At 43.1% G+C, this 57671-nt stretch carries 45 protein-coding genes (1 of these 45 running past the window's edge); 20 read left to right on the top strand and 25 right to left on the bottom strand.

Annotated features, from left to right (window positions below; translation table 11 throughout):
* The 3 genes in view from AC1DO4_RS24915 to AC1DO4_RS24905 are tightly spaced (at most 5 nt apart) and all read right to left on the bottom strand, a layout consistent with a single transcriptional unit that may run on beyond the window.
* Nucleotides 1-1677: the 5' portion of an error-prone DNA polymerase gene (locus AC1DO4_RS24915; protein WP_477420353.1), read on the bottom strand. 1506 nt of this gene lie to the left of the window's left edge; 1677 of the gene's 3183 nt are visible here — the first part of the coding sequence; the start codon lies at nucleotides 1675-1677; its stop codon lies off the left edge, out of view.
* Nucleotides 1678-1682: 5 nt separating this feature from the next.
* The gene (locus tag AC1DO4_RS24910) at nucleotides 1683-3179 is read right to left on the bottom strand and encodes a Y-family DNA polymerase (RefSeq protein ID WP_477420351.1); all 1497 of its coding nucleotides are present in this window, start codon (nucleotides 3177-3179) and stop codon (nucleotides 1683-1685) included.
* A 3-nt stretch (nucleotides 3180-3182) separates the two neighbouring features.
* Nucleotides 3183-3905, bottom strand: coding sequence for an ImuA family protein (locus AC1DO4_RS24905; RefSeq protein ID WP_477420349.1), 723 nt, complete (start codon nucleotides 3903-3905; stop codon nucleotides 3183-3185).
* A 73-nt stretch (nucleotides 3906-3978) separates the two neighbouring features.
* On the opposite strand from AC1DO4_RS24905, the gene AC1DO4_RS24900 reads away from it, so the two are divergent.
* Nucleotides 3979-4224, top strand: a complete 246-nt coding sequence (locus AC1DO4_RS24900) for a hypothetical protein (RefSeq protein WP_477420347.1) — start codon at nucleotides 3979-3981, stop codon at nucleotides 4222-4224.
* A gap of 432 nt (nucleotides 4225-4656) precedes the next feature.
* Here the strand turns inward: AC1DO4_RS24900 and AC1DO4_RS24895 are convergent, their stop codons facing one another.
* The 9 genes from AC1DO4_RS24895 to AC1DO4_RS24855 form a co-directional block, all read right to left on the bottom strand.
* Nucleotides 4657-5253 carry a hypothetical protein gene (locus AC1DO4_RS24895; protein ID WP_477420346.1) on the bottom strand — a complete coding sequence of 199 codons (597 nt, stop codon included), beginning with the start codon at nucleotides 5251-5253 and terminating at the stop codon, nucleotides 4657-4659.
* Nucleotides 5250-7394 (bottom strand): xanthine dehydrogenase family protein molybdopterin-binding subunit, encoded by a 2145-nt coding sequence (locus AC1DO4_RS24890; protein ID WP_477420344.1) that lies wholly within the window; start codon nucleotides 7392-7394, stop codon nucleotides 5250-5252. The genes AC1DO4_RS24895 and AC1DO4_RS24890 overlap by 4 nt, the downstream gene beginning before the upstream one ends.
* Nucleotides 7391-7867, bottom strand: coding sequence for a (2Fe-2S)-binding protein (locus AC1DO4_RS24885; protein WP_477420342.1), 477 nt, complete (start codon nucleotides 7865-7867; stop codon nucleotides 7391-7393). Before AC1DO4_RS24885 ends, AC1DO4_RS24890 begins: the two co-directional genes overlap by 4 nt.
* 490 nt (nucleotides 7868-8357) lie before the next feature.
* Entirely contained in the window at nucleotides 8358-8777 is a 420-nt protein-coding gene (locus AC1DO4_RS24880) for a DUF1801 domain-containing protein (protein WP_477420341.1), read from the bottom strand.
* Between the two features lie 108 nt (nucleotides 8778-8885).
* Nucleotides 8886-9464: a YdeI/OmpD-associated family protein gene (locus AC1DO4_RS24875; RefSeq protein ID WP_477420339.1), complete on the bottom strand. Its 579-nt coding sequence runs from the start codon at nucleotides 9462-9464 to the stop codon at nucleotides 8886-8888.
* A gap of 39 nt (nucleotides 9465-9503) precedes the next feature.
* Entirely contained in the window at nucleotides 9504-10061 is a 558-nt protein-coding gene (locus AC1DO4_RS24870; protein ID WP_477420337.1) for a DUF4256 domain-containing protein, read from the bottom strand.
* Between the two features lie 5 nt (nucleotides 10062-10066).
* Nucleotides 10067-10465 (bottom strand): DoxX family protein, encoded by a 399-nt coding sequence (locus AC1DO4_RS24865; protein ID WP_477420335.1) that lies wholly within the window; start codon nucleotides 10463-10465, stop codon nucleotides 10067-10069.
* 6 nt (nucleotides 10466-10471) lie between these two features.
* Complete coding sequence (locus AC1DO4_RS24860) at nucleotides 10472-10939, bottom strand: SRPBCC family protein (protein ID WP_477420333.1); 468 nt, start codon at nucleotides 10937-10939, stop codon at nucleotides 10472-10474.
* A gap of 6 nt (nucleotides 10940-10945) precedes the next feature.
* Entirely contained in the window at nucleotides 10946-11269 is a 324-nt protein-coding gene (locus AC1DO4_RS24855; RefSeq protein ID WP_477420331.1) for an ArsR/SmtB family transcription factor, read from the bottom strand.
* Between the two features lie 246 nt (nucleotides 11270-11515).
* On the opposite strand from AC1DO4_RS24855, the gene AC1DO4_RS24850 reads away from it, so the two are divergent.
* From AC1DO4_RS24850 to AC1DO4_RS24825, 6 genes are all read left to right on the top strand, one after another.
* A complete protein-coding gene (locus AC1DO4_RS24850) occupies nucleotides 11516-12103 on the top strand; it encodes an RNA polymerase sigma-70 factor (protein ID WP_477420329.1) in 588 nt (195 codons plus the stop codon).
* Nucleotides 12104-12162: 59 nt separating this feature from the next.
* On the top strand, nucleotides 12163-13236 hold the full coding sequence (locus AC1DO4_RS24845) for a FecR family protein (protein ID WP_477420327.1): 1074 nt from the start codon (nucleotides 12163-12165) through the stop codon (nucleotides 13234-13236).
* A 222-nt stretch (nucleotides 13237-13458) separates the two neighbouring features.
* A complete protein-coding gene (locus AC1DO4_RS24840) occupies nucleotides 13459-16806 on the top strand; it encodes a SusC/RagA family TonB-linked outer membrane protein (protein ID WP_477420325.1) in 3348 nt (1115 codons plus the stop codon).
* Nucleotides 16807-16817: 11 nt separating this feature from the next.
* Nucleotides 16818-18266 (top strand): RagB/SusD family nutrient uptake outer membrane protein, encoded by a 1449-nt coding sequence (locus AC1DO4_RS24835; protein ID WP_477420323.1) that lies wholly within the window; start codon nucleotides 16818-16820, stop codon nucleotides 18264-18266.
* A 33-nt stretch (nucleotides 18267-18299) separates the two neighbouring features.
* The gene (locus AC1DO4_RS24830) at nucleotides 18300-18992 is read left to right on the top strand and encodes a fasciclin domain-containing protein (protein ID WP_477420321.1); all 693 of its coding nucleotides are present in this window, start codon (nucleotides 18300-18302) and stop codon (nucleotides 18990-18992) included.
* Between the two features lie 81 nt (nucleotides 18993-19073).
* The gene (locus AC1DO4_RS24825) at nucleotides 19074-20768 is read left to right on the top strand and encodes a glycoside hydrolase family 28 protein (protein WP_477420319.1); all 1695 of its coding nucleotides are present in this window, start codon (nucleotides 19074-19076) and stop codon (nucleotides 20766-20768) included.
* A 109-nt stretch (nucleotides 20769-20877) separates the two neighbouring features.
* Here AC1DO4_RS24825 and AC1DO4_RS24820 read toward each other — a convergent pair whose 3' ends face one another.
* From AC1DO4_RS24820 to AC1DO4_RS24765, 12 genes are all read right to left on the bottom strand, one after another.
* Complete coding sequence (locus AC1DO4_RS24820) at nucleotides 20878-22059, bottom strand: chromate transporter (protein WP_477420317.1); 1182 nt, start codon at nucleotides 22057-22059, stop codon at nucleotides 20878-20880.
* A complete protein-coding gene (locus tag AC1DO4_RS24815) occupies nucleotides 22044-22493 on the bottom strand; it encodes a chromate resistance protein ChrB domain-containing protein (protein ID WP_477420315.1) in 450 nt (149 codons plus the stop codon). Before AC1DO4_RS24815 ends, AC1DO4_RS24820 begins: the two co-directional genes overlap by 16 nt.
* A gap of 24 nt (nucleotides 22494-22517) precedes the next feature.
* On the bottom strand, nucleotides 22518-23507 hold the full coding sequence (locus tag AC1DO4_RS24810) for a DUF1259 domain-containing protein (protein ID WP_477420313.1): 990 nt from the start codon (nucleotides 23505-23507) through the stop codon (nucleotides 22518-22520).
* Nucleotides 23508-23567: 60 nt separating this feature from the next.
* On the bottom strand, nucleotides 23568-24425 hold the full coding sequence (locus tag AC1DO4_RS24805) for a chromate resistance protein ChrB domain-containing protein (protein ID WP_477420311.1): 858 nt from the start codon (nucleotides 24423-24425) through the stop codon (nucleotides 23568-23570).
* A 149-nt stretch (nucleotides 24426-24574) separates the two neighbouring features.
* The gene (locus AC1DO4_RS24800; protein ID WP_477420365.1) at nucleotides 24575-24775 is read right to left on the bottom strand and encodes a GDCCVxC domain-containing (seleno)protein; all 201 of its coding nucleotides are present in this window, start codon (nucleotides 24773-24775) and stop codon (nucleotides 24575-24577) included.
* 83 nt (nucleotides 24776-24858) lie between these two features.
* Nucleotides 24859-26040, bottom strand: a complete 1182-nt coding sequence (locus AC1DO4_RS24795) for an efflux RND transporter periplasmic adaptor subunit (RefSeq protein WP_477420309.1) — start codon at nucleotides 26038-26040, stop codon at nucleotides 24859-24861.
* 58 nt (nucleotides 26041-26098) lie between these two features.
* Nucleotides 26099-27310 (bottom strand): heavy metal-binding domain-containing protein, encoded by a 1212-nt coding sequence (locus AC1DO4_RS24790; RefSeq protein ID WP_477420307.1) that lies wholly within the window; start codon nucleotides 27308-27310, stop codon nucleotides 26099-26101.
* A gap of 31 nt (nucleotides 27311-27341) precedes the next feature.
* The gene (locus AC1DO4_RS24785; RefSeq protein ID WP_477420305.1) at nucleotides 27342-28571 is read right to left on the bottom strand and encodes a TolC family protein; all 1230 of its coding nucleotides are present in this window, start codon (nucleotides 28569-28571) and stop codon (nucleotides 27342-27344) included.
* A 4-nt stretch (nucleotides 28572-28575) separates the two neighbouring features.
* Entirely contained in the window at nucleotides 28576-30468 is a 1893-nt protein-coding gene (locus AC1DO4_RS24780) for an efflux RND transporter permease subunit (protein ID WP_477420303.1), read from the bottom strand.
* Nucleotides 30465-31739, bottom strand: coding sequence for an efflux RND transporter permease subunit (locus AC1DO4_RS24775; protein ID WP_477420301.1), 1275 nt, complete (start codon nucleotides 31737-31739; stop codon nucleotides 30465-30467). Before AC1DO4_RS24775 ends, AC1DO4_RS24780 begins: the two co-directional genes overlap by 4 nt.
* A gap of 48 nt (nucleotides 31740-31787) precedes the next feature.
* Nucleotides 31788-32033: a heavy metal-binding domain-containing protein gene (locus tag AC1DO4_RS24770; RefSeq protein WP_477420299.1), complete on the bottom strand. Its 246-nt coding sequence runs from the start codon at nucleotides 32031-32033 to the stop codon at nucleotides 31788-31790.
* A gap of 139 nt (nucleotides 32034-32172) precedes the next feature.
* Nucleotides 32173-32556 carry an HYC_CC_PP family protein gene (locus AC1DO4_RS24765; RefSeq protein WP_477420297.1) on the bottom strand — a complete coding sequence of 128 codons (384 nt, stop codon included), beginning with the start codon at nucleotides 32554-32556 and terminating at the stop codon, nucleotides 32173-32175.
* 448 nt (nucleotides 32557-33004) lie between these two features.
* On the opposite strand from AC1DO4_RS24765, the gene AC1DO4_RS24760 reads away from it, so the two are divergent.
* The 13 genes from AC1DO4_RS24760 to AC1DO4_RS24700 all read left to right on the top strand — a co-directional run bounded on the left by AC1DO4_RS24760 (nucleotide 33005) and on the right by AC1DO4_RS24700 (nucleotide 53998).
* Nucleotides 33005-34975, top strand: a complete 1971-nt coding sequence (locus tag AC1DO4_RS24760) for an alpha-L-arabinofuranosidase C-terminal domain-containing protein (protein WP_477420295.1) — start codon at nucleotides 33005-33007, stop codon at nucleotides 34973-34975.
* Nucleotides 34976-35117: 142 nt separating this feature from the next.
* The gene (locus AC1DO4_RS24755) at nucleotides 35118-36080 is read left to right on the top strand and encodes a family 43 glycosylhydrolase (RefSeq protein ID WP_477420293.1); all 963 of its coding nucleotides are present in this window, start codon (nucleotides 35118-35120) and stop codon (nucleotides 36078-36080) included.
* 283 nt (nucleotides 36081-36363) lie between these two features.
* Complete coding sequence (locus AC1DO4_RS24750) at nucleotides 36364-36951, top strand: RNA polymerase sigma-70 factor (protein WP_477420291.1); 588 nt, start codon at nucleotides 36364-36366, stop codon at nucleotides 36949-36951.
* Nucleotides 36952-37151: 200 nt separating this feature from the next.
* Nucleotides 37152-38186, top strand: coding sequence for a FecR family protein (locus AC1DO4_RS24745; RefSeq protein WP_477420289.1), 1035 nt, complete (start codon nucleotides 37152-37154; stop codon nucleotides 38184-38186).
* A 189-nt stretch (nucleotides 38187-38375) separates the two neighbouring features.
* Nucleotides 38376-41720, top strand: coding sequence for a SusC/RagA family TonB-linked outer membrane protein (locus tag AC1DO4_RS24740; RefSeq protein ID WP_477420287.1), 3345 nt, complete (start codon nucleotides 38376-38378; stop codon nucleotides 41718-41720).
* 19 nt (nucleotides 41721-41739) lie between these two features.
* On the top strand, nucleotides 41740-43368 hold the full coding sequence (locus AC1DO4_RS24735) for a RagB/SusD family nutrient uptake outer membrane protein (protein ID WP_477420285.1): 1629 nt from the start codon (nucleotides 41740-41742) through the stop codon (nucleotides 43366-43368).
* Nucleotides 43369-43419: 51 nt separating this feature from the next.
* Complete coding sequence (locus tag AC1DO4_RS24730; RefSeq protein ID WP_477420283.1) at nucleotides 43420-44745, top strand: BNR repeat-containing protein; 1326 nt, start codon at nucleotides 43420-43422, stop codon at nucleotides 44743-44745.
* An 11-nt stretch (nucleotides 44746-44756) separates the two neighbouring features.
* Entirely contained in the window at nucleotides 44757-45992 is a 1236-nt protein-coding gene (locus tag AC1DO4_RS24725) for a DUF2264 domain-containing protein (RefSeq protein ID WP_477420281.1), read from the top strand.
* Nucleotides 45993-46003: 11 nt separating this feature from the next.
* The gene (locus AC1DO4_RS24720) at nucleotides 46004-47131 is read left to right on the top strand and encodes a glycoside hydrolase family 43 protein (RefSeq protein WP_477420279.1); all 1128 of its coding nucleotides are present in this window, start codon (nucleotides 46004-46006) and stop codon (nucleotides 47129-47131) included.
* A 1-nt stretch (nucleotide 47132) separates the two neighbouring features.
* Nucleotides 47133-48989, top strand: a complete 1857-nt coding sequence (locus AC1DO4_RS24715; protein WP_477420277.1) for a glycoside hydrolase family 2 protein — start codon at nucleotides 47133-47135, stop codon at nucleotides 48987-48989.
* 194 nt (nucleotides 48990-49183) lie between these two features.
* Nucleotides 49184-50026, top strand: a complete 843-nt coding sequence (locus tag AC1DO4_RS24710; RefSeq protein ID WP_477420275.1) for a glycoside hydrolase family 16 protein — start codon at nucleotides 49184-49186, stop codon at nucleotides 50024-50026.
* Nucleotides 50027-50248: 222 nt separating this feature from the next.
* A complete protein-coding gene (locus AC1DO4_RS24705; protein ID WP_477420273.1) occupies nucleotides 50249-52537 on the top strand; it encodes a GH92 family glycosyl hydrolase in 2289 nt (762 codons plus the stop codon).
* A 15-nt stretch (nucleotides 52538-52552) separates the two neighbouring features.
* Nucleotides 52553-53998 (top strand): glycoside hydrolase family 28 protein, encoded by a 1446-nt coding sequence (locus AC1DO4_RS24700; RefSeq protein ID WP_477420271.1) that lies wholly within the window; start codon nucleotides 52553-52555, stop codon nucleotides 53996-53998.
* 272 nt (nucleotides 53999-54270) lie between these two features.
* On the opposite strand, the gene AC1DO4_RS24695 is transcribed toward AC1DO4_RS24700, so the two are convergent.
* Nucleotides 54271-57671: cache domain-containing protein (locus AC1DO4_RS24695; protein ID WP_477420269.1), on the bottom strand; the 3401-nt coding region annotated here is incomplete at its 5' end.

Here is a 57671-nt window from a genome sequence, read left to right as displayed (position 1 = left end):
GTCCTGCGGCACATTGGCCAGCGTCAGTTTGATGCCATAGTGTTTCAGCACCAGGTCAAAAGCTTTGCGGATCATGGTGAGCATCCCCAAACCCAGCACATCGATTTTAAGAATACCCAGGTCTTCCAAATCATCCTTGTTCCACTCTACCTGTGTACGTTCTTCCATACGGGCATTCAACACCGGGCAGAAGTCGGACAATTTACCTTCGGTGATCACAAATCCGCCGGTGTGCTGGCCGAGTTGTCGGGGAAAGCCCATGAGTTCGCAGGTCAATTGCAATACTTTAAGAATGACCGGGTCTTTGGGGTTTAATCCCTGACCGCGCAGTCGTTCTTCATCAAATCCTTCCTCGTAAAAGTCCCAAATAGTGGCACCGATACGCTTGATGGTATCTTCCGATAAGCCCATCGCTTTACCGACATCGCGGATCGCGCCTTTATGCCGTTCTTGAGTAACCGTGGCGACAATAGCCGCCCGGTCACGGCCATAATCGCTATAAATGAACTGTATGATCTCTTCGCGGCGTTCATGTTCGTAATCCACGTCGATATCCGGCCATTCATCGCGTGCGTCCGACATAAAGCGGGAAAACAACATCCGGGACTTGGCGGGGTTAACCGCCGTGATGCCTAAGCAAAAGCAAACGGTAGAATTTGCCGCCGAGCCGCGGCCCTGGTGCAGGATACCCAGTTCTTCGGCTTTCTGGGTTTTGCGGTGCACCCGCAGGAAGTACCAGGCCAGGTTGCGCCATTTAATAAAGGTCAGTTCAAATTCGATCTGCCTCCGGTGTTTCTCCGGGACGGGGTCACCGAGGACAGCTTTCGCTCCGGCCCAGGTCAGTTTTTCCAGCCGTTCCTGCCGGGTCATACCATCGACCAATACTTCTTCCGGTTCCAGGTATTTGAGCATATCCAGCGAGAAGGTGCAGGCACCGGCAATAGCATTGGCATTTTCGATGGCTTGCGGATAACGATTGAATAAGCGCTCAATTTCGTCAAGTGCTTTCAGGTGTCTTTCGGCATTGGGATGCAGCAGGTAGCCGGCGGTATGTATGGTGCATTTTTCGCGGACGCAGGTCAGGACATCCTGCAATTCCCTCCGTTCGGCAATATGGTAATGCACATCACCCGTAGCCACTAAGGGCACACCGGTTTCGGCTAACCGAAAAAGCCGTTTGGCATCCTGGCCCTGGTAATTGAAGGAAGCGGCGACGTATAACGAACGGCCCAATTGCTTTTTATATTCGGTCAGGTCTTTTAAGAATGAGCTATCAAATTCAAAAAGATGATTGAGCCTATCCGGTGGTACCGCTATAAATAAGATGCCTTCGGCATGGGCATACACATCGGCTTTATACAATTCACATTTGCCTTTTTCAGTACGTAAATTGCCGAGCGTCAGCAGCGCAGACAAGCGGGCGTAAGCCGCATGATCTGTCGGATAAGCCAATAAACTGGTACCATCTATCAGGTCAAGCCGGCAGGCCGGGATATAACGGATGCCGACGGCTTTGGCGGCCATATGCGCCCGCACGATCCCGGCCAAGGAATTCCGGTCGGTAACCGCGATAGCCGTATAGCCCAAAGCTGCCGCCTGTTCTGCCAGTTCATGGGGATGCGAACCGCCGCGCAGGAAGCTAAAGTTTGAAGTGACCTGTAGTTCTACGTAATTCATATGATTTAAGCGAAATAGCCATGTAAAAACCATTGCGCGTCGCCGCCGTCATAATGCCCTGATCGAAAGACCCAGTAACGACAGCCCTCGCTGTCCTCTACCACATAATAATCCCGGTGTTCGCCGCTGTCCTGCCACCATTCCCGGCCAATACGTTCGGGGCCGTCCGCTTTGGCGATGTTGTGCCGTTTGCCATGATGTACAAAAACTTTTGGCGGATGATCCGGCACAAGTGCCATCACCTCGATCAGTTCTGGTGTTTGCAGTAGACGGATCGGTCGTGGTAGTTCCGGCCAGGCGCATTGCGGAGTTTCGGTCAAAGAGGTAGCCAGTTTGACCGAACGCTCCGGCCAATGGTGTTCGGCAGGTAAATAACGGTGGATGGCCCCGGCACCCACCTTACCGGCTATACGGTCGAGCAGTTCAGCAAGGGCATTATCCGCCAGGCCTTTGGCCTCGGCCCATAATTGTTCCTGCACGGTTTCCATATCCTCGGTACGCGGCGCTTCCAGGATAAACAGCTCAATACCTAAAGCCGGTTCGATCTTATCAATTTGTAATTTGAACAGCCGCATCAGATGTGAGACGCTATGCGAACCTTTGGTGGTGGTAATCCCCACTTGTACCTTGCGGCCGTCGATGCGGTGGCATTTCAAAATCGCTTTGCGGATGCCTTTTCCTTCTTCCTGTAAGCGCCGGCAAAGCATTGCCAATAGATTTTCTATCGCAATTTCAATACCCGGTACGGTCCGGATCGGTTCCATCGAGGGTAAACGCTCGGCATAAGGCACGGGTGGCAGCAATATCTCCCGGTATTCTTCCGCTTTTCCCAAAGCCTGGTCGATCCGCAATAACAAACCCGTTCCGAAACGGCGGCGCAAGGTTTGCGGCGGGATCTCCAGTAAAGGGCCAATGGTTCTAAAGCCAAGCTTTTGTAAGCGTTCCAATACTGCTGGTTCCAATCGCAAGGCCGCGGGCGGCAACCCTGCAATAGCTTTAGCTTGTTCGCCCGAAGCGATAATGGGGCGCTTCGCTGCAAAGCGCGCTACCGCCCAGGCCGCGCCCGGCGTATCGGCAATCGCCGCCCGTGCATCAAAACCCCCGGCCCGCAGCTTCAATACCAGTTCTTTTAAGTAACCACGTTCGCCACCCCACAGATGCGCACAGCCTGAAATATCCAGTATTAACCCGTCCGGCAGGTCCAGCGAAACCAGGGGCGTGTAACGGATACAGCCTAAGCCGATTAAATATAATAGTTTGGCTGCCTGACCGGGCGTATCATCGATAGTAATCAGTTCGGCCACTGCGGCCCGCGCATCGGCTACCGCCATGCCGGTAAAAGCGCCCTCTTTTTCTGCCAACGGACTGGACGCCGTAATTACAATTTTATTTTTGACCGGAGCGGCCAGCACAAAAGGCAGGTCTTTCAGTTCGGGCCGCCGCCGTGCCAGCCCGTCCGTCAGCAAGTGCCGGAACCATATCGCCATAAAACGCTTTTGCATCACTCAACCCGCCTGCCTTTCTTTCTGGTGAATGACTTCCTGAACCGGGACAAAATGCCCGTTCCGCCATTCCAGGATATAGCTGCCCGTTTGCCCGTTACGCACTTTCAGCAGATCGACCTGCCAGCGCAGGAAACCCAAACCCGGCAATCCGTTCAATTCGGTACTCGGTAAGGACCGTACCTGCCAGCGCGCGGCACAAGCGGTCGAATTGAGTTTGGTGATGGCATTACGCAGTACAAAACCCGTTACGCGGCTATTTTCCACGGCTCGCTGAAAGCGTTGCGATTGTTTAAAATCCATCTCCCGCAATTCACAAACCACCGCGGTCAGGCCCGGGCATTTCAGCGCTTCTTCCATCACCCACAACGTGTCTTTGTCTTTATGCAGACTAATAAAAATAACCTGGTGCGGCTGTACCCCAAAAGCAGCCAATGCCGGCGCATACAACCGCCGCGCCCGCCCGATCCAGACACAAACGCCGCCTTGCCGCATCAACGCGGACAAAATACCCGTCACCAAACCACCCGAAGCCGCCGCCTGCTCACTGCTGGCGCAAACCAATTCATGCACAGCACTTTCCGGAAACACACCGTTTGGAAAAGCACTCTCCAATAGCCCCAGACCCAACCGGCTGCGCTGCCCGCTGACGGGCGGCCTATAGCCTTCCCATTGCAAAATATCCTTTTGCAGCCTCTCGATCAGTTCTCTTTTCGCTCCGGCCATATCCTGTAATTTGGGACAACAAAGTTATGCTAAAAATATTAGCATTTTACAAATTATTTCTACATTTGTTTTTATGAACGCGTGGTTAAAAAGAAAAAATGGCCCTGATGAAGTGGTTAGTGTTATCCCCGATACGGGATGTAGGGATGCAACGCTGGTCTATGGTTTATATACGGCTTATGAAAATGCGTATTTGGGCCGGATTTTGTTTGATGATCAAGGCTATCGGATCTATGATGGCAACGAGTTGACCGTGGCCGAGCAAGAGCAGTTAGGTAAGTTTATTCAGTATAATATGGAGGTTTTATGGAGCAGTTGAGTTTTTTTGCGGAGGCAGGACAGAGCAAAGGATTGCCGGCGGAATTATTGGAATATCATCCTGGTTTTATTGATGAACAGACCAGTAAACTACCTTATCCCACGACCATAAATGGCTGACTGCTACTTATACCAGGGAAACGGGGAACCTCTGGACCAATCCGGAACGGACCTGCCAGCATGCCGACCCGGCTGTTAACCTCGGCCCCGGTGAAACAAAAACACTCGAATTAAAGACTTTTATCATAAAAGGCAGCCTTGGCCAGTTGCTGGCCTTAGTCGATCAGGAAATGAAAACACGCTAAACTTATTAAAAAAAAAACTTTGAAGTATGGCTTGTTTTGGTATAAATGTACTTGTACATTGTCCGGTTAAAGCAAAGCTGATGGCGCTATGGTCCAATATTTTACGATCTTTATTTTGCAAAGATCCATTATTTAGCAGGGGCATAGGCTCCCGTAGTGAGCCATGTTATCCATGCTTTTTTGAATGCTGCATGGCTCATTGGCGGAAGCTTGCGGCCTTCGCCCGGGTTCCAGCCAGATAACACCAAGCCATCATCAGCGTGTGCTATGAGTTTTTTCAGGTCTTTATGGCCGTTTTGTTTTGGATCGATCAATTGCTTAGCCAATTGTCGCGGCGTTCTGCCCTGGAAAATCATCTTCATATCGGCCGGCGGTAAATGCCAATTGGGGTTGCCCGGTGGCGTATGCTGGCCTGGCGTGTTGGCTGGTTGATGACAGTTGGAACACTTCATGGCATAAACACCTTTACCATCAATACCCCTTTGAGGCGACATGGTATGCGGATGGCTATCGTCGCCCTGCAATGGAATGTTTCCTGAAGGGTGGCAATTCATACAACGGGCACTCATTAGTACCGTATACACCTGCTTGAAGGCTTTGACAGAGGCGACACTATCTTTGATGATCATCGGGCCAGTGACTGATTTAGCATCGTCGGCCTTAAACGATAATACCGCTAAGCCTGCGATAAATAACGTAAGACTGATAAAAATTAATTTCTTCATGCCTGGATTAGTTTATGGTTCATGATGGGCAAGTTATATATCCGTTTACCGGTGGCCGCAAAAATGGCATTGACAATAGCCGGTGCGGTAGGTGGTACAGCGCATTCACCTGCACCACCCATTTTCTCGTTGCTGTCAGCAATAAACACGTTTATTTCCGGCGACTCATTCATCCGTGCAATACGGTAATCATAAAAATTGTTTTGCTGTACTTTGCCGTTTTCCAGCGTTATTTCGCCATATAGGGCCATGGTAAGACCGAAGATGATACCACTTTCCATTTGCGCTTTTACACCATCGGGGTTAACGGCCAAACCGCAATCTATAGCGCAATCAATTTTATGTACGCGTACCTGCCCATTATTAATACTAACCTCGGCAATGACGGCTACGTAGCTGCCAAAAGCCTCATGTACGGCAACTCCTTTATACCGTCCCTGGAGTGCCGGTTTTTCCCAGCTGCCCTTATCGGCAACCAGGTTAAGTGCTGCCAGGTGGCGGGGATGATCTTTAAGCAGCGTACGGCGGTAATCTACCGGATCACGACCTGCTGCGTGTGCCAGTTCGTCCAGCATGGTTTCCATAACGTATCCTGTATGGGTATTCCCCACAGAACGGAACCAAAGGATAGGTACTACTTCTTTGGTGGTATGCAGTCCTATGTAATGATCAGGTATCCCGGCAATATAAGGTGATCCTTTAACCCCTTCTACAGATGTATCATCTATCGGCGGTGGTGGCCCAAACATTGGGGCGCCAGCCATAATAGATTGCCCTACCAGGTTGTGCTTCCAGGCAACAGGCAATCCCTGCTCATTTAAACCAACCTTAACATCATGCACACAAAACCCGCGGTAATAACCACCCTTCATATCATCTTCGCGTGTCCATACCATTTTCACCGGCTTACCACTGGCTTTGGCAATATGAACGGCTTCGGTCACAAAGTCGGAGGTTGGCGTAGCCCGGCGACCAAAACCGCCGCCCAGGAAAGCAACATTTATCTTTACCTGTTCAGGCTTCATGTTCAATATTTTAGCGGCAGCTGCCTGATCAACTCCAGGCAACTGCGTTCCGGTCCATATTTCACAGCTATCTTTTTGCAGGTTTACGGTGCAATTCATAGGCTCCATAGGGGCATGTGCCAGGTATGGGAATACGTATTGAGATGAAATTACTTTGTTTGCTTTAGTTAAGCCCGCTGCGGCATTTCCTTTTTGCTGGGCCGCCAGTCCATCGGTAGCTGCCAGCTTCTTATATAAATCAGTTTGTTTGGTTGTGAATAAATCAGCACCGGTTCCGTTATCCCAGGTTACCAGCAGGGCCTTGCGCCCCTGCTGTGCCGCCCAAAAATGATCGGCGATTACTGCAACACCCGTTGGGATCTGTACCACCTGTCTTACACCGGGAACGGCCTTGGCTTTGGAAGCATCATACGACTTTACTTTGCCACCAAAAACAGGTGCGTGAGCTACCACGGCGGTTAGCAAGCCCGGAAACTGGATATCCATACCAAACTTAGCTTCTCCATTAGTTTTCACGGCCGCATCCATGCGGTTGGCGCCTTTGCCAATGTATTTCCATTCTGTTTTCGGCCGTAAAGGAACCTTCTCGGGAACAGGTAATAGTGCGGCTTCTGCTGCCAGTTCGCCGTAGGTATATTTCTTGTCTCCGGCAATAACAAGGCCTTTTTCTGTTTTGCAATTCCCGATGGCAACTCCTGAGCGTTTAGCCGCCGCCTGTGTTAGTAATATGCGGGCGGTTGCACCTGCATTGCGGTACCTGTCAAACTCCGACCAGGTGGAACTGGAGCCACCGGTGATCTGAACACCGTAGATCGTATGGTTATAAGCTTTGCTGACACCACTGTGTTTAATGGTTATCTGGTTTAAATCTACATCCAGTTCATCAGCCAGGATCATCGGGAGCGTGGTCCAGATGCCCTGGCCCATTTCTACGTGGCTGAGAATAACCGTAATGGTATTATCGGTGGCAATGTTTAAAAAAGCATTCGGTGCGAAGCTCGCGTCCCCAGCTGTTTTACCCAGCGTTGCCAGTTTATTGGCCTGTGGTATGGTAAATGAAATGAGCAGTCCTCCGCCCAAAACGGCACCTGATTGTATAAAGCTACGGCGGTTCATGATTTTACTCCTTCCCGCTGCAATTTCGCAGCTTTATGGATAGCGGCCCTTATTCGCGGATAAGTACCGCAACGGCAAATATTGCCAGACATGGCATCATCAATATCCTGGTCAGTAGGGTTGGGGTTCTCCCGCAGCAATACCGCAGCCGACATCAGTTGTCCCGACTGGCAGTAGCCGCATTGCGGTACATCAAATTCGGCCCATGCTATTTGCAACGGGTGGTCATTACCCTTTGAAAGTCCCTCGATGGTTGTCACCTGCTGCCCGGCAGCACGGCTTACTTTGGTTACACAGGAACGTACGGCTTCACCGTTCAGGTGAACAGTACAAGCGCCGCATTGCGCTACGCCACAGCCAAATTTGGTGCCGGTGAGTCCTAACAGATCACGAATGACCCAAAGCAGGGGCATATTAGGATCAGCATTCACCTCCTGCTGCTTTCCGTTAATAGAAATGGTTAACCTATCCATATGTATAAGTTTTTGGAGTACATTGAAATACATAATAAAGATAGGCAATTGATAATGCAATAGATTACAATATTCAAACCAAAAAGTACAATATTCAAACAAATTGAGCGTGAATTTTCGTAGAGGAAAGGCATGCGATTTATCTATCGTTAAATACAGTAAAAACGATTGTTTTTGGGGATCCAATCACATCCAATTTTTTATCCGGCAGGTAACTTCAAATCAGCGGCATCCGGATTTTCAGATCGCTCCACTCGAATGATAATAGGAAAGCTCCGGAGATTAGTGACTACGTTTTCTTCGCCTTTAAAAATGGGAATAAGGTGCGTTACGCGTTATCATGAGCCAGTGATGATGGCAGCTCACGGTAGGCATCGGTCTGCTCCTGATTTGGCAAAATTTAGCAGGGCCAGGTAGATTTCTGCCAAAACGAGGTTCGAGCGGCTTTCAGGGCAGACATATCCTCTAATTTATTTTGAAAGGAGCTGCCTCATTTATCAAAGTATCCTCGTTTTAATGAAGCATCTATTATTTCCTTCAGAACTTTCAAATCGATATCCTCCAACTTATTTATGTAGAGGCAACCAACACCAGTTTTATGCTTCCCCAGCTTTTTAAGCGCAGCGGCATACTGCTGGTTAATATTTCCGCTGATGTATAACGACAGATTCGCTTTACGGGGAGCGAAACCTATCCGGATCCAATCCACTTCTCTACCGGTGGCGGCGCTTTTTATTCTTACATTCCCAAAACCGATGAGTGAACTGCCCCACATTGTCGGCTCTTCCCCGATTGCTTTTTTCATCATTTCCAAAATCACAAAACTATCTTTTCGTTTTTGTTCACCCTCAACGCTATTGATAAATTCCTCAACACTTGCGGAAGTTGGTTTTGTTTTTATTTCGGCCATTTTGATTATTATTATGTTTGATACTGGTTTCGCATTTTCAGTGCACAATGAAGGGGAGCTTTTAAAAAAAACTGAGGTTATGCCGGATTTATTTTCTCATCGAATTTACTAATCATTTAACCCCTTTCCATTAAGAATTTGCGGAATATGTTTTTCAACCCTTGCTTCCCGGGTTTTGGATTGTTTGGGTGCAGAAAAATGTAGCATGTAAGCTCTTTGCCGTCCTGGTGTTAATGCATCAAAAGCGGTTTTCAGGGCAGGCATCTCCTCTAATTTATTTTGAAACTCTTCGGAAACTGCGAATTCTGCAGTCTTTTTTAAATCCACTTTTAAACCGGCTTTTTCCACTTCAATGGCTTCAAAAATATAGGCTTTCAGGATCGGTTTCATCTCAATTATTTCCCCAACATTGGTGAACCTGATCTGGCGCGCCGCCTGCACATTCTCCGTTTGTTGGATCAGGATACCATTAGCATCATTTAACAAGGCGCCTTTGAAAAACAAAAGCGCACAGTATTCTTTAAACACATGTATTAACACTATGTTACTTGTCTGAAACGTGTAACAAGGAACACCCCACTTCAATTCTTCGGTTAGTCCACAGTCAAGAACGATCATTCTCAATTGTTCAATTTCTTCCTGCCACGTTTTGGCTTTGTTAAAATAAAAATCAACCTTAGGATTCATGATACTCTTGGTCTTAGTTAATTAACTATCAATAAAAAATTAAACCTTTAGCGAGCCGCGGAAACCCCTGGCGGCGTAATAGGATTCTGCTCCGTTATGATAAACAAAAACAGTGTCGTACCGACGATCGCAAAAGATAGCCCCGCCAAGTTTCCTGATATCGGCGGGAGTTTTTATCCAGCTGGATGTTTTTAAATCGAACTTTCCAAGTTTCTGCAACTCCCGGTATTGTTCTTCCGATAAAAGCTCAATATTGATGGCAGCTGCCATATCAATGGCGTTATTTTCTGGTTTAAATTCTTTCCTTGCCTCATGCGCTTCGCGGTCGTAACAAAGACTTCTGCGGCCTTTAGGACTTTCGGCTGAACAATCAAAAAAAATGTATTCGCCTGTTTTTTTATCATAACCAACAATATCCGGTTCGCCGCCGGTTCTTTCCATTTCATTTAGCGACCACAATTTTTCGCTATTAGTTTCAAGTTTTGCTTGTACATTAGCCCATTCAAGACCATCATGGCGGCTCATATTTTTCTCAAAACGAGCTTTCAATACTTTGAGTAGTTCTTCACGTTGTTCTGCTGACAATTTAGGATTCATGTTATTTATTTATTAAAGTTAACTGAAATAATTTTTCTTTCACCGGGCCTGAAATACCACGATACCATAGCAAGGATCAGCAATAACAACGAAGGAAATATTTCATTAACGGGATTTCCAGATGCTATGTGTGAAAATATCGCTCCCGACATGGCAAAGAAAAAACCGGCATAAGCCCATTCCTTCAGTAAAGCCAATTTAGGAATAAGGACTGTTACAACCCCTAAAACTTTCCAAACGCCTAATATTGTTAAAAAATAGACAGGATAACCCAAATGCGTTATACTATCTACTCCTCCAGATCCCGCTTTCGCTTTGAATAACTGTACTGCTCCGGTTGATAGCATTCCTAATGCAAGCCAGATGGTAGAAACCCAATAGATAATTTTGTTTCGCTTTGTCATAAGGTGTTATTTTAATTTGCTTACTATGTTTTGTAATCGGTTATGTGCCATATTCATGCCCTGGGCAAAAGGTAGTTGCAGCATCCGGTCCCTGTCTGCAACTGATTTATATACTATATGTATATTGAGTTTGCTTGTATCATGAGTGAGGTGTTCAAATTCCAGGAACTCAAGCTGAATGGGAAAAGTTGTGTTCTCCATTTCAAATGTCCGTGTGATTTTCCGGTCGGGAACAAATTCGTGGATTACTCCATTGGCCCGGAATACCACATTTCCCTGAGCATCTGTGGTTTCAAATTGCCAGCCGCCGTGCTTTTTATTTTCGAGTTTCAGCACTTTCGTCCCCATCCATTGCTCAACAATTTCGGGCTCTGCATAAGCTTTAAATAGTAATTCCAATGGCAAATCAAATTCCCTGGTTATTACTAATTCCTGTTTGCCATCTTCAGCATCGATCTTTGTTTTTCGTTCCATATTATATTATTTTTTTGATTGGTAGTTTTTCATTATGGTTTCCAATTTATTAAACCTGTCATCCCACATGTTGCGGAATGGTTCAATAAAGTCTGCTATTTCTTTCATTTTTTTTGCGTTACTATGATAGTAAATCTCCCTGCCGTTTTGGTCTTGTTTAAGCAATTCGCACTCGGTTAGTATTTGCAGGTGTTTTGAAACTGTGGGTCTTGCTGTGTTAAAATTCGAGGCTATTGCACCTGCTGTCATGGATTGCGAAGCTACCAACAGCAGTATAGCCCTTCTTGTCGGGTCGGCTATGGCTTGAAATACGTCTCGTCTTAAGTTCATCGTGTAGCTATTTGACTACAAATATAAATGTAGTTATTTAACTACGCAATTTTTTTTCGTGATTTTTTTAAGAGATTATTTTGCGTGGTGTTAACCTAAGGCATTGCACAATAGTGCAAATTGTAAAAACAGGTTAGTAATAAGACATTATAGTTTACTTCTGCCTTGTTTTTCTCCACTAAATTTAGCGTAACTAATTATAAGCATTTCCCAACCGCAAATGCGCATATCAAAACCTAATGAAAGATGTTAAATATTGACATTAAAGATCTGTTATTAAAAGTTGCGCATGATAATGATCTGGCATCCTTTAAAAAGATTTATTTTTTATATTATGAAAGACTGCTAAAATTAGCCTGCTCATTTGTGAGATTGACAGAGGTGGGAGAGGAGATTGTGGATGACGTATTTGTGAAAATATGGTCAAACCGGGCCCGGCTAACCGAAGTGAGCAATTTAACGGTTTATTTATATGTAGCCGTTAAAAACAGGGCCATCAATTATAATTTAACAAATCGCATAACCTGCGTTGATATAGAATCTGTTAGTTTTGAGCTTAAGGATATGAGCGGTTCTGTTGAGGATGTGTTAATTACCGATGAACTTGCAAAAATTATTAATTACACCATTCAACGGTTACCTGATGAATGCAAAATAGTATTTAAACTTGTTAAAGAGGATAGCCTCAAATACCGGAAGGTGGCTGAGATATTAAATATCTCTGTTAAAACCGTTGAATATCATATGAATAACGCCCTGAAAAGAATAGCCGCTGCAATTTCTGCCTCACCAGATCACCATAAAAGAGCAATAAAAAAAGCGTCCTCAAATTAATTTCATTTTTTCACTGGGGTGTTTTCATTTTCTCCTGTCCTTGTTACTGAAGCAAAAAAATGGATCAGGACACTATTTGGACACTTGTTGGAAAAAAACTTAATAATGAGGCTACCCCCGAAGAGCTTCGTCAGCTACATCAGTTGCTAAAACAGCCCTGGGCTGATGTTTATTCCATTCAGATATTGGAGGCTATGTGGCGGCAAAATCCCAATCAGCCGCCCCGTTTTATTCCATATAAACTTCAGCAAAAATGGGACAAACTCGAAAGTAAACTCGAAGCTGGTGATACCCAGGATGATACTTTTCAAGGCCCTGCGAACGAGGCAGACCTGCCAGTTGGCACTATGAGGCTAAGATTTATTCCGGCGCTTATGGCAGCGGCCGTTTTGGTTTTTGGCCTGCTGTCTTTTTTCTATTGGAAAAATTACTCCGGTAGTTATAATGTTAAAAACTACCAAATTACAGCGGCGAGAGCAAATGTCAGCAAGATTGTATTGCCTGATGGTACTAAGGTTTGGCTTAATGCCGGCAGCGAAATTTTTTATAAAACAAATTACGGCAGCAAATACAGGGAAATACGCTTAACCGGCGAAGCTTTTTTTGACGTTGTGAAGGATGCTGAACATCCGTTTATTGTAAATACTGCTACAATGCGCATAAAAGTACTGGGCACTGCCTTTAATGTTCGTTCTTATGCAAATGATAATGTTTCTGAAACATCACTAATCCGGGGAAGAATAGAATTAACCACAACTTCGGGATCCGATCACCGGATTATATTAAAACCCTCCGAAAAATTAACCATTCTTAACAAAAAAGGGTCTCATAGCAATGAAGGCGATGCCCTTATTACCCTAAGTACCCTGCATACCACAAAAACCGATTCTTTGCCATCAGAAGCGCAATGGCTGGAAAATAAACTGGTATTTGATAATGAATATTTTGATGAGGTTGCAAAAAAAATGGAAAGATGGTATGGTGTTTCCATCTCATTTAAAAATACTCAGTTAAAGGAAAAAAGATTTAGCGGAAAATTCGCAACAGAGTCGCTAAGTACAGCTTTGGAGGCGCTTAGGGCAACCAGCAATTTTAACTTTTTGATAGATAATAAAGAGGTGGTTATTTACTAACCCAAAATGTTTAACCTAAAAATATGCGTATGATAAAATTTGAACCATAAAATTATTAAACCAAAAAAGCGGAGAATGTTGTCGCATTCCCCGCAATAATTGGTACCACAACTACGAGTCTTCTTAAACCAATAATTAAAGTAACCTAAATACTAAATTATGAAAAAAAATGCTTGCCGCATAAGTAATATGCGGTTGCAATGCCTATTAAAAATATTACTCATGACAAAGTGTATCCTAATCCTGATAATTATATCTGCATTTCAGGTTTTTGCAAAAGGCTACGCCCAGGATAAAGTTAATATTAACCTCCATGATGTTTCCATAAAAAAAGCGCTCACTGAAATTGAAAAAACAAGCAGTTACCGTTTTGTTTATAATGATGATGCCTTAAATGCAAAGCATATTGGTAATGTGATCCTTAATAATGCTTCGATAAACGAGGTAATGGACATATTATTAACTAAAACAGATCTTATATATAAACTGGGTAGTAACAACCTGATTATAATTTCTGACAAAAGATTACAGGTGCCTATACAACCCGTTACCGGGCGGGTAACGGATAATAAAGGTGGTCCGCTACCTGGTGTAAGCATAAGAATAAAGGGCGCTCAAACAGGGGTTATAACTGATCCTGACGGGAAATTTACAATCAATGTGCCGGATAACAATGCCGTGTTGATGTTCTCGTTTATCGGCTATGTTTCAACTGAAGTAACGGTTGGCGACCGCAAAACCATCAACGTGATACTAAAGGAGTCAGCTACCGACCTAAACGAGGTAGTGGTAACCGGTTACGGTCAATCGGTAGTAAAGCGCGATTTAACCGGGGCTATATCAACGGTTACCGCCAAGCAGATTGAGGAACGCCATCCTATCAACCTGATTGATGCTTTACAGTCGCAGGCATCTGGCGTACTGGTAATAAACGATTCGGGCGAGCCTGGGGCAACCGGCTCCATCCAAATACGCGGCGGATCAACCTTTTCAAGCGCGGGTAACTCACCTCTGTTTGTAATTGATGGTATTTTAAGCCAAAGCGCGGATAATGTGAACCCTAACGACATACAATCTATTGAGGTATTAAAAGATGCCGCGTCGGCGGCTATTTATGGTTCACAGGCTGCCAATGGTGTTATATTAATAACCACTAAACGGGGGCAGGCCGGTAAGCCGCTTATTAACGCTCAATATGCCCGCATTTTTGGTGTAATGGCTCACAAGCTGGAGCAGCCAAATTCACAGGATCTGCGTGTTGAAAGAAATTTATATAATGGTAACAGTCCCGATAAACCAACTACCACAAACGATTCATTAAATGTGGTTTTTAACTCAGACAATGATAACCAGAGCGTAATTACCCAAACAGCCAAAAGAGATATTCTTGATTTTGGTGTTAGCGGAGGCGAAAAAAGTGTTCAATATTATTCAAGTATAAGGTATATTAATGATGAAGGTTTGATAGTTAACAGCTACTCAAAAACACTGCAGGCCCGTTTTAATTTGGATTACCAGGTGTCGCCAAGGTTTAAATACAGCAACCGTTTATCCTTTGGTTATAATACCAACAATAACATTAATGAGGGTAATACCATTAACCAGGCATTTCAGCGGCCGTCAAATTTAGCTTTGTATTATCCAGATGGTACCTTAACCGGCTACATTAGCGGGCGCCGCAACCAGTTATCGGTAGCCTTGCTCGAGGTTAATGTTACCAGTACGTATACCGGCGATTTGTTTAACCAGGTAGATTATACCATTAGTAAAGATTTGCGTTTAACCAATAACTTTGATTTTGGTTTATCAACGCCGCACAATGTTTTCTTTGACCCTAAACTATTGAGCAGCGCCAGCCCCACGGTTAATTCGGGGAGGGAAAGTTTTGCCCTTAACACCAACTGGGCATACCAGGGATTTTTAAATTATAATAAAACATTTGGCCAAAACCATTCCATATCTGCTGTGGCAGGGGTAAGTGCCGAGAAAACGCAGAACAATAGTTTTAAAATAGCCGGGTCGAACTCTGCCAACGAAACTATCTACACTTCAAATGTGTATGGTATTATTGACCAAACCAATACTGGTACCGATGCCGGATCAACCAGCCGCGAATCATTTTACACCCGCGTAGGTTACAACTATAAAAGCCGGTATATATTTAGTGCGGTTTACCGCAGGGACGGTTCATCAAAATTTGGTTCATCCAATCAATTCGGTAATTTTTATGGCTCATCTGCCGCCTGGCGTTTCTCCGACGAATCGTTCATGGACTGGTCAAAAAAATTCCTGGGCGATGCCAAGTTGAGAGTAAATTATGGGCAGGTGGGTAACGATCGTATCCCGGCCAACTCCAATTTGTTAATCTATACTTTTGGATCGTCCTTTTACAATGCGGTAAACGGGGTGGTTTTAAGTAACCAGTTCGGAAACTCGCAATTAAAGTGGGAAAGCAATATTCAGAAAGGCCTGGGGTTAGATCTGCAATTCTTTAATTCCCGCCTGAATATAACCGCCGATTATTATCAAAAGGTAACTAAAAACCTGCTTTATCAGCGCAATATCCCCGTGGAGACGGGCTTTACTACTGTATATGTAAATGTTGGCGATGTTACCAATAAAGGATGGGAGTTTTCTGTGAACGCAACGCCTGTTGCCAGTAAAAAATTCACCTGGAATATTAATGCCACCTTATCTGTTGAGCGCAATAAGGTCAAGAGCCTTTACAATCATCAGTCATTTTTGGCTACCTCGGGAGGCGCTACCTACCTGGTTCAGGAGGGTGGAAAGATCGGCGATTTTTACGGATATAAGGGACAGGGGGTTTACCAGTACGATGCATCAAATGCTTATGACGGTAATTGGAACAGGCTGACCCCGGTAGGCGTTTCTGCCGATGGTAAAACTGCTTCGGGCTATGTGCTGAATGGTAACACCTATACAGGTACCGTGCACCATATGTACGCGGGCGGCGCTTTACTGCTGGGCGGCGATATGATATTTGACAATGTTAAAAAGGATAGTGTGATTGATGCTAATGACCGGCAGATAATTGGCAATGCGCAGCCGTCATTTTATGGAGCCATCATTAACACGTTTACTTATAAACAATTTAGTTTATCGTTTACGCTTAATACCACCTGGGGCGGCGAAGCCTATGATAGTCCAAGGCAAACATTAAATAACCTGGCTACATCAGGCATTGTTGCCGATAACAATACTACTTATAATTCATGGAAACAGCAGGGGGATATTACAAATATACCCTACATGGGCCGCAAAAACTCAACCGCGAATTTTCCGGGCACGCAAACCAGGTTCCTGGAAAATACTTCGTTCATCAGGCTTAGTTATGCAAAGTTCACCTACAACCTGCCGGCAAAGATAGCCTCGCGCATTAAACTGAAAAATATTGGGGCTTATATGTATGGCGCAAACCTGCTCACCTGGACAAACTACTCCTGGTACGACCCTGAATTTTCTTCAAGCTCGGCCTTAACGCCGGGTAATGATAGTGGCCGTTATCCACGCAGGCGCGAATTTGGTTTTGGAATAAATGTTAATTTCTAATGAATTTAATCATGAAAAAAATATTAAATGTTGCTTTTTTGATGCTCTCCATTTCGTTGTTTAGCTGTAAAAAGCTGTTGGAACAGCCTCCAAAAAGTCAGCTGGCAAGTAGTAAATTTTGGAAAACATCTGATGATGCCAAGGCAGGTATAGCGGGGATATATGATGGAATTCAGGATATGTTTAACACCCAGTATATTTATTGGGGCGATGGCCGGAGCGATAATCTTACTTTTCACCCTACCTATAATGATGGCCTGCCCCTGGCAATAAACGTATTAACGCCTACCACCACCGGGGCCGATTGGACGCTGATATATGCTGCAATAGGCCGGGCTAATTTTGCCATAAAATATATCCCTGCTATTGAGGGTATTGATCCTGTTTTGTCAAAAGACCTGCAGGCGCAAGCTTTGGGAATAAGGGCATATTGTTATTTCTGGCTTATAAGGCTTTGGGGAAATGTACCTGTATGGACAGAGCCTTATGAAGATCTGAATACAGATCCTTACAAGGGTGTAACACCCGCGGCAGATATTGTAAAAAATGTTATCCTGCCCGATCTGCTTAAGGCCTATGACCTGTCTGACCACACAGCCGCGGTAGTATGGAATTTAAATTCAGGTGGTATTGCAGCCATGTTAATGGATGTTTACATGTACAACCATGATTATACCAATGCTTTGTTGTGGTGCGACAACCTATTCAAGCTAAACCGCTATAGCCTGGAAACTACTGCTAACTGGAAAAATAACTTTATCGCCCCAACAAATACCAAAGAGAACATCTGGAGTTTAAACTGGGATTTTACGGTTGATGGCGGCAATAAAACCTCGCAGGAGATAGGGGCCGGTGATACCAATAGTGATTTTGCTGTCGATCCTCCGTTGTGGGCATACTATACCACAACAACCGCTGATATCAGGGGTGCTCAAAGTATTGATTTTAAGGTAAACAATCACGATAAAATATTAAAGTACTATGCGCCCAACCTGGATAAGAACGGTAATCAGATTTATCCTACCTCCCCGCAGGCAAATCTGTATTTTCCACTATATCGCCTGGCTGATATTTACCTTTTACGGGCCGAGGCATTAAACAGAACAGGCGACCTGGCCAATGCGCTGCTTTACCTGAATAAGGTACATACCCGGGCGGGCTTGCCAGCCTACCAGGCAAGTGATTTTGCCAATGCGGATGCTATGCTTTATGGCAGTCCTGTTAATGCCAACGGAATCTTGCGGGAAAGACAGCTGGAGTTTTTCTGCGAAGCTAAACGCTGGTTTGATTTGCAGAGGAATGACATCGTCATCAGCACGATGGATCCGGTGATTAAGACCAGGCAATTGTTAAAAGGGTTTCCGTCTACCGGTTTTGGCGACCCAAGAAAGGTATTCTGGCCCATCAATCAAAACGTATTAAACGCCAATACCAAACTAACTCAAAATCCACCTTATTAATCAATCAGATAGCATTTTAAAAAAAATATCAAAATGAAAAAGATAAAACAAACATGTTTATGGTTTGCTTTTGCAGGCCTTGTAATAAGCATGGTCGGCTGTAATCTGGCTGGATTAAAATTACAGGAAAATGCTGATTATCATCCCTATGTGCTGGATCCGCATATTGATAAAACCACCTGGCAGTATATTAAGGACCGCAGTTACAATTTTGCCGGCAAGGATACCATTTTTAAACTGATGCGGCAGGCTATTGAGTATTCGGGGATAGATACAAACCTGTATATTAAAACCAATTGTACATTTATACTATTGCATAACGATGCCATTTACAGAACAACCCTGGTGAATAAAGTACCCACTATAACTGCTGATTGTTATTGGGGGAAATACCTGGTAAATGGTGTGCCAGGCAAAAAGTGGAGCGATTACCCTAAAGAACAGGTAAAAAACTACCTGTTGTATTTAATTGTTCAGGGAGCATACTCATTTAATAATTTAACGCCCGGCAACGTGATTGCCACTACGCTTCAGCCATTAAATTATGATCCGTTAAATCCCACCTCGGTGATGACACTGCGTGTTAACGACGATCAGAATTTTACCATGCGGTTAAATGATTTCTCAAATTCTGTGGGTTATGTAAGTGTACGAACAAGCAATATTTTGCCCGTAAACGGCGCCATACAGGTAATTGACAGGGTACTTTTCTATCAAACTAAATAATACTAACCTACTTTAACTCCTGTTGCGGCGGGTTTTTCCCGTCGCAATGGGTTATTTTAACAAACTAAAATTGAGTAACTGATGATAAATCCGGATGATAAAACAGTATCCCGTCGCAATTGGCTGGGAGCAATGGGTAAGGTATCTATAGGTACAGGCTTAATGGCTTTTACATCAAATGCGTTTGGTTCTGAGCGATCAAATTCGATAGAAAAAACAGGCAACGATACAGGTGCACGCATTTACAACATCCGTGATTTTGGAGCAAAAGGCGACGGAAAAACACTGGATACAGCAGCTGTGCAATTGGCAATTGATACCTGTAATAAAGACCATGGTGGTACGGTTTTGGTACCCGCGGGTGTATTTGTTATTGGAACCATTGAGTTAAAAAGTAATGTTACACTGCACATAGTTGCACAAGGGAAACTGTTAGGCAGCGCCGATGGCAAACAGTACCACGCCAGTGACGTTATTCCACTTGACAGCGGGTGGACAATGAACGATGGGAATGTGGGGCTGATATTTGCTGTCAATGCCGATAATATTACAATTGAAGGCAATGGTATTATTGACGGGCAGGGCGCGCAATTTCGCAGTGATACCAAGGGCGTGTTACCTCCGGCTGGGATTACAGGTAATCATCGCCCATACCATTTACTTTTTTATCAATGTAAAAACCTAACTGTTCGTGATATTTCGCTCATTAACAGTGCTTATCATTCGGTGCGGGTTTGTCTTTGCTCTTATGTAAAACTCGAAGGGTTATATATTCGCGGTAAGGTGGTGCATAATAACGATGGCTTTCATTTTATTGGCAGTACCTATGTGCATGTTAGTAACTGCGATGTACAATGCCAGGATGATGCCTGCGCTTTATTTGGCAGTTGTAAGTTTGTAACCATATCCGATTGCTCCTTTAGCACCCGATGGTCGGTGTTCCGTTTTGGAGGCGGCGAGGCCGAAAATATCACCGTTTCTAATTGTCTTATTTATGAAACCTATGGATGCCCTATAAAAATGCGTTGCTCGCCCGGATCAAGGTTTGAAAACATTTCATTTTCAAACCTGGTGATGAAGGATGTAACAGGACCCATTTCTATAGGCCTGGGTAATGTGCGGTCATCAAGCGAGAACAAAGAAATTGCTACTCCCGGAATTATCCGGAACATTTCTTTTAATAATATTCACGCCACAGTAGTAAAACCAGTTCCGCTTCGCGATGCGGAGTTCGCGAGCAAGTATAACCCGGGTGAGATATTTTCATGCGTTGTACTGAATGGTGTGGATAAGGGATTTTTAGAGAACATTTCCTTTAATGATGTACATATTACTTTTCCGGGTGGTGGCACAGTTGAGCACGCAGCGGTAAGGGATGTTCCAAAAATTGCGGGAGAATATTACCAGATCGGTATTCCGCCGGCCTACGGAATATATGCGCGCAATGTGCGTGGATTAACGCTTCACAATATCCGGTTAACAATGGCCAGCCCGGATATGCGACCGGCTTTGATCCTGGATAACGTAGAAGACGTTGCCGTGAACGGCTTAAGCGCACAGGGACAAAAAGATGCCGAATCGTTATTGCGTTTCATTAACACACGTGATGTTTTAATAAGTGCCCTGCGTGTGCTAACTCCCGTGGCAAATGTGTTACAGGTAGAAGGTAAGGAAAGCCATAATATCAAGATAGATGGCGGTGATCTTTCAAAAGCCGATAAGCCATCTATACTTGCTGCCGGGGCTTACGCGCAGGCAGTACGGTTACGGGATTAGTAATCAGGCTTTAGTTTAATTGAAACATTTGCTGGCATCTCCATTCAGAGTAATATTGTTTTTATGGTGACCATCGGCGCAGATTCAGAATATATCTGTCATACAATAGTTATAAGGTTTTAATCAATACGCCAATTATCGCTGCGATGCCGATGATATAGGGTTCTTGCATTTTTTTAACATATAGTAAGGCCAATACCGCGGCTATTGCAATCAATGCAGTAGGGGCATCCACAATAGAACGTAATCCAATTATAATAACAGAGCCAACCAATGCCCCGATAACTGATGCGGTTATTCCGTCTACAAAAGCTTTAATGCTGGCATTTTTGGCGATTTTTTTAAATGAGGGTGCCAGCGCTACGGTGAATAAATAACACGGCAGGAAAGTGGCTAAAGCAGCTACGGCAGCACCCGGAAAACCGGCGACTAAATATCCTATGAATCCTACTGTAATTACGACAGGCCCCGGTGTGATCATTGCTACAGCCACAGCATCCACAAATTGATGCTCTGTTAACCAGCCAAATTCTTTAACTACCCCGCCATGCAAAAAAGGCACGATAGCAAGCCCGCTGCCGAATACAAAGGCCCCGGCTTTGGCAAAGAACCAGGCAATCTCCTGCAATGTTTTGCCCTCATATTTCCAAAAGCCGGTACTGATTAAAATTCCGGTGGGTAATACCGCAGGTTTTTTGATCCATTGCGGTGGAGCTTTGATCAGCATATACAAAATACCACAGGCCAGGAATAGTATTATTTCTTCTCTTTCAGTAATAACTGTTATAACAATCCCCGCAATATAAAACAGCCATAATAACCATTTGGATTTTATGGCTGTTATCTCCAGCTTGCTGATGGATTTTACAGTAAGCTTATAAGCGCTCATCGCAATAATACCGATAACTGCAGCGCCTACTCCATAAAATACCGCCTGCATCCAGGCTAAGCCACCGAAAAGCTGGTAAGCCATACCTAATAAAACCACCATGATAAAAGAGGGCAATACAAAAGCCAGCCCGGTTAATGTTGCGCCAATAAACCCGTAATGCACAAACCCAATATAAATACCCAACTGAGCAGCTAATGGGCCAGGGGCCAGCTGCGCCAGTGCCAATCCTTCCTTATATTCTTCTTCAGTTAGCCATCCTTTGTTTTCAACCAGGTCGCGGTGCATATAGCCAACTAAAGCTACTGGGCCGCCAAAACCCCAGGTGCCAAGTTTCAGGTAATATTTAGTAATATCCAGCAAAGAATAGGCAGGTTTGTATTTGTTTAATTGTTCTTCCATGTGTGTTTTTCTTCCTGTACATATTTGGCCCAGCTATACAGGGCATCATAAATAATTAATCCGATGGCCAGTTGTTCATGGTCATCTTTGAAGTTATAAGATAACCCTGCAGATATGGCCCAAAGACCAGCTGCCTGCTGCGCCAGGTTAAACCTATCTGTGTCTGCACCCCTTACAATCTCCGCGATCTGTAAGATAGCCGGATCGGTTAGGTTGTGTTTTTTGATGATATAATCAAATGTGCAGCGTTCACCTTCGTGCGTATATTCTGCCCCCGCAATGTCATAGGGTATCGCATTTAAAAGTTTTGCTTTTTCAAACACATCCTCTTTAGGCACAAAAATAAATTCAGCCCTGGGGTCAACAAAGTTTTTTATCAGCCAGGGACAGGCAATACGGTCAATTTTCGGCCGTTCACGGGTGATCCATTTCATAAGCTAAAAGTTTAACAGTTTGGTTTACATTTTCATACCACCCATTTTATCGGCTTTTTGGCCCAGCACATCCAATGCCGCCCGGAAACCGTGTGCCAAAGTCGCGGCATTGCCACGGCCATAATAATGCAGGAAAATCATATGCGGATCATCACCCAGCATATGGTTGTGCACCGCCACAACTTCCAGGTTATGCGCCCGTAAGGTTTTAATAACGCCATTCACTTCACTTTGCAGCATAGCTATGTCACCTGCAATATGGGCATCATCCTGTTTGCCGGCAAAAGACGCCCAACTGTTCAGGCCGATATTGGTGGTCATTTCAACGCCCATAGCTATTACTTTCAGATCGCTTCTGCCAACCGTGTATTTATAGGTAGGGCCGTTCACTGTACCTTTATATTTTACAATGGCGTCCAGGGCAGGCAAATCAAAGTTTTCTTTCCCGGTAACCGCAGACGGTGCGGACGGAGCCGGTTGATTAGTGGGGAAAAGTTTGCTGTCCCTGATCGTATCCGCATATTTTTTGGCCAGCTCAGCTACTGTACCTACACCATGAATGTGCATATAAAATATCCGTGGTTCCTCGTAAAAGAAGTGATTATGGATGGCAGCTATCTCCAGCCCATTTGCATGGGCAGCAGAGATCAAAGGATTGACTTCTTCCATTTGTAATACCGTATCACTCATCACCATGGCCGATTTACCATCAACCGTTTTTTTGAATGATACCCAACCGCCAAAACCAAAAGGAATGGGCACCGGTTCTCCCTTAATTTTCATTTTCAGGTCGTTCCTGGGTAATGGGGTTGTGTAAACAGCTTCTGCTTCTTTGTAACTGCCCTTTTTGCCTAAAGCGCTGTCAATGGCGGCCATTTCTTCGGCCGTTAAGGCAGGTGTTTTGCCCTGGGCAATTGGAATAGCTAGTAGTTTATTAACAGGTAACAGCAAGGCTGTTCCTAATACGGCTGAAGCCTGCAGGGCCTGCCGGCGGCTGAATTTCTCTGTTTCCATGTTGATATTGCGATGCTTATGCAATATTAACTAAACATTCGTGCTGAGAATAGTATGGATTTAACTATTGGTATCCGTTTTACTTTTCAGGATGTTTTTTTTGTAGACGGTAGGTAATTGCCCTGTCTGTTTTTTAAAGATCCGTGTAAAATGGCTTTGGTCGGAAAAGCCGGTAAGGTAAGCAATCTCTGTTAGGGAATATTGGGTAGTCTCCATCAGGTGCATCGCTTTTTCGATACGCATTTTGCGGATATATTCCCCAAAAGACAGGTTCTCAAAGTATTTTGAAAACTCCCTTGATAAGTAAGCGGGGTTAATCTCCAGTTCATCGGATGCCTGTTGCAGGCTTAGCGTTAAATTGGTATCTAACTGGTCCTGTATCATTTCTTTTAATTCCCTGGTCCATTCGGGTGCTTTTTTTGAATGCCCCTCTTTCAGGTACTTATGATACACCTCCAGTAAAAGCCCTTCTACCGGCGCCTGTGTATGTTTTTGTTGGTGCAGATATTTGGCCCAGGTGTAAAGCCCGTCATACACTTTCATGCCCAATTCCAATAGTTCATAGTCGTCGGTGATGTTTTTGGACAAACCCATAAATATTGCCGATAAACCTGCCGCCTGTGGTGCAAAATCGTGCCGGTCTGTATCTGCCCCCCGGATGATTGCCGCCATCCGGTCTAAAGCCACATCTTTAAGTTGATGTTTTTTAAGAAAATAATCAAAAGTGCAATGATCTTCGTAATGGCTGTATTCTACACCAGGCAGATCAAACGGCACAGCATTTAATTCCTTCGCCTTTATAATCACCTGGTCAAAGGGAACATAGACAATTTCCGCTTCTGCATCAATGAACCGTTTAATCAGCCAGGGGCAGGCGATGCGGTCAATTTTAGGGTGTTCACGGGTTATCCATTTCATGATTTACAAGCTGGTATTTTGACTCAAAGATATTGTGTGAAAGAGCAATAACACAATAATCATATTTATATCTATAAAAAATAGTTATTGGCTACAGGGATTATCTTTTACCGAATATATGATTAACGAGGTGAGGTAGTTACCGTGGGTTAGCCGCAACACGAATTTCCCAGCTGAACAGGCGGGCATTTAACCGATCCGTAGCTACAGAAAACACAACAATCTCCCTGGCGAGGTTTCAAATAAGCTTCACATTGCTCACAGGTATAAAAATACTGACACGCATTGACCGGCATTTCCTCTTCTTTTTGATAGCCGCAATTCGGACACGTAATTACGGAATTAAGCATTATTTTTTTTGCCATCATGTTAATTATTGTAACCTGATAATCAATTTTATTGTTTTCAACAACACTATTTGCACTGTTGGCAATTACATTTTTATTTCTTCCATTTGTTCATTGCCATTTTTAAAGATAGCTTCGCTGTTTAACAGGTAGGCGCCATTAGTTACCACCACCTCCCCGGCATTTAACCCCGAAAGAACAGGTACATAGCTTTGGTTTCCGGAGCCTGATTTAATAGCTCTTGGCGAAAAGCTACCATCCGTATTTTTAACCCAAACTTTGCTGCCTTTGCCATTTGATAAAACAGCCGATGCAGGTACAGCCAATAAACGGTTATCCCCATTTGCGACAGAAATATAGGCAAGCATGCCGGGCCGGATCAATCCCTGTGCATTGGAAATGCTAATTCTCACCAAATCAACTTTCGAGGCATCCGATAGTTCAGGGTTGATAAATTCAACCTTACCGCTAATCACCTGGCCCCCCAAATCAGGAAAGGCAATACTTACCTGGTCGTTTTGCTTATAGTTTCCGGTTTCGCCGGCATAGATCTGGGCCTGTACCCATAAATTGTTTAATGCCTGTGTTTTCAAAATGGTCATTCCTTCTGTTACATAATCGCCCTCATGTACAGCTATGTCACTAACGGTTCCGCCTATCCTGCTCAATATAGTTGTTGTGGCTGATACTTTGCCGGATGTTGCCAGGCTATTGATCTGGCTTTTTGACAGCCCCCATAATTGCAGCTTGTTTTCTGCGGCGGCAATCAATTGCCTGTAATCTACATCCGGATTGTGCAATACCTTTTGCTGTTGCCTGGCCAGCAGGTACTCCTTTTCAGCTTCCTGTAAGTCCTCGCTGTAAATAGCATATACGGGCTGACCGACGGCTATTTTTTCGCCAACAGTTCTGATATATAATTGTTGTATCCGGCCTGCTATCCGTGCGCTAAGTTCTGCTGCATTATTTTCATCCGTAGTTACTGTTCCGGTGATTGTTTTTTCGCTACCGGTATTTTGTTCTTTTACCGTATCCGTTGCAATACCGGCCAGCTGGATTTGCCTTGCGGTTAATGTTATTTTGTTAGCTGTATTATTGCCGGTACCGGTAAGTTCCACTTTAATCAGTTTCATACCACAGATAGGGCAGTTACCCGCATGCTGCTCATGTACCTGCGGGTGCATAGAACAGGTATAATAAGCTTTATTTGATGTTTTAACCACTTGCGGTTTGTTTTTTTGCCCGCAGGCGCTAAATAGCACAGCCATTAGAATTATATAACATAGAATGCGGGCCGATTTTAATACAGAAGAGTGTTTTTTTATATTAATCATTGCCTTGTGTTTTGATGAAACTTTCACTGTCTGTTAAATATTGGGCATTTGATGCAAGGCTGTCTGTTACGGATAAGCCTTTTATAATTTGTATATCATTGTTGTTTACAGCACCTGTTAAAACCTGGCGAGCCTGGTAGGAGGGACCTTTTTTTAGCCAGACGACTTTTGTGAGGCCTAAATCAGTCAATGCCGATCTGGGGATCCATAATCCGTGGCTCGTGCCGGTTTGTACGGTGGCCTTAACCAGGCTGTTTACTTTTAAAGCATGGGCCATATTGTTGATATACACCCGGATGCTGATGGTTTTATCACCAGCCTGTAAAACAGGTTCAATAAAATTGACTTTACCATTGATCATTTTGCCCGGAATATCCGGTAAACTGATCTTCACCCGCTGGTTCAATTTTAACCCGGAAACAGTCGTCCTGTCAATTTTTATAACAGCCCATAAACTGTGCGGGTTAACTACGTTAAATAAGGTTTGTCCTTTTTCAACATACATGCCTTCCCTGGTAGATAATGGCAAATTATTAGCAAAATCAGACGGTGGTTTTGTATCCGATACTCCGGCCATTTGACTGTGCGCTACATCATGTACATGCCCCTCATAAGGGCTATAAACCGGGAAGCTGTAAAACGCTTTTCCTGTTTTAATTACCTGGTTTACCTGTACTTGTGTCATACCCAGCAGCAATAGTTTTTGCCGGGCCGCATTGATCAACTCCGTTTCCCGGACTGAATTTTTTGTAAGATAGATCAGTTCCTGTTGAGCGGTTACCATATCGGGACTATAAATATCAAAAATGTGCTGACCGGCATGTATTTCCTGGAACGCATATTTGATGTATAGTTTTTCTATACGTCCCGAAAAGCGGGATGCGATGTTATTAAATGTCCGGGTATCAAAATCCAGGTAGCCATCACCGTAAATGTCTGTAGTCACTTCTTTTTGCCGGGGTGTAATTGCCCGGGCCGAAGAAATTACATTGCTGTTAACCGGCTGTAAAACCGTATTAAGGCTGATACCCGCCCCCTCACTGGCCTGGGCGGATTTTTTTACCAGGGTCATGCTACAGATTGGGCAGCTGCCCGGATGATCTTCTATTACCTGCGGGTGCATAGGGCAGGTGTATTTTACATCGCCCGAAGATTGTGTTATAATAGCAGGCTTTTTTTTATCAGAACAAGCAGCGAGCAACATAGTGCTCAACAGTAGGCTTGTCAATATTAGCTTAATACTTTTCATATTCCCTTTCATAAGCTACCTGTAAGGTTAAAAATTCCTGTAAACGATCTAAGGCCGACATCCTTGCCATTTGTAATTCTTTAATGCCGTTGAGTACAGATGGCAGATCACCTGTATTTTGATCATAAGCAAGCAATGCTGTTTTGTAAGCATTTTGCAGCGCCGGAATAATGTTTTGCTGATAGTTTTTCAGCTGCCTTTTTTTACTGCTCATATCTGTTCTCAAACCGGCTAATTGCCCTTGTGCCTGGTTGAGTATGGCTGATCTTTTCTGTTGTAGTTCCTCCACTTCGTAACGGATACCTTTTAGATTGGCCTTGTATTCTTTAGAGGCCCAGGGGACAATGGGTAGGGTAACAGAGCCCATTAAAACATATTGATTGGCATATCCGCCGTAACTGAGCATGTGTGCCGCCTGGATGCCAAAGTCGGGTTTACGCTTGCTGTATTCCATTTTGGCATTTAATTGCTGCAATTCAATGTTTCGGCTTATCTCTTTAATATCACTGCGGTTTGTTGTAAGGGCAGCTGTATCAGTAATAGCCGATTCATAATCTTTCAACACAATATTAGTATCCACCATAAATACAGTTTGTTTATCCCTGTTCATCAGGGTATTCAATATGATATTCTTTTGGCTGATCTCATTATTCAGCTGTTCGCGGGTGTTATCCAGTTCATACAAGTCTGCTTTGGCTTTGTAAATATTACTCAGCTTTTCTTTACCATATGTTAGCCGGATATTGGCATCCTTGAGCATATATTCAAAAAGGCTTTGCGTATGCTGCAATAATGCCAGTTTCTTTTCCAGTACCACCCGTTCGTAATAATATTGCTTTGCCTGAGCAACGAGCTGGTTTTTCAGGCAATTTTTTTCCTCGGCCGTTACCTTCGATATTCCTTTCATATAATCCTCCTTGGCCCGGAGCTTGGCCGGGTTGGTGAACGTTTGCTCGCCACTTATCATAAAAGAGCCCATGTTTGGATTTGCCTGGTAAGGCGTCTGGTATTGCCCCGCGCTAATCTTTGGTGCATCCAGGCTTTTGGCCCCGGTTGCATAAGCATCCTGAGAGCTGATCTTAGCATCATATGCCTGCAAAGCCGGGTTAACGGCAATTTGTGCCAGGACACTATCCAGCGGTAATCGTTGCGCCTGTACTGTTATGCAGCTAAGGCAAATCAGCAGGGTATATATAATTTGATATTTCGTTTTCATGATATTATTCCTTTACCTCCAATACTTCCAGCCTGCCATATTTCTTTAATTCGTATTCCTTTACCATCAAAAAGATTAGCGGGGTAACCAGTAAAATATGTGTGGAAGAGGTTAATACACCGCCAATCATCGGCAGTACAATTGGCAGCATCACATCGCTGCCGGTTCCGGTTGCCCAAAGCACAGGCACCAAACCAAACAGGGCTACACAAACGGTCATGAGTTTAGGCCTTAAGCGCTTAACCGCGCCGTTCATTACATAAACCCGCAGGTCTTCCCTGGTAATAGTTTCTTTTGAATTGCCTTTTAAGGCAACCAGTTGCTGCATGGCATCGTTCAAATAAATCACCATAACTATCCCGGTTTCCACAGCAATACCGAACAGGGCAATAAAGCCCACGGCTACAGCGACTGATAAATGCACGCCAAAAAAATAAACCATGTAAGCACCGCCTATAAGCGCAAACGGAATACTGATAAGGCTAAAAAATGCTTCGCGGATAGAATGAAATGCAAAGTACAGGCAGGCGAATATGATAATGAACACCACCGGTAAAATTAATTTCAGCGTATGTTCCGCGCGGATCAGGTTTTCATACTGACCGCTCCATTCAATAAAATAGCCCTTCGGCAGTGATTTAACCATCGTGTTTAATCTGTTCTGTGCTTCCTGCACGGTACTTCCTAAGTCCCGGTCGCGAACATTGAACAATACAGTGCCGCGTAATAAAGCATTTTCAGACTGGATCATTGCCGGGCCATCGCTAATCCTGATATCGGCAACAGAGGATAATGGCACCGGACCGTAAGATGGTGTTTGTACCAGTGTACGTTTAATCTCGTCTAAATTGCTCCTGTAATCCTGCGCCAAACGCAGGTTTACGCTGAAACGCCTGCGCCCTTCAATGGTTGGGGTAAGGTTCATGCCGCCCAGGGCGCTTTCTACCACCTGGTTTACATCATCTACACTTAACCCATACCTGCCAATGGCATCTTTATTCGCCTGTATGTCCAGGTATTTGCCGCCTGTAATGGGGTCAACATACAGATCTTTTACCCCGTTGATACCCAACAGAGCCTGTTTCATTTGGTTGGATAAGGCATAAATAGTATCCAGGTTTTGCCCGTATACCTTCAATCCAACATCGGTACGTATACCCGTTGAAAGCATATTGATGCGATTGATGATTGGCTGTGTCCAGCCGTTCACTACGCCGGGTATCTGTAGCTTGGCATTCAACTCATTAACGATATCTTCCTTTTTAATTCCCTTGCGCCATTCGCTGGCAGGTTTTAACAGGATAATAGTTTCCACCATGCTGATGGGCGAATTATCGGTAGCTGTATTGGCACGTCCGGCTTTACCCAACACATTCTTAACTTCGGGGATGCTTTTAATGATCCTGTCCTGTACCTGTAAAAGCTGCTTCGCTTCGGAATTGGAAATATCCGGTAAGGTAACCGGCATAAACAGGATTGTACCTTCGTCAAGCGGTGGCATAAATTCGCTGCCTAAACTCAATAATAGTGGTACGCTAACGAGTAATGCAATTACGTTAATGCCTATGGTGGTTTTGCGCCAGGTAATGCACCAGTGCAGTATTGGGCTGTATAGCTTTTCCAGTGTACGGTTCAGTGGGTTATGCTCGTCTGTTCTTAATTTACCTTTCAGAAAAAAGGAGATCAGCACAGGCGCCAGTGTAACCGCCAGGATTGCATCAATAGCGAGGATGAATGTTTTAGTCCAGGCCAGAGGGCCAAACAGTTTACCTTCCTGTCCTTCCAGTAAAAATACCGGCAGGAATGATGCAACGATAATCAGCGTAGAAAAGAACACGCCCCGGCCAACTTGTTTGCAGGATGCTTCTATGATTTTAATTCGTTCTGTTGCGGTCATGATCTTTCTTTTTCTTGTGCAATGGATAAATTCCGGTGCGAGTTTTCAACCATCACAATACCGTTATCTACTATCACCCCAATGGCTAAAGCGATGCCCGTTAATGACATGATATTAGATGATATGCCAAAAGCGTTAAGCAGTATAAAGCTGGCTGCTATGGTAATAGGTATCTGTATAATAATACTCAGGGCGCTTCGCCAGCTAAACAGGAACAGGATAACAATAATGGATACCGTGATCATTTCCTCAATCAGCGTACGCTTAACGGAGCCAATGGCATTTTCTATCAGTTCGCTACGGTCATAGGCGATCCTGAATTTTACACCAGGTGGTAAGCCTTTTTGGATGTCGTTCATTTTATCCTTAACCGCATGAATCACCTTGTCGGCATTTTCTCCATACCGCATCACCACAATCCCGCCAACGGCTTCGCCTTCACCATTTTGGTCAAAGATTCCTAAGCGTTCATCGCCGCCCATTTGAACGGTGGCAATATCTTTTACCCTCACCGCAACAGTTTTAATAACGCCGACGGAAATATTCTCCACATCGGGTAACGACTTGATATAACCCAGGCCGCGAACGATATAACCTGTGCCATTCATTTCAAACTTTCGGCCTCCCACATCATTGTTATTGCTTTTTACCGCTTTAAGTACCTGCGATAAGGGAATATTGTAATAGTTGAGTTTATGCGGGTCTATATTGATCTGGTATTGCTTTTGAAAGCCGCCGAATGAGGCCACTTCACTAACGCCGGATACTGTTTGCAGCCCCAGTTTAATATACCAGTCCTGCAAGGCCCTCTGTTCGCCAAGGTCAATCCCTTTTGCATCCAGTGTGTACCACAAAATATGGCCCACCCCGGTTCCGTCTGGCCCTAATGTTGGTGTAATACCTTTGGGTAATAAACGCTGAGCATAGTTAAGCCGTTCCAGTACCCGGCTTCGCACCCAATACACATCGGCCTTATCCTCAAAAACAATATAAACAAAGCTCATCCCGAACATGGAGGTAGCGCGTATAGCTTTTACTTTTGGAATGCCCTGTAAATTACTCACCAACGGGTAAGTTACCTGGTCTTCCATGATCTGCGGGCTGCGGCCCTGCCACTCGGTGAATACGATCACCTGGTTATCCGAAAGATCGGGGATGGCATCAATGGGGTTTTCCTTAACCGCGTAGGCTCCCCAGCAAAAAAGCATAATCGCGATAAGCAAAACAATATACCTGTTTTTTAAAGACAGGGTAATAAGTTGATTAATCATCTTAATGGTTTTGATAATCCCGGTGCTCATGCACCGGGATTAAATGAATTACATTTTCATTGATGCAGCTTTCTTTTTAGCAGTTTCCTTTTTTACTAAAGCCATACCGCATTTAGGGCATTTTCCGGGTTTATCGCTCAATACCTCTGGGTGCATGGTGCAGGTGTATTGTACTTTAACAGGCTTAACCTTTTTGGCTTTAGTGGTGTCGGAAACGGCTGTAGTTGAGTGGGATGCAAATACGGTTGCAGCCGAAAACAAAATGGCCATAGCCATCAGCATTACTTTTTTCATGATTATAAAAAATTAAAAATGGATAAATGGCACAAGACGTTATAAGCCCTGCGGGTTGATTATAAATTAAGATGATGGATTTTCAATCTAAAGATTAGCCAGACTACAGATTGTAAAGGCTAAAGAGAAAAGGTACAAGTCAGATCCTGTAAGTACAGTTGCGGGTATAAATAGGTATATCGCTGCTACCCGGAGGGGCATTGCTTTGATAACTGGTATTTTGATTATGATCGTTAACAATAACTGCCGGATTCCATGAATTGAGAAATGGAAGAATTACAGGTGATAGCTCATTAAAAACAAAAGAATCGGCACTTACATGCGTATCCTTGATCTTGAAAGATTGTTTTTCGTTTTTACAGCAGTTCTCGCTTCTTAACGATTTTTGATCCTGCTTATCAGCTGCACCATAGATAAAGGTAACCGAAGCCAGCTTACCGCAGCAGTAAAAACGGTTAACCCCAATACCCACACAGGATAAAAGGTAAATGGCCGTTAATATGATGAGTGCGGAACGTTTCACACATCGAATATACTTACTTTAATTAAAAAAATACATAATCCGATGGTTTAAGGCTAAAATTTTACTTTTAACAAGCTTGCATTTATAACTAAAACAACCGTGCTATCACCCTCAATATAGCCTCCAACTGCAGCAAATAAAACCTTGCAAGAAGAAAACCTGGCTTTACTTTATAATATAATATTATTGTTATTTTAACACTTATGTTTATTGGAAATTAACATGGGGCATAAAGAGTCATTTGTTTCATTATGTAATCATACGAGGTTTAAACGGGTTGTTTTTGGCACATTTTTTTTCAGGAACAAAAAAATGCAAATTTTTTGTCTGAAAATATAATTGTTCTTTATACATTTATAAAATAAATCAACCCCGGTAGAGGTCGGGGCAAACCAAAATAAACTTAATAACGCTATTTCTTTAGCGTGCTAAAACAACCTATTGATAAATGAAAAAAGTAACTTTTATCTCCATTGCACTATCGTGCTTTTTTATTGCAGCGCGCCTGAATGCGCAAACTGTTAAATTAACATTGGATCTGGGCAAAGATGGGGTAGATGTAAGTTCAAAATTATATGGATTAATGACAGAGGAGATCAACCACTCCTATGATGGCGGGCTGTATGCAGAGCTGGTAAGGAACCGGGTTTTTAAAGACAATCCTAAAGCGCCTGATAATTGGGCAGTAGTGGAATACGGGGGCGGAAAAGGAAATATTCAGCTGGATGAAAAGCAAGCCATTAACGCTTCACTAAGTACCTGTTTAAAGCTTGATGTGACCAAAGATGGCGGACGGGTTGGTATAGCTAACGAAGGTTACTGGGGAATACCGGTAAAACCGCAAACCACCTATAAAGCTTCGTTTTATGCCAAAGCTACAGACGAGGCTGCCGGACCTTTAACTGTAAGCATTAAAAATAATGATGGTACTGTAACCTATGCTTCGGCGCCTGTTACATTAAGTAAAGGCGAATGGAAAAAGTATGAGGTACAATTAAGTACCGGTAATAATATTAAACCAACCTTACAAGCCCGTTTTGTGATCTCTGCCAGCCATACTGGCACCTACTGGTTTAACCTGGTTTCATTATTTCCACCTACCTTTAATAATCGCCCTAATGGCAACAGGACCGATATTATGCAATTGATGGCAGATATGAAACCTACATTTCTGCGTTTCCCGGGAGGTAATTACCTGGAGGGCGACTGGTTTTCTACCCGTTTTCCATGGAAAAATACATTAGGGAAGCTTGAGGAACGCCCGGGGCATGCCGGTTGCTGGAGTTACCGTTCATCTGATGGGATGGGTTTGCTGGAGTTTTTAGAATGGTGCGAAGATTTGAAAATGGAACCCTTACTTGCAGTTTATGCCGGCTATACGCTTAAAGGCGACCATATTGATGCCGGTCCGTTTTTAAAGCCATTTGTTGACGATGCTTTAGAAGAGATTGAATATGTAACTGGAGATATTAACACCAAATGGGGGGCAAAGCGTGCGCAGGATGGGCATCCCGAACCATTTAAGCTTACATATATTGAAGTGGGCAATGAGGATGGTTTTGACAAATCGGGAAGCTATGATGGTCGTTTTACCCAGTTCTATGATGCAATAAAAACAAAGTATCCGCAATTACAGATCATTTCGACAATAGGCGGAAGGGATCCCCTTGGTGCAAGATTTGAAATTAAAAGCCGCAAACCAGAGGTGATTGATGAGCATTATTACCGTAACGCATGGGAGATGGAGCAAGATGCAGCTCATTATGATAATTATGACCGTAGCGGCCCAAGGATATTTGTTGGTGAATGGGCAACCCGCGAGGGAAGTCCAACTACTAACATGAATGCAGCATTAGGAGACGCGGCCTGGATGACCGGCATGGAACGCAACTCCGATCATGTAGTTATGTCATGCTATGCGCCGCTTTTTGTAAATGTTAGTCCGGGAGCTATGCAGTGGAAGTCTGATTTGATAGGTTATGATGCTATCGCAAGTTTTGGCTCACCATCATATTATGCGCAAAAAATGTTCAGTAATTACCTGGGCAATAAAGTTGTTCAGGTAAGCGGAGAGAATATCCCTACGCAAACCAATAAATCGGCAAAAGATAAAAATGCAGCTATACCGGCATTATTTTATGTTGCTACTAAAGATAGCAAAACCGGGTCTGTGTATCTTAAGGTAGTAAATGCATCGGGTAAAGCCCAGTCTGTTACAATTGATATGAAAGGCGCCGGAAAAGTATCCGGAAACGGAACGCTTATAGTATTAAAGGGAAATAGTCCTGAAGATACCAATAGCATAACCGAACCGGAAAAAATAGTGCCTGTAAGTAAAAAGATCAAGGGGATAGGTAAAACATTTACGCGGGTTTTTGATGCATACTCTGTTAACGTACTACAGGTACAAACCCGGTAAGGTTTAATTTAAATCCCTCATTATTCACTAACCGTAATCAGAACAAAAACAAGGGAGATCGACGGTTCATCAAAAGTTATAAAATGAGTTGTGCGGTTTAATCAGCCGCACAACTATTTAATCAATCATTACTTAATATAAAATGAAACAACTTATTGCTATTTCCTTCATGCTGTTATTCTTGCATCATTCGTCTGCAGGGCAGGTAAAAGATATGGATACTACAAAGGCGCCGGGGCCTGTTTTACCGGGGAAATATGCCGACCCAGATATTGCCGTTTTTAACAACCGCTTTTATATTTACCCTACTACCGACGGAACAGAAGGGTGGATGTCTGATTATTTTACCTGCTGGTCATCTGCTGATATGGTGCACTGGAAAAATGAAGGAACAATCCTTAATCTGAAAAAAGATCTTCAATGGGCCAGTGAGCGGGCCTGGGCTCCGGCAATTGCTTATAAAAACGGGAAGTACTATTTTTATTACTCTGCAGATACCAATATTGGAGTAGCAGTCTCAGATCGCCCTGAAGGTCCTTTCAGAGATCCGCTGAACAAGCCATTGGTAGCGAAGGCCGCTTTTAAAGGCCAGATGATTGATCCAATGGTTTTTGTGGATGATGACGGGAGCGCTTACCTGTATTGGGGGCAGGGGAATTGCCATATGGTAAAGCTTCATGATGATATGATTTCATTTGATGCTGATAAGGTTACTACCATTCGTCCCGAAGGGTATAATGAGGGCCCTTTTATGATTAAACGGCAAGGTACTTATTATTTGATGTGGTCGGAGTACGATACGCGGGATCCCCGTTATTCTATTGCTTATGCTACAAGTAAATCACCATTGGGGCCTTTTGTGAAGGCCGAAGGGCAAGCCATCCTGAAAGGAAAAGGGGGTGTGAAGGGTGCAGGCCATCATTCGGTAGTGCAGGTGCCAGGCAAAGACGAATGGTACATTGCCTATCACCGTTTTGCCATTCCGGATGGAAATGGCTACAACCGCGAAACATGTATTTCGCCAATGAGGTTTGATACAAAAGGAAATATAATACCGGTGAATGTATTTGAGCGAATAAAACCAGTTAAAATTAAAACTCAGTAGCATGGTATAACCGCAACCCTTTGATACATTGCCAAGATTATTCTTTCATCTTTAAAAGTTAAATTAAAATAGCCTCTTTTCCGGGAGCCTTCATTACTGTTCAAAATAAATCGCAAAAAATAACTGTGGTTTTTACACTTTTTAGTTTTTATTTATACATTAGTGCTGCCAACACTAAATTTTGTAATTCAAACCAATTATGAGCAATGACCGATTTGGACGAAGATTCATCCCGGTTTTTTGACGGAATGTTTGTATCAAAAAAAACACTTGTTTTTAGCAAATGGAAAACCCGGTAGCGATGACTGATGAAGATATCTGGCTTCAATTAAACACAACAAATGATACTGTTGTATTTATTGAAATATACAATCGTTATCATGCTCAGTTGTATGCTGCTGCCTGCAAACGTTGTTCGTCAGCTGAAATTGCGGAAGAAATAGTACAGGACCTTTTTATCAATTTGTGGAGAAACAGGGCTACCATTAAAATAAATTCTTCCCTAAGCGGATATCTGTTCACGTCAATCCGTAACCTGGTATTGAATCAAATTCAAAAAGAGGCTGTCAGGAAAAAAGCTTATGAATCGCTTATTCTTGAAAATACCGATTATGATAACTCTACCGAGGAAATACTCATAGCTAACGATTTAAACCACCAGGTGGATATAAACCTGGGTTCGCTTCCAGATAAATGCCGCTCGGTATTCGAGCTTAGCCGCAAGCAGTATAAAAGCAATAAGCAAATTGCCCACGAATTAGGGATTTCCGAAAAAACCGTCGAAAATCATATCACAAGGGCCTTAAAATATCTACGTGTCAGCCTTCATTATATGCTGCTATCTCTGGCCGCTTTTGTTTTTTTTAATTAAATAATCGCCTGTTTATTTATCCCACCAACTGCCTGTTGAGTTTTATCATTTCCCGCGTACGGCAAACACCAACTACAATGATGTCGGCATACGCTTAAATATCTTTTTTCTATAAATATTTTATAGCAAGTAGGGGGCTGGGGCATCGACAACTGTCATATCTGTATAACCACTAATTTTAAACCCATTAATCCAATTAAATGGAACCTATTTCACCCGAATTAATACAGAAATACCTCAGTGGGGCCTGTTCACCCGAAGAGGAGCATATTGTGCTTAATTGGTATAATTCTTTTGAAATCAAAGCCGATCCATATGACCAGCTAAATATTCACCAGCGGCATGAATTAAGGTTAAGAATGCTGGCCAATATTGAATCTGGCATTAGCCCTGCTCAAAACGGCAAAACAGGAACGTTAAAAATCATAAAATACATTGGTTATGTTTTGGGAGCGGCAGCTACAATATTACTATTCATAAAAGTCCCCGGTTTTTTAAATAATCAAAAACAGCATCAATCAGCCAGCTATGTGCTGAACGAGGAAGTAAGCATTACCAACCGTACACATACTATTTATAAACAAGTATTACCCGATAAAAGCATTGCCTGGCTTAGCCCGGGGGCACACATAAGCTATCATAAAGTATTCAGCAAAAATTTAAGGGAAATTAAGTTATCAGGAGAATCATTTTTTGAAGTAACTAAAGATAAGGCACATCCGTTTGTGATTTACAGCGATCATATCACTACAAGGGTATGGGGTACCAGTTTTAGGGTGCATGATAGCAAAAATGCGGCTACAGCAGAGGTGGCTGTGGTTACGGGCAAGGTATCTGTTGAAATTGCTGCCGGAGGGAAACGGGAGAGTTTATTTGCAACTAAAGCCGGTTTAAATAACAATGTGATGTTATTACCCCGGCAAAAGGTGGTTTATGGAAAAATAAACCATGATTTAAAAGTAGGCCGGGTAGCCGAACTTTCGTCTTTAAATATTTGGCAGAAGGCCGACCTTTCTTTTGAAAAAACGTCGCTGCATGATGTGATACAGGCTCTTAACAAACAATTTAATGTAGAGATAGTGCTGCAGGATAAAACTTTAAACAACTATATATTACAGGCAGATTTTAATGATCAAAGTTTGCCCGACATTATGGAGATGTTAAAAAAGCTGTTAAAGCTAACCTATGTAACGGATGGGGAGAAGTTTACGTTGCAGAAGGAATACACTAATTAACCAATTATTATTAAACTTAAATTTCGCGCTGTATGAAAAAATAAAAACAAACTCTCCATGCTAAAGGAAAGAAAGAGTGCTTGCGACACCCTTTCTTTTAAATCCCCCATGATCTCGGAAAAGAACACCTTTACTAAGGTGTAAGGGGTTTATTGTCTCATTTTTTAACCAAATAAAACATTCTAATGTATGAATATTAATTTACAAACCTCCATCGACTGGTGTAGAATCATGAAAATAACATGTAGTCAGCTCTTAATAGCAATTGTGTTTACAGGGGTTTCCCTGGCTAAGCCCGGCCATGCTCAGGGTATATTATCACAGCAGGTAGATATCTCTGCCAGCAATATGGATTTGGGCAGTTTTTTGAAAAAACTGGAAAAAAAGGCTAATGTGAGATTTGTTTATTTCCAGGATATAATTGAAAGCTCAAAAAAAATAAATATAGATGCACACCAGGAAAAACTTAAAGACCTGTTAACCGAACTTTTAAAGCCTTACGATATTAGCTACGATGTTGTTAATGATCGCATTGTGCTAAGCAAAACCACCAACGAATCATCAATAACCACAGCGGAAATTAAACCCGGTGTTGGGGAGGTGCAGGCAGTTGCCATTAGTGGTAAAGTTACTGATGAAACGGGGCAGGGACTGCCCGGCGTGGTAGTAAAATTAAAGGGAACCAATACAGCTGTAAGTACAGATTCACAGGGAGCTTATACAATTAATGTTCCCGACTATAATGGTACTTTGATATTTTCATTTATAGGTTACACCAGCCGCGAAGTAGCGGTTAACGGGCAAAAAAACATTAATGTTCAATTACAACAGGAAAATAAACAGTTAAATGAAGTTGTTGTGGTTGGTTACGGTACTCAAAAACGATCTGATATCACCGGTTCTGTAGCTTCGGTGCCTAAAGCCCGTTTATCGGAGTTACCGGTAACCAACGTTTTACAGGCTTTGGAAGGCGCAGTAGCAGGTGTTACCATTTCAACGTCATCATCTGTACCAGGTAGCCAGCCATCATCAATTGTAAGGGGGCAAAACTCTATAAATGCCGGTACAGGTCCTTATGTTGTTGTTGATGGTATTCCGCTAAGTAAAACCGGGGGTTCTCTTAATGATATCAACCCCAATGATATAGCATCGATGGAAATATTAAAAGATGCATCAGCGGTAGCCATTTACGGAACCAACGGATCAAATGGCGTTATATTGATCACCACAAAAAGGGGCAATGGCGGTAAACCGGTTATTCGTTATAGCGGTTATGCAGGTGTTGAAAATCTGGCACATATCCTTGAGCCACGTGATCCGGCATCTTATATACAAAAATATGCCGATTATATGTCACAAACCGGGCAACCCCAAACAAGCCCGGTGCCTAACAGCTTCGAGCTGCCAAATTACCAGGCCGGTAAAACAATTGACTGGATTAAAGAAGTAACGCAGCAGGGTGTAATGCAGGATCATAACCTTAGCGTATCTGGCGGTAGTCCTGACGTTAAATATTATATATCGGGCGATTATCTTAAACAAAAAGGTGTAGTAAAAGGATACCAGTATAATCGGGTAAGCATCCGCTCAAACCTTGATATTAATGTTACTAATTATTTAACGGTGGGGATGTCATCCTATTTCGCTAATAATAATTATGACGGAGGCCGGGCAAATTTGTTATTTGCTACAGCCATGAGCCCTTATGGCAATGAATATAATGCCGATGGCACTTATACTATTTACCCAATGAAGCCGGAGTTGTTATATACTAACCCGCTATTAGGTTTAACTACCGATCAAGTTAACCGGAGCGTTAACCTGAATGGTAATGGCTATGCCGAAATAAAATTCGGCGGTGTGTTAAAAGGATTAAAATACCGGGTTAACGCAGGCTACACTTATTTACCAACCCGTGTAGATAGTTATAGCGGCCGATTGGCAAATACACCTTTAGGATCTGCCAGTGCTGCAAGTTCCGAAACAAGTGCCTATACTATCGAAAACCTGTTATACTACAACAAAGATATTGGCTTGCACCATTTTGATTTTACCGGATTATACAGCGCGCAACGCCGCAGGTATTTTACGGCGACAGCCGCTGCAACGGGGTTTGTTAATGATGAGCTTTCGTTTAACAACTTAGGTGCCGGGGCAACGCAGACTTCAACATCTTACTCAGACAGATACGCGTTAAACTCTCAAATGGGGCGTATAAACTATTCCTATAATGGCCGGTACTTATTTACATTCACTGCACGTCGGGATGGTTCATCAGTTTTCGGAGCTAATACAACTAAATATGGATGGTTCCCATCCGCAGCTTTAGGCTGGAACATTAGCGAAGAAAATTTTCTTAAAAACTCAAAAATCGTAAACAATTTAAAGCTTAGGGCATCCTACGGTAAAACCGGTAATGAAGCTATAAGTGTTTATCAAACAATTACAACAGATGGTACGGTCAGATCTCCTTTTAACGGCGTAAGTACCGTTGGTTTACAGGCAAGTAACCTTGGTAATGTAAACCTGCACTGGGAAACCACTGTGGGTACCAATATCGGAGCCGATTTCTCTCTTTTCAATAGCCGCATCAATGGTTCTGTTGATGCATATAAGACAAATACTTCGGGCTTATTATTAAAAAGAAGTCTTCCGCTCATTACCGGTTATTCATCGGTATGGGATAATATTGGTAAAGTAGCCAATAAAGGAATTGAGGTTACGCTTAATACACATAATATTGATGGTAAAAACTTCCGTTGGGAATCAAATATAGTATATGCGATTACCCGTAATAAAATTGTTGACCTGTATGGCGATGGGAAAAGCGACCTGGGCAACCGTTGGTTTATTGGTAAACCCATTGGCGTAATTTACGATTACAAAATGACAGGCGTTTGGCAAACCGGCGAAGATGCTTCAAAACAGGATCCGGGAGCTAAGCCTGGTGATTTAAAATTTGCCGATATTAATGGCGATGGTAAAATTACTGCCGATGGCGATAGGGTTGTACAAGGGCAAACCACACCCAAATGGACAGGCGGTATTACAAATACTTTTCATTACAGACAGTTTAACCTGAGTGTATTTATACAAACCGCGCAGGGGATGCTTAAAAATAATGCCGATTTAAATTATGCCGATGAGTCTGGCAGAAGGAATACACCATCAGAAATTGGTTACTGGACTCCAACTAATGGCAATAATTCTTTCCAGGCATTGTCATATACCAATACCCGTGGTTATGGATATCCGCGCGATGCCAGTTATACCCGTATTAAGGATGTAACCTTTAGCTATGTAGTTCCGCAAAAATTATTGGATAAAGCGCACATAAGTAGTTTAACATTTTATGTAAGCGGCCGCAATCTGCACACTTTTACCAAATGGATAGGCTGGGATCCTGAACAAACTTTTTATACCAGGGGAACATCAAACTCTAATGCTAATCAGTCAGCATTTACCGCCGACTGGACCAATAACTATCCTGTAACCCGCACAATTGTATTTGGTGCAAATATTTCATTAAAATAAACTGATAAAATATATAAACATGAAAAAGTATTCAATTATATTGGTTTCGGTATCAGTGCTTATTATCGCATTTGCATCCTGTAAAAAAGCTTACCTGGATGAAAAACCATATTCCGCATATACACCCTTAACGGTAACAGATTCGTTAGGCCTTCAGGCATCATTAGTGGGTTTATATAATTACACTACCGGTATCCTTACTTATTCCAACGCGCAGGGATGGCCAAGCGTTTGGCAGGTTGGTACAGATGTAGCCAACGCAACTGCAAATCAGCAGGGAATTGAAGTGCCGTACTACAATTATGCAACCTTAACTTCAACAGATGCTGCCGCTTCCTATGTTTGGGGTAAATATTATGCATTAATTAATAATACAAATATTATAGTTGATGCTGTAGAAGGAACTGGTGTTAAGGGGCTTACCGCAAACGGAAAGAATGCTGTTGGTGCAGAAGCCAAATTTTTCAGGGCTTACGCATATAATAACCTCGCTACACTTTTTGGTAAAGTACCTTTGATTATACACGCCCTTACCGGCCCTAAAACAGATTTTGTACGTGCATCTCTTGATAATGTTAACGCGCAAATTGTAAGTGATCTTACTTTTGCAGCAGCCAACCTTATGGATGTTGGCGGTGTATCATCAAAATTTGATGCAACAGGTAAACTGCCCGCCGGCAGGGCAAATAAATACATGGCTATGCAGCTGCTTGCAGAAGTATACCTGCGTATGGGTAAAAACGACCTGGCCGAGCAGCAGGCACAAGCTATTATAAGCAGCGGCAAGTTTAGTCTTGTAAAAAACCGCTATGGTGTTAGAGCAGCAGGTGCCGGTGATTATTATTCAGATATGTTTGTTTACGGCAACCAAAGGCGCGCACAGGGAAGCAGTGAGGCAATATGGGTGCTTGAACAGGAAAACCCAAGTACGGTAGTGGGTGGTAATGTTGATAATGCCCAGCAACGCCGTGTTTGGGGAGCTGCCTATTACAATATCAGCGGATTGGCGATTTGTGATTCATTGGGCGGCCGTAGCATTGGCAGGCTAAGGCTTAGTAACTGGGTTTTATATGGCTTATATCCAACCGGCGATATGCGCAATTCTCAGTACAGCATTAAAAGGCAATATTACTATAATGATCCTGCCAAGCCCGCGCTGTTAGGTAAGCCGGTGCCATTTACCGGACCGGATACCTTGTATAAAATATGTCCAAGCACAACCAAATGGGGCGCATTTGATCCTAATGACACCTTTGGCTATGCCATGATTAAGGATTTTATCATGATGCGTTTAGGCGAAACCTACCTGTTACTGGCAGAGGCCCAGGTAAAGCAGGGTAAAACTGCAGATGCAGCAGTATCAATAAATGCTTTAAGAACCAGGGCAAACGCACCGCAGGTTACAGTAGACCAAATGACGCTGAACTTTGTTTTAGACGAACGTGCCCGTGAGCTGATCGGTGAAGAAAACCGCAGGATGACCTTAATGCGAACCGGTACCTTAGTTGACCGTGCACTGCGCTTAAATGCCAACGATGTACAACACCCAACAACCGGGCTGGCAGCTAAAAATTTATTGTTACCTATACCTTTAACAGAAATTCAGTTAAATAAAGATGCTGTTTTAGAACAGAATCCGGGTTATTAATATGTTTACATTAGTATGTGGCAATTTACCATTGCCACATACTTTAATTTTATGATCAAAAACCTATTTAAACATCTCCTTATTTGTGCATTAATCTGCGGTTACAAACCGGTAAATGCACAGGTAAATACGGTAAAAATCAGCACCATTGGATTGGGCTGGGCTAATAATTCGGTCAACACCGTTATCTTTCGTAAAAACTCCCTCGTTACTTTTAAGGGCGAACAATATGCTGCCTACTATAACAATGACCAATACATTGTATTAGCAAAAAGAAAAAGCGGGACAGTTAAATGGCAAACCAAACTTACGCCTTATAAAGGCGATGCAACCGATGCACATAAAGACATCAGTATTATGGTTGATGGGGCAGGCTATCTGCACATGGCCTGGGGGCTTCATAATCAGCCGTTAAATTATGTAACAGGCATAAAACCCGGAAGCCTTACTTTATCGGCTCCCAAACCTATGACCGGGATTGATGAAAACCGGGTAAGCTACCCTGAATTTTACCGGTTGCCTAAGGGCGATCTGTTGTTTCTTTACAGGGACGGCGCTTCGGGAAATGGTAACCTGGTGTTAAACAAGTATAGTGTAGTTACCCGGGAATGGGTAAATATTCAAAACAAATTAATTGATGGCGAAGGCAAGCGCAATGCTTACTGGCAAATGGCCATTGATGCTAAAGGAGCCATCCACCTATCATGGGTATGGCGCGAAAGCCCGGATGTATCCAGCAATCATGATATGTGTTACGCCCGCTCAAAAGATGGAGGCTTAACCTGGGAAAAGTCGACAGGCGAACGGTATACTCTGCCGATAACGGCTGCTACTGCCGAATACGCGTGTACAATCCCTCAAAAAAGTGAATTGATTAACCAGACATCCATGTTCATTGACGAAAACGGCACCCCTTTTATAGCTACTTACTGGCGGGAAGAAGGACAAACCATCCCGCAATACCACATTATTTATAAAAGTACGGGCATGTGGAAATATAGTGATATGGGTTTCCGTAAAACTGCTTTTAGTTTAAGCGGAATGGGAACCAAAAGCATACCCGTATCGCGCCCGCAGGTTGTTGCCTGGAAACAGGGTAAAGCCCTTGCGGCAGCCCTCATCTTCAGGGATGCCGAGCGTGACGATAAGGTTTCTATAGCGGTAACGCATAACCTGGATGAAAACAAGTGGACTGTTAGTGATCTCTCTCCATCTGACGTTGGCGCATGGGAGCCAACTTATGATACCGAATTGTGGAAGGATAAAAAAATACTCAACCTGTTTGTACAAAAAGTAGTGCAGGTAGATGGAGAAGGCAAGGCCAACATACCCCCCCAGCCGGTGCAGATATTGGAATGGAAACCCGCTGATAATTAATATTAAATTATATGAAATTTAAAAATATATTAAGCTGTTGCCTGGCCCTGTTAATATTCAACCTGGTTAGCGCGCAAACTAAACCATCAAACGGTCTTGCCGATAGAAAACTATGGCTGGCTTACATGGATAAAGTTGCCCGCCCGGTGCTATCAAACCTGGCTGAGGATAAGCTTAAACAAAATATGCCGGTAAGCCTGGCCGAGCATATTGATAATAAGGAGAGTCGTTCAAAAGTGGCTTACCTGGAGGCTTTTGGCCGTACCCTAAGCGGCATCGCCCCATGGTTAAACCTGGAAGGCGGAGATCCTGCCGAAGTTAGATTACGCAATCAATACCGTAGCTGGGCATTAAAGGCCATAGCCAATGCGGTTAACCCGCAAGCCAAAGATTACCTGCAATGGAGCGGGGGGCAGCCTTTGGTTGATGCCTCTTTTGTAGCCCTCGCCCTTGTCAGGAGCCCCTGGTTATGGGAACACCTTGACGAAAACGTAAAAAAGCAGGTGGTTGATGTTTTAAAAATAACCCGCAATACTGTGCCGGTTTATTCAAACTGGATCCTGTTTTCGGGGATGGTAGAGGCTTTTTTTTGTAAATACGACCTGGGCGATGACCCTGTACGTACCGAATACGGCATCCGCGAATTTACCCAGCATTGGTATGTTGGCGATGGTATGTTTTCGGATGGAATGAGCTTCCATCTTGATTATTACAACAGCATCGTGATTCAGCCTTACCTGGGGGTAATATTGCAGGTGCAGGCCGAAAAAAAGAAAACCTACCAGCACGAAGAGCAGCGGGTAAAGCTCATAGGCCAGCGCTATGCCGAAATATTGGAGCGTTTGATTAATGCCGATGGCAGTTATCCGGTGATCGGGCGTTCTATTGTTTACAGGGCAGGGGCGTTTCACCATTTGGCCAATATGGCCTATGCCAAACAACTCCCTGCATCATTACCACCCGCGCAGGTACGTTGCGCCTTAACCGCTGTTATAAAAAAAACTTTGGAGTCGCCATCTACGTTTACGGCTGATGGCTGGCTTAACATAGGTTTGTATGGTAAGCAACCCGGGCTGGCCGATTTTTATATCACCACAGGCAGCTTGTATATCTGCAGTAATGTTTTTGCTCCGCTTGGATTGCCAGAGACGGACGAGTTCTGGACTGCGCCCCCCCTGAAATGGACCGAAGCCAGGATCTGGAACGGCGACGATGTAAGTGCCGATCATGCGCTGGATATCAAATAATAAACACGTATATGAAATTTATCATCTATATAAAACAAAACCTGGTTATTCTGTGCCTGATTGTGGTACTAACGGGCATTTCTGTCAATGTTAAAGCCCAGCAAAAAGAGTTTCATCCGGGGCAAATATGGCCCGACGATAAGGGCGTACACATCAACGCGCACGGCGGTGGTATCCTTTACCAAAATGGTATTTACTATTGGTTTGGCGAACATAAAATTGCCGGTGGTGCGGGTAACAGGGCCATGGTTGGTGTACACTGCTATTCATCAAAAAACCTGTATAACTGGAAAGATGAAGGCATTGCACTCAGCGTTTCTGATGATCTGCAAAATGACATTGCCAAAGGCTGTATATTGGAACGCCCAAAGGTTGTATACAACAAGCGCACTAAAAAATATGTCATGTGGTTTCACCTTGAATTGCTGGGTAAAGGCTATAGCGCCGCAAGGGCCGGTGTGGCTGTAAGCGGCAAAGCTACCGGGCCGTATAAATTTATACGAAGTTATCGCCCAAACCCGGGTCAAATGCCATTTTATGCGGCTTTGACTCCTGCCAGCGAAAAAGTTAACTGTGTAAACCCGGGCAGCAAAAGCGATGGCTTTTTCTGCCGTGACCTGCCCGGCGGCCAGATGGCGCGGGATATGACCGTGTTTGTTGATGACAACGGTAAAGCCTACCACGTGTTTTCATCCGAAGAGAACTTTACACTTGACCTTGCCGAACTAACCGATGACTACACCAGCCATACCGGCAAGTTTATCCGCATTTACATCGGTCATCAAACAGAAGCTCCTGCATTGTTTAAACGCAACGGTATTTACTATATGATCGGGTCGGGATGTACCGGCTGGGACCCTAACGCGGCGCGCTGGTTTTCGGCAAAATCAATATGGGGACCGTGGACTTACCACGGCAACCCATGTAAAGGCTCGGGAAGCGAGATCACCTACGGTGGGCAAAGTACCCATGTAATACCTGTTGCCGGAAAAAAAGACGCATTTATATTCATGGCCGATAAATGGACGCCTAAGGATGCAATTGATGGCCGGTACCTATGGCTGCCAATAACTTTCAAAGGTGATGATATTGAAATAAACTGGTTTGACAACTGGAACCTTGACACCTTTAAAAACTAATATGAAAAAACTCATCACTTTATGCAGCCTGTTGCTTACCGTTTATGCGGCACAGGCCCAGGATAGTTTAATTACCAATATACAAAACCGTAAGGCCTTAAGTCTTAATGGTACATGGCAGTATATAGTTGATCCTTATGAAACCGGCTTTTATGATTACCGGTACAAAGAACTGAACGAAAACAACGGCGATGCCTACTGGAATAATGGGATCCCAGCCAATAAAACTGAAAAAAAGGAACACGGCTATAACGACAAATATTCCATTGAAGTCCCCGGCGACTGGAACCATCAAAAGGCGGAGTTTTTATACTATGAGGGTACCATCTGGTATAAAAAATCATTTGACTATGTTAAGCCGGCAACAGGCAATAAGTGCTTTGTGTACTTTGGCGCTGTAAACTACCGGGCTGATGTTTACCTGAACGGTAAAAAACTGGGCATGCACAAAGGTGGTTTTACCCCCTTTAATTTTGAAGTACCTGCCGGTTTGCTCAAAGAAAAAGATAATTATTTAGTAGTTAAGGTTGATAATAAACGCTACGCCGATGAAGTGCCCACCCTCAACACCGATTGGTGGAATTACGGTGGTATAACCCGCGATGTAAAGCTGGTAGAAGTGCCTGAGAGCTTTATCCGGGATTTTGTGATCCAGCTTAAAAAAACGGTTAATGGCGAGGCACCCGGCAGGCAGCCGGAAGTAAGCGGCTGGGTGAAGTTAAGTGGCAATACGGTACCGGCACAGCGCATAACTGTGCAAATACCCGAACTTAATTACAGTAAACAGTTTGCTGCTACGGGAGCAATTACGCCGATCAGTTTTAAACTGCCGAAGGTGCAGTTATGGTCGCCGCAAAACCCCAAATTATATAAGGTTATCATCAGCAGCGGGACGGATAGAACAGAGGATAACATTGGTTTCCGTACCATTGAGGCACATGGCGCACAGTTATTGTTAAATGGTAAACCTGTTTTTATGAGGGGCATCTGCATCCATGGCGAAATACCCCAGGATGTGAGGCGTGCCTATAGTGAAAAAGATGCCATGCAATTGTTAGGGCAGGCCCGCGAGCTTGGCTGTAACATGATAAGGCTGGCCCATTATCCGCATGATGAAAAAATAACCCGCCTGGCAGATTCTTTGGGCGTACTGGTATGGTCGGAGATCCCGGTTTACTGGACTATTGACTTTGGTAATCAGCAGGTTCTTGAAAAAGCTAAAGTCCAGTTAAATGAAATGATAACCCGCGATCATAACCGGGCCAGCATCATCATCTGGTCGGTAGGGAACGAAACGCCCATAAGCGCGGTACGTACCAATTTTATGCACAATTTAATCATCCGTGCAAAACAACTGGACGATACCCGCCTGGTTTCGGCGGCCCTTGAGGTAAACTATGCCTCGGGTAAGGATGTGAATATAATTGACGACCCGCTTGGCGAGTTTGTTGATTTGGTGGCATTTAACGAATACCTGGGATGGTATGGCGGCTCGCCCGATAAATGCCGCACCACCAGCTGGAGCACACCTTATAATAAACCATTATTTATAAGTGAAACAGGTGCCGAGGCAAAATACGGTTTTCACGCCGATTCATTAACCCGTTTTGATGAAGAATACCAGGAATGGTATTTTAAAGAGCAGGTAGCCATGTTTAAACGTATGCCAGCCAATTTTGTAGGCCTGTCGCCATGGGTAATGGCCGATTTTCGCTCACCTAAACGTAACAACCCGATGTACCAGGAGGGCTGGAACCGTAAAGGATTTTACGATGATAAGGGCAACAAAAAGAAAGCCTTTTACATACTGCAAAACTATTATAATCAAAAAAGCGCGGAGGTCTTGGCAGGGAAATAGCTTTTAAAATATTTAATGAGTCAAACGTCAGAAAAATCTATCAAATGAACTGTTTGGCACAGAATATTGGCAAATAGCGATGGGTTTCAAACCCATCGCTATGGTGAAAGTCTTAATTTTAAAAGCGATGGCGCGGAGGCGTTAGTCAATAAACATCAACAATAAAAGTACATTATACCTACCTTGACTTTGTTATGATAAACAAGATAATTTTTGTTGGCTTATTAGCCTTAACACCATATGCAGCCAAATGCCAGCAAAGCGGACAGGATACGTCGGGTGGTTATAAATTGGTTTGGGCGGATGAGTTTAATATAGATGGAGCGCCCGACCCAAAGAACTGGAAATTTGAACAGGGCTTTGTCCGTAACCATGAAGATCAATGGTACCAGGCAGAAAATGCAGTGTGCCATAACGGTTTACTGGTGATAGAAGCGCAAAAGGTACACCAGGCTAATCCTGCCTATAAGCCCGATAGTACCAACTGGAAAGCCAACCGGCAGTATATTGAATACACATCGGCCAGCATAAACACCAGCGGGCTGCAAAGCTGGCAATATGGCCGTATGGTGATGCGGGGCAGGATAGATACAGATGCCGGCTTATGGCCCGCCTTTTGGACGCTTGGGGTAAACAAGCCATGGCCATCAAACGGCGAAATTGATATTATGGAATATTACCAGGATAAGCTATTGGCCAATATTGCCTGCGGTACTTCGGTTCCATATAAAGCAAAATGGTATAGTAATACCAAAGCGCTAAATACCTTTGATGCCGGCTGGAGTAAAAAATTCCATACCTGGCGAATGGACTGGGACGAAACATCCATCAGTTTATATGCAGACGACCAACTGCTTAACCGCGTGGAGTTAAAAGACCTGGTTAACCAGGATGGCAGCGGCTTTAATCCCTTTAAACAGCCGCATTATATACTGCTTAACCTTGCGATTGGCGGCGATAACGGCGGCAGTCCCTCTGCAACAATGTTTCCTAAGCGTTTTGAAGTTGATTATGTAAGGGTGTATCAAAAGAAATAAACCTTGAGAAAAAGGACAGGTATGGTTCTAAGAAGCTGTTTTAAAATAAATAAACAGGCCGTCATTGTCTGCTCATGACAAGTTGTAGAATCCCAGACTTACGAAGTTTTTAAAACTTCCTAAGTCTTTCACCTTGCAATAACGATCTATTCATCTATTTTTACACAGGAAGCAAAAGCCATATAAACACAAATTAATAACAGTAAAAGAGTTATCGGGAAGATGATTTTAGGATTTAAAGGTAAGATGTGGTGCATAGTACTATTTATGATTGGCAGCGGGGTACAAGCACAGGATGTGGTTAAATATGTACAACCAATGGCAGGCAGCGGAGTAGCAACTACGCCGGCGGCGCTTAAACATGGTGCCGGAAGCGAATTATTTGCCAATACCATACCTGCAGTTACAACGCCTTTTGCCATGACGCAGTGGACTCCGCAAACCCAAACATCCGAAAATAAATGCGTACCCCCGTATAGGTACAGCGACGATAATTTTAGCGGTATCCGTGGTTCGCATTGGTTAAGCGGCTCCTGTACACAGGATTACGGCAGCTTAACTGTGATGCCCATCAGCGGGCATTTAAAAACCGCAGCGGCAGATTATGCAGTTAAATTTAGCCATAATGATGAACAGTCATCACCTTACCAATACAATATAAATTTAAAACCTTACAGTTTAAATGCGTCAGTAACATCAACACCCCGTTGCAGTATTATGAAATTTACAGCGGGCAAAACAGACAGTGTTTATTTGCTTATTACGCCCAACAGCGACTATAACCAGGGTTTTGTTAAAATAGATTCCACCAATGGCGAAGTACAAGGCTATAATACGGTTCATCGCATTTACCAGGGATGGGGAAAAGAGGCCGGCTTTAAAGGTTATTTTGTAATCAGGGTTGAAAAAACAATAGCTACCGGTGGCACATTTGCCGATAGTAAAATATTTAGCGTTAAAACTATCGGTAATCAAAAAAACATAGGTGCTTATTTAGGTTTTAAGCTTAAAGCAGGCGAAAGTATTGTAATACGTATCGGCACGTCGTTTAGCAGTATGGAAGGAGCCCGCAAAAACCTGGAAGCTGAAATTCCGGGGAGTGGCTTTGCAGCCATTGCAACTAAAAATAAAGCCGCATGGGAAAAGGCGTTGTCGCAAATTTCCCTGCAAACCACTGTCGAAAAAGATAAACGAATATTTTACACCTCGTTTTATCATGCAATGCAACAGCCGCGTTTATATAACGATGTTGATGGCTTATACCCGGAATTTGCCTCGGTAAACAAGATAGGCAAACTGCAAAGCGGCAATTATTATGATGATTTTTCTTTGTGGGACATTTACCGCGCTCATTTACCTTTATTTGAAATACTAAAGCCCTCATTAATAAACGACATTGCCCATTCACTGGTTTTGAAAGGGCAGCAAGGCGGGTGGCTGCCTATATTCCCCTGCTGGAATAGTTATACCTCCGAAATGGTAGGCGATCATTGCAGCTCGGTTATCGCATCGGCCTATTTAAAGGGCATTACCAATTTTGATGTAAAAGAGGCTTACCGCCTCGTTCGTCAAAATGCTTTTGACACCCCGGCCAATAAGGCCGATTATGTAGAAGGAAAAGGCCGGCGCGCGCTAAACAGCTATTTACAATACCACTATATACCGGTAGAGGATAGCGTACCCGATGCATTTCATAAAAAAGAACAGGTGAGCCGCACGCTGGAATATGCCTATGATGATTATGCTACAGCCATAATGGCCAAAAAACTGGGTAAAACAGCCGATTATAAACAATTGATAAAAAGAGCAGCCTATTACAGCAATGTGTTTGATAAAAGCACGGGTATGGTACGCGGGCGTCATGCCGATGGTAGCTGGGTTAACCCTTACTTACCGGATAATAAATCATATTACATTACCGAAGGCACTCCGCGTCAGTATACTTTTTATGTGCCACAGGATGTTCCCGGACTTGCTAAACTGATGGGGGGCAGCCCTAAACTGGAAAGCGCGCTGGATAGCCTCTTTAACAAAAACGAATACTGGCATGGCAACGAACCGGGGCACCAGGTACCCTTTATGTACAACTTTACGGCATCGCCCTGGAAAACCCAGCAACAGGTACGTAACATACTGGCAAACGAATATGGCGATGGGCCGGGTGGTTTAAGCGGCAATGACGATGCGGGGCAAATGTCGGCCTGGTATATCTTCGCGTCGATGGGTTTTTATCCCCTAAACCCTGTTTCGGGCCAGTACCTGTTATGTTCGCCCATTTTTGATAAAGTTTCAATTCGTTTGGCAAATGGTAAAACCTTTGCGGTAACAACTCATAAAACAAGTAAAGTTGCGCAATACATATACGCTGTTAAATGGAACGGCAAGGTATTGCATACTAATTATATTACTTATGCTGCTATTGTTGAAGGTGGTAAACTGGATATTTATTTACAGGACAAACCAGATAAACAATGGGGAGCTAAGCCTGCCATGCAACCGAAAGGCTTATAGAAAACGTTAAATAGGATGATAAAAAGATTATTGATCATATTTCTTTGCAGCATTTGCTTGTCGGCATCTGCCCGTCAAAAGGAATATAACATTTTGGATTATGGCGCGGTTGGCGATGGTAAAACAGATAATGCCATAGCGATACAAAAAACTATTGATGCGGCTTCGGGTAACGGCGGCGGCAGGGTAGTAATTCCATCCGGCTATACTTTTATGAGCGGACCGATCAATCTGAAATCAAATATAGAATTTGAGGTGGAAGTAAACACCACGCTGTTAGCCAGCCCCAGCGAAAGCGTATATACTAAAAGCGCTTTTCGCGAAAATAAAGGGGAGGGCACTATCTGGATAGGTGGGGAAAACCTTAATAACGTAACAATTTGCGGAGGTGGCACTATTGATGGCAACGGCACATCATTTATGGGTAAGGAGTTAGCGGATTCCTATGAGCTTAAACCTTTTAATGTTATTGATCCGCGGCCGCACCTGTTAACGGTAGTTGGGGGTAAAAACATTCGGATCCTCAACCTTACTATCCGTAATTCGGCCTATTGGACCGTGCATTTAATCGGCTGTGATGATGTGGCTATTGATAACCTGACACTATTAAATAGCCTGAAAGTACGAAACAGCGATGGCATCGACCTGGACCACAGCAAAAATGTGCGGATCAGTAATTGTTATATAGAATCTGGCGATGATTGTATTTGCCTGAAGAACCGCCGTGAATACCAGGAGTTTGGTGCCTGCGAAAATATTACCGTTAGTAATTGCACCATGACCTCGCGCTCCTGTGCCATCAAGATAGGTTCTGAGAATATGGACAGGATAAGCCACGTACTGATAAACAATTGCATCATCAAAAACAGTAACAGGGGTATCGGGATCCAAAACCGGGATGAAGGCACGGTTTCGGATGTGATATTTTCCAATATACTGGTTAATTCGCACCTGTTTTCGGATGTATGGTGGGGCAAGGCCGAACCTATTTACGTTACCGCTTACCGGCGTGCAAACACAAATAATAAGGATGCGGGCTGGCGCCTGCCCAAAGGCGCAACCGAAGGCCGGGTAGGCGAAGTAAAGAATATTTATTTCAGCAATATCAAATGTGTTAGCGAGAACGGTATTTATGTGGGCGCCGAAACAGCTGATAAAGTCTCGGGTATCGTGTTTGACCAGGTTGATGTGCTCATCAATAAAACAACAGAAGTGCCGGGAGGAGTATATGATCGCCGGCCTGCCCAGGTAGAAGGTTTGTTAAAAGGCCGCACCTCGGCGTTTTACCTGGATAAGGCCAGTCACATCACCATTCGCAATAGCTCGGTAAACTGGGGTAATGGCCGTCCTGCTTACTTTGCCCATATACTGGAAACTCATGAGGTTACCGATCTGAAAACGAGTAATATCGATGGTGCATCTGCATTTCCAGATAAATTAGGGGCTGTAAAGCAATATTAAAACAGCAGAAAGCTGCGATCTTGAGAATAAATAAACAGGCCGTCATTGCGGGGGTGTTGTAGAGACGCATAATTGCGTCTCCCGCAGGACATTCAGGATTTGCAAGGCCGATTTGCAAGATCAATTTGTATGTGTGATTTGCACGCGGGAGACGCAATTATGCGTCTCTACGTTGAAAACTTAAAAAAAATATATTTGATAATCAATAACTTACAATCACGTCATTATAAGGTATGAAGCAATGACGATCTGTTTATCTATTTAAACAGCCTCTAAGAACTTTTTGGTGCTGTAGTATCGAAAAACGAAAATAATTTAAGTACAGTAGGTATACCCACGGTTATAATTGTAAGGTACTTAATAAGTGTGGAATAAGCCTCTTGTTGCGAGGTGAAAAGAAAGGCCAAAACAGCAATGATCAATATAAGGAGGGGAGTTTTTAGTTTGTTCCAGTTGCCATTATCCTTAATCTGTTCTTTTATTTTCATTGCTTCTGATCGTCCTATTGCAGTAAGTATAAAATACCGGAAACCCCGGTTGAAAAGTTTAAGAGTACTTCCTTCTTGTACAATTAGCCCCTTGCTAAGCAGTAAAGTAAGGTTATACTCATCAAAAGGATTTACCAGGCCGTCCTGCGCAAGATCGTAAAGCAGAAACTTTTCCTCTTTAGTTAATGACTGCCACATGTACATATAAAAATAATGTGCTGTGATCCCTATTTTAAATGAAAGCGCATCGCAATCTGGCGGCACATTTCCTTTACTCTCGGTTTTAAGCAGAGTTATTAATGGTTTTTGCAGCTTTTTAAAAAAGTGACCATTGTTTGTTTCATACAAAAGTGTTTTTTCCCATAAGGCCATATGTTTTTCTATTTGAAGTTTACCCGGGTCTAATTTTTTTATCACGATCTTAAAATGTCCTAATAATACATGCCATCTTTCCAGGTCATGTTCGGGTAGTCTTTTTTCTTCATTCTTATATTTTTCCAGGTCATTTAATGAATCCAGGAAATCAACAGGGTGCACTGTAGAAATTATAAAAACCTTGGCGCTGTTTCTTTGCATAAGATCTTCAAGGAAGTTTAGTTTTAAACGATTGGTGGCCGGATTTTTTATATCATATTCAAAATGGTTTACAATGATCAGCGAGTACCTTGTATCCCTTACCGCTGTTTTTAAATTGTTCCAGTCCATTTGGGTCAGATTGTTGTCGTCATTAGGAATATGAATCATATCAGCAATCAAACAATTATTTAAGGTTTCGTCGGTGTAAGAGTAGGTTATGGCAGAGGCATTTTTTCCTTTAATTTTATGTTCGTGTATTAAGCTCATAACACTATCCAGCTTACCAGAACCGGGAGAGCCGATTATAAAAAGTAATGAGTTAAGCTTATTATCGGTTAAAAGAAGGTTATCAATGTTTTCCCAATATGTTTCAGAAGGCAGGTTTAATGCAAATAGCTTTCTTAAAATACGATGAAACACATAGCAAAAAAGCAGGAGTGAACCCAAAAAGCCACTCCAGTAAGTTACACCCAGGTACCATTTTTTATCCATTGTAATTCCCGGCAAATTATATTGAATAGGGAAGGAACTGGCCTGGATATAGGAATTGGCCGATTGTTTATAATAAGTATAATTCTGGCCCGAAGTAAATAATCCATTGTAAATCCATAAGCTATCTGCAGCAGAGTGATATAACTCATTCATGCCAGGTATAAGGTTATCCTGATCAATAGTTAACTGATCAAATAAGGTTGTTGAAAAATAGTTTTCTAAGGGCGGGGATATGCCTGGCTTTCCGGATAAAACATTGTACCTGTAAATCCAGATACCATCGGGGTAAATATTTTCAAATGTAGATTTTTTTGATAGCAAGGGGTTTTGTGTTATGATGTTTTTAATAAATTGTGTGTGCCTGTAACGCGTAACCAGCTTTGTTTCGTAATTAAATGCCGTAGTATAAAACAGGGCTACGGGCAGGCCACTTGTTATTATAATGCGGGTAAACGTCATTACCGAATAGCTGGTGCTAAAATCCCATCCCTTATATTTTTTAAGCAAATCTTTATCGCAAAGTAAGGCATGAACTCGCCTGGTTAATATTAAAAGAAGGAATAAGGTGATTTCATAAGTTAAAAGGGGAAAAATATCTGTTGAAATACATGTTGCGACATTTATAAGGCCAATAATGATGCTTAGCGCAATTGATGCGTTCCTTTTTTGTTTGTATAACTCGGGGTTAGTTTTTTTATAAAACACAGCATACAGATTGTTTATGAAAAGTATTGCTGCCGTGCCCGACACTAAAAGAATAAAAAAGGACTGTAAAAACGTGGTGTAATTACACCATATGATGAGCAGGACGATGGTAATAAGGTTACCGAATACTGCTAAATTATACTGATGATGAAGAAAACTGTTGGGGCCGATCCAGGAGATATCAAAGAATTGTTTTTTATAGTAAGTTTTTTTGATAGAGACCAAAAAGACGGCCAACAGTATTACTGCTATGATAAAGAAAAAAGCAAATAACATTGAAAAACTGAAGAGAAAATTATTGATATCGCGAATGTTTTTATACGATGTATCTTCAAGTATTACAAGGTAATAAGGAAGGTCATGTATCGGGCTTGTATAAGCTATGTATTGCTTGCCAGCGTACCTTGTTACAAAATCCTTTTCGGTATGTGCTTCTATGCTGGCTTTCAAACTTCGATAATCTGAAAACTCATCAAACAGGTTTTGATTAAGGTTTTTGGAAGCATTGGCATGATATAATACCTTGCCCCGGTTATTAATGATACAATAAAGATAGCCTGCTGATAAAATGACATGATCGAGACTTTTAAAATTAACAGATAAAGCTACATACGGGGCATTTTTGTTTATTGATGGTTTGGATATAACCGAAGTGAATACCCCTGATGTCCATGATATTACCTGGTCAAAATAATAAGGCTGCTTGGGGTCGTTATTTACATAAAACGACCTGTTATCACGTAGTTTGGTAAAATAATCCCGGTTGGCGTAATTACCCGGCGGCGAAGCTTCTGATTTTGCGTACCAGCCGTTTACTTCTGTCCCTTTATTATTTAGCCAGAAAATCTGGTTAACATCCACATCCCGGGTAAGGAGTTTTAATTGCGTTTGAATATTGGGAGATATCGCTTTTTCATATTGATCCCCAATAGCCCTTTGCGCACCAACTCCGGGATTATTTATGTTGGGTGTGTTGTTTTGAGAATTTACTAATAAATCTGCCTGGGTTAAAACACGGTAAGCCTTAGCAATCTCCATATCGAATCGCTGTTTCAGGTTATTGGCAATATTCCTGCTGGTTAATTTTGATGCAGATATGCCCGGCCTAAAGGGTAAATTGTATTTAAAAAAAGCGAAGAACAGTATCGACATCAACAGCATGGATACTGCAAATGAAAATATGCCATCAGTTGCAGTTAGCCGGTCTTTATTTCCCATCTGGTAAAGTTTTAACCAGGGTAAAGCAAGTATGGAAGCGGTAGCAATGGTTAACAGTAAAATGACGATGTTTTCTGGAAGTTTATTTTTTTCCTGCTGGTATTTTTTATTGGTAAGCAAACCTGATACGGTGATAACAGAATCTGCATTTAGTTTTAGCCTTTGCGAAAATATTTTGTTGATGGTCCCGCTCT

The sequence above is a fragment of the Mucilaginibacter sp. P5_A6 genome (assembly GCF_056400585.1).
The sequence above is the reverse complement of the archived record's forward strand: the minus strand, read 5'-3'. Positions and strand labels throughout refer to the sequence as shown.

What these genes read in the sequence shown, in the direction of transcription:
- AC1DO4_RS24910 (WP_477420351.1), bottom strand. Translation starts at nt 3,179, where the DNA reads ATGCAAAAGCGTTTTATGGCGATATGGTTCCGGCACTTGCTGACGGAC.
- AC1DO4_RS24905 (WP_477420349.1), bottom strand. Translation starts at nt 3,905, where the DNA reads ATGGCCGGAGCGAAAAGAGAACTGATCGAGAGGCTGCAAAAGGATATT.
- AC1DO4_RS24900 (WP_477420347.1), top strand. Translation starts at nt 3,979, where the DNA reads ATGAACGCGTGGTTAAAAAGAAAAAATGGCCCTGATGAAGTGGTTAGT.
- AC1DO4_RS24895 (WP_477420346.1), bottom strand. Translation starts at nt 5,253, where the DNA reads ATGAAGAAATTAATTTTTATCAGTCTTACGTTATTTATCGCAGGCTTA.
- AC1DO4_RS24890 (WP_477420344.1), bottom strand. Translation starts at nt 7,394, where the DNA reads ATGAACCGCCGTAGCTTTATACAATCAGGTGCCGTTTTGGGCGGAGGA.
- AC1DO4_RS24885 (WP_477420342.1), bottom strand. Translation starts at nt 7,867, where the DNA reads ATGGATAGGTTAACCATTTCTATTAACGGAAAGCAGCAGGAGGTGAAT.
- AC1DO4_RS24880 (WP_477420341.1), bottom strand. Translation starts at nt 8,777, where the DNA reads ATGGCCGAAATAAAAACAAAACCAACTTCCGCAAGTGTTGAGGAATTT.
- AC1DO4_RS24875 (WP_477420339.1), bottom strand. Translation starts at nt 9,464, where the DNA reads ATGAATCCTAAGGTTGATTTTTATTTTAACAAAGCCAAAACGTGGCAG.
- AC1DO4_RS24870 (WP_477420337.1), bottom strand. Translation starts at nt 10,061, where the DNA reads ATGAATCCTAAATTGTCAGCAGAACAACGTGAAGAACTACTCAAAGTA.
- AC1DO4_RS24865 (WP_477420335.1), bottom strand. Translation starts at nt 10,465, where the DNA reads ATGACAAAGCGAAACAAAATTATCTATTGGGTTTCTACCATCTGGCTT.
- AC1DO4_RS24860 (WP_477420333.1), bottom strand. Translation starts at nt 10,939, where the DNA reads ATGGAACGAAAAACAAAGATCGATGCTGAAGATGGCAAACAGGAATTA.
- AC1DO4_RS24855 (WP_477420331.1), bottom strand. Translation starts at nt 11,269, where the DNA reads ATGAACTTAAGACGAGACGTATTTCAAGCCATAGCCGACCCGACAAGA.
- AC1DO4_RS24850 (WP_477420329.1), top strand. Translation starts at nt 11,516, where the DNA reads ATGTTAAATATTGACATTAAAGATCTGTTATTAAAAGTTGCGCATGAT.
- AC1DO4_RS24845 (WP_477420327.1), top strand. Translation starts at nt 12,163, where the DNA reads ATGGATCAGGACACTATTTGGACACTTGTTGGAAAAAAACTTAATAAT.
- AC1DO4_RS24840 (WP_477420325.1), top strand. Translation starts at nt 13,459, where the DNA reads ATGACAAAGTGTATCCTAATCCTGATAATTATATCTGCATTTCAGGTT.
- AC1DO4_RS24835 (WP_477420323.1), top strand. Translation starts at nt 16,818, where the DNA reads ATGAAAAAAATATTAAATGTTGCTTTTTTGATGCTCTCCATTTCGTTG.
- AC1DO4_RS24830 (WP_477420321.1), top strand. Translation starts at nt 18,300, where the DNA reads ATGAAAAAGATAAAACAAACATGTTTATGGTTTGCTTTTGCAGGCCTT.
- AC1DO4_RS24825 (WP_477420319.1), top strand. Translation starts at nt 19,074, where the DNA reads ATGATAAATCCGGATGATAAAACAGTATCCCGTCGCAATTGGCTGGGA.
- AC1DO4_RS24820 (WP_477420317.1), bottom strand. Translation starts at nt 22,059, where the DNA reads ATGGAAGAACAATTAAACAAATACAAACCTGCCTATTCTTTGCTGGAT.
- AC1DO4_RS24815 (WP_477420315.1), bottom strand. Translation starts at nt 22,493, where the DNA reads ATGAAATGGATCACCCGTGAACGGCCGAAAATTGACCGTATTGCCTGT.
- AC1DO4_RS24810 (WP_477420313.1), bottom strand. Translation starts at nt 23,507, where the DNA reads ATGGAAACAGAGAAATTCAGCCGCCGGCAGGCCCTGCAGGCTTCAGCC.
- AC1DO4_RS24805 (WP_477420311.1), bottom strand. Translation starts at nt 24,425, where the DNA reads ATGAAATGGATAACCCGTGAACACCCTAAAATTGACCGCATCGCCTGC.
- AC1DO4_RS24800 (WP_477420365.1), bottom strand. Translation starts at nt 24,775, where the DNA reads ATGCTTAATTCCGTAATTACGTGTCCGAATTGCGGCTATCAAAAAGAA.
- AC1DO4_RS24795 (WP_477420309.1), bottom strand. Translation starts at nt 26,040, where the DNA reads ATGGCTGTGCTATTTAGCGCCTGCGGGCAAAAAAACAAACCGCAAGTG.
- AC1DO4_RS24790 (WP_477420307.1), bottom strand. Translation starts at nt 27,310, where the DNA reads ATGTTGCTCGCTGCTTGTTCTGATAAAAAAAAGCCTGCTATTATAACA.
- AC1DO4_RS24785 (WP_477420305.1), bottom strand. Translation starts at nt 28,571, where the DNA reads ATGAAAACGAAATATCAAATTATATATACCCTGCTGATTTGCCTTAGC.
- AC1DO4_RS24780 (WP_477420303.1), bottom strand. Translation starts at nt 30,468, where the DNA reads ATGACCGCAACAGAACGAATTAAAATCATAGAAGCATCCTGCAAACAA.
- AC1DO4_RS24775 (WP_477420301.1), bottom strand. Translation starts at nt 31,739, where the DNA reads ATGATTAATCAACTTATTACCCTGTCTTTAAAAAACAGGTATATTGTT.
- AC1DO4_RS24770 (WP_477420299.1), bottom strand. Translation starts at nt 32,033, where the DNA reads ATGAAAAAAGTAATGCTGATGGCTATGGCCATTTTGTTTTCGGCTGCA.
- AC1DO4_RS24760 (WP_477420295.1), top strand. Translation starts at nt 33,005, where the DNA reads ATGAAAAAAGTAACTTTTATCTCCATTGCACTATCGTGCTTTTTTATT.
- AC1DO4_RS24755 (WP_477420293.1), top strand. Translation starts at nt 35,118, where the DNA reads ATGAAACAACTTATTGCTATTTCCTTCATGCTGTTATTCTTGCATCAT.
- AC1DO4_RS24750 (WP_477420291.1), top strand. Translation starts at nt 36,364, where the DNA reads ATGGAAAACCCGGTAGCGATGACTGATGAAGATATCTGGCTTCAATTA.
- AC1DO4_RS24745 (WP_477420289.1), top strand. Translation starts at nt 37,152, where the DNA reads ATGGAACCTATTTCACCCGAATTAATACAGAAATACCTCAGTGGGGCC.
- AC1DO4_RS24740 (WP_477420287.1), top strand. Translation starts at nt 38,376, where the DNA reads ATGAATATTAATTTACAAACCTCCATCGACTGGTGTAGAATCATGAAA.
- AC1DO4_RS24735 (WP_477420285.1), top strand. Translation starts at nt 41,740, where the DNA reads ATGAAAAAGTATTCAATTATATTGGTTTCGGTATCAGTGCTTATTATC.
- AC1DO4_RS24730 (WP_477420283.1), top strand. Translation starts at nt 43,420, where the DNA reads ATGATCAAAAACCTATTTAAACATCTCCTTATTTGTGCATTAATCTGC.
- AC1DO4_RS24725 (WP_477420281.1), top strand. Translation starts at nt 44,757, where the DNA reads ATGAAATTTAAAAATATATTAAGCTGTTGCCTGGCCCTGTTAATATTC.
- AC1DO4_RS24720 (WP_477420279.1), top strand. Translation starts at nt 46,004, where the DNA reads ATGAAATTTATCATCTATATAAAACAAAACCTGGTTATTCTGTGCCTG.
- AC1DO4_RS24715 (WP_477420277.1), top strand. Translation starts at nt 47,133, where the DNA reads ATGAAAAAACTCATCACTTTATGCAGCCTGTTGCTTACCGTTTATGCG.
- AC1DO4_RS24710 (WP_477420275.1), top strand. Translation starts at nt 49,184, where the DNA reads ATGATAAACAAGATAATTTTTGTTGGCTTATTAGCCTTAACACCATAT.
- AC1DO4_RS24705 (WP_477420273.1), top strand. Translation starts at nt 50,249, where the DNA reads ATGATTTTAGGATTTAAAGGTAAGATGTGGTGCATAGTACTATTTATG.
- AC1DO4_RS24700 (WP_477420271.1), top strand. Translation starts at nt 52,553, where the DNA reads ATGATAAAAAGATTATTGATCATATTTCTTTGCAGCATTTGCTTGTCG.